Below are 57671 nucleotides of genomic sequence, written 5' to 3'. Positions count from 1 at the left end.
TGAGCGCGACACCGAGGACCGCGAGGCTCGCCCCGCAGATCAGCAGGACGATGCCCGGGGCGACCGCCTCCCCCGGCGCCAGGACGACGGCGAACGCGAACACCAGGACCGCGCCCACCGCGAACGCGCCCGTGATGACGTCCACGTACCGGAAGGCCGCCGGGGAGAACACCGTGCCCCGCCGCACCATCGTCACGAGGCGCCATACGGAGACCAGAACGGTCTGCGCCGTCAGCAGGCCCAGAACCATGATCACGAGAAGCGGTGTCCGCAGGTACGCGTACTCCGGCTTCAGGCCTTCCAGGTCGATCGCCAGCAGCGGAACCATCACCGCCTCGACGAATACAGAACCGGCGAACAGCACCGCGAGTACCGCTCGCAGCGCCCGCACCATCCACGTGCCCATCACTTCCCCTTCGATCGAGCAACGATAAGAATCTATCGATATTCGATAGGCCAGGCAAGCGGAGGGCCCTCGCGTGTCACGGGCGGTTCCGTCCGGCGCCGACTGAGCCGTACGTCGGACGGGAGGTGCCCCCGGCCCTTCGGGGGGACGGCGGTGCACGTGGGCCGCGGCTCGTCGGCCGGCCACAGCAGCGGCCCCGCCACCGAGCTCTCCTCCGGCTTCGCCGTGCCCGGTCGGGGGTACAGCCTGGTCGCCGTCCTCCGATGCGCGGCCAGGGCCGGGAACGCCGCTTCGACGTCGAGGGGGCGCGGTGGCGTGGTGCGGGACATGTACGGATCCTCCGGTGGGGTCGGATGCGATGCCAGGGCGCCGCTACGACACCCCGGTTGCCGACCCCGCGCGACGCCTTCGCCCCTGCCGTCGGCCACCACCGGTTCGGCCGACCGCCGCCGGACACGGGTGTGTCAGGTGGTCACCCGGTCCTGGAGGGCCGACTGCCAGGCGGGGGCCGGTGTGGTGGGCTGGGTCTCGGGGCGGCGGCCTCCCTGGGCGAAGAAGTCGACCAGCGGCAGCAGCGCCGCGCCGACCGTGACCGCCTCCGGACCGAGGGTGCCCAGGCCCATCTCGGTGCGGCTGGCCGGGTACTTCAGGGCGTACTCCTTCGCGTAACCCGACACGGTCTCCAGGAAGCGGGTGCCGAGCTGGAGGCCGGCCCAGCCGCCGACGAGGATGCGTTCGGGCTGGAAGAGGTTGATCAGGTCGGCGAAGCCGGCGCCGAGGTACTCGGCCGTCTCCTCCAGGACCGTCAGCGCGGTCAGGTCGGAGTCCTCCGGGTCGGCCGGGTAGGCGGCCGCCAGCATCGCGGTCAGGGCCGTCTCCTCGTCCGCGCCCGACGGCAGCCGCCCGCCCGCCTCCCGCCACCGTTCGAGCAGCGCCTCCGCGCCCGCGTACGCCTCCAGGCAGCCCTGGGCACCGCAGCGGCAGCGCCGGCCCCGCACCCGTACCGTCAGATGACCCCACTCGATCGCCCGCCCCGGCCCCAGCGGATCGGTCACCACACAGGCACCCACACCCGAGCCGAACAGGACCACCACCGCACTGCGCGCACCCCGCCCGGCACCGAACCACATCTCCGCCTGGCCCAGCGTCTTGGCACCGTTGTCGATCCAGTACGGCACCGCCTCGGGCAGATCCACCGCCGCCCGCAACAGCCGCTCGAACGGCACCGCGTCCCAGCCGATCGTCTGACCGTGCACCACCGCACCGTCCTCCGCGTCACGCGCCACGATCCCCGGCACACCCACACCGACACCGAGCAGACGCTCGGCCGGCACGTCGGCGGTGTGGAGCACCTCCGCGATGCCCTCCCGGAGGTGGGCGACGACGAGGTCGACGTCGTAGCGGGCCGTGCGGGGTCCTGAGGTGGCCAACGGGCGTTCGGCGCGGGCGAGTTCGGTGAGGGTGAGGTCGAACAGCTCGATCCTGACGCGGGTCTCGCCGATGTCGACGCCGATCATGAAGCCGCTCGCGGGGGTGATCCGTACGAGGGTGCGGGGGCGGCCGCCGGCGGAGTCGACGCTGCCGGCTTCCTCGACCAGGCCCTCCGCGACGAGTTCGGAGACCACGTTGCTGACCGAACCGGAGCTGAGGCCGGTCGCGGGGCCGAGCATGAGGCGGCTCATCGGCCCGTCGAAGTACAGCCTGCGCAGAACGGCGGTGCGGTTCTCGCGCCGCAGGTCACGCACCGTACGACCAGTTCTCGCGTGCACTTGGGTCCCCGTCTCTGAAGTCGTTCGTTGCAACATACCCGCACTACAGGCCTTGACGCGACCTTCTCATGGGGTTTAACTCACATCCTAAATTAAGCCGATGTCACGGCGAGGCTTCCAGAAGCTCACCGGATCGGCCCCCCGCCGTCGTCCCCGAAAGGGCCCACGAGCCATGCGCAGAGTCAGAGCCGCTGTCACCGGTGCCGTCACCCTCTCCCTCGTCCTCACCGCCACCGCCTGTGGCGGCGGTGAGGGGAGCGAGTCGTCACCGAAGACCCTCACCTACTGGGCCACCAACCAGGGCTCGAGCCTCGAGGTCGACAAGAAGGTCCTGCAGCCGGAGCTGGACCGGTTCGAGAAGCAGACCGGGATCAAGGTCAAGCTGGAGGTGATCCCGTGGTCGGACCTGCTCAACCGGATCCTCGCCGCGACCACGTCCGGCCAGGGCCCCGACATCCTCAACATCGGCAACACCTGGAGCGCCTCCCTGCAGTCCACCGGCGCGCTGCTGCCCTGGGACGAGAAGAACTTCGAGGCCATCGGCGGCAAGGGCCGCTTCGTCGAGTCCGCGCTCGGCTCCACCGGAGCTCCGGGCAAGGACCCGGCCGCCGTTCCCCTCTACTCCATGTCGTACGCGCTCTACTACAACAAGAAGATGTTCAAGGACGCCGGCATAGCGAAGCCGCCGACCACCTGGGACGAGCTGATCGCCGCCGGCAAGAAGATCAGCAAGGACGGGAAGTGGGGCATCGGCGTCGAGGGCTCCAACCTCTCGAACAACATCCACCAGGTCTTCGTGCTCGGCAAGCAGCACGGTGCGGACTTCTTCACCGCCGACGGCAAGCCGGACTTCACCTCCGACGGAGCCGTCGCCGCCGTCAAGCAGTACGTCGACCTCATGGCCGCGCAGAAGATCGTCGCGCCCGGCAACGCCGAGTACGCCCAGAACCAGTCCCTCAGCGACTTCTCGAAGAACAAGACCGGCATGGTCCTGTGGCAGACCCCGTCGCAGACGTTCGAGTCCCAGGGCATGACCCCGGAGGAGTGGGGCGTCGCACCCGCCCCGGTCCCGTCGGGCAAGCCCGGCGCGGGCAAGCAGGTCAACTCCATGGTCGCCGGCATCAACATGGCGGTCTTCAAGAACACCAAGAACCTCGACGGCGCGCTGAAGTTCGTGAAGTTCATGACCAGCGACGACGAGCAGATCCTGCTCAACAAGGCCTACGGCTCCGTCACGCCGGTCAAGTCGGCCCAGGACGACCCGGTGTTCGCCGACCCGTGGCTCGCCGTCATCCGGGACACCCTCGCCACCAGCGCCGCGGCCCTGCCGCAGGTCCCCGAGGAGTCGCAGTTCGAGACGGTCGTCGGCACCGCCGTCAAGGAGCTGTTCGCCGACGCCGCCGCCGGCCGTCCGGTGACCACGGAGTCCGTGCGCGGCAAGCTCGAAAAGGCCCAGCAGCAGATGCCCAAGAAGTAGGCCGCCCCACCATGACCGAGACCGTCGTCACTCCCCCGAGTGAGCGGACGGTGCGCAAGGCCACACCCGGAGAGGCGCGCGCACCACGCCGCTCCGGGCGTCGCCGCATCGCACTGCCGTACCTCCTGCTGCTCCCCGCCCTGCTCCTCGAACTCCTCGTCCATCTCGTCCCGATGCTCATGGGCATCGCCATGAGCTTCAAGGAGCTCACCCAGTTCTACATCCGGAGCTGGTCCGACGCGCCCTGGTCGGGGCTCGACAACTACACCGTCGCGATCGACTTCGACGCCCCCGTCGGCCAGGCGCTCCTGAAGTCGTTCCTGACGACCTGCATGTTCACCGTGCTGTCCGTGGGACTCTGCTGGCTCCTCGGCACGGCCGCCGCGATCTTCCTCCAGGAGAACTTCCGGGGCCGCGGCATCCTCAGGACGCTGTTCCTCGTCCCGTACGCGCTGCCCGTCTACGCCGCCGTGATCACGTGGGCGTTCATGTTCCAGCGGGACAACGGCCTCGTCAACCACGTCCTGCACGACCAGCTGGGCATCGGCGACAGCCCCGCCTTCTGGCTCATCGGGGACAACAGCTTCTGGGCCCTGCTCGTCGTCTCCGTGTGGAAGGGCTGGCCGTTCGCCTTCCTGACCGTCATGGCGGGGCTGCAGAACATCCCCCGGGACATGTACGAGGCGGCCGCCCTCGACGGGGCCGGCGTGTGGAAGCAGATCCGGCACATCACGCTGCCGTCGCTGCGGTCCGTCAACCAGGTCCTCGTGCTCGTCCTCTTCCTCTGGACGTTCAACGACTTCAACACGCCGTTCGTGCTGTTCGGCAAGGCGGCCCCCGAAGCCGCCGACCTGATCTCCCTCCACATCTACCAGTCGTCCTTCCAGACGTGGAACTTCGGCACCGGCTCGGCCATGTCCGTGCTGCTCCTGCTCTTCCTCCTCGTCGTCACGGGCGTCTACCTCCTGCTCACCACCCGCGGAAGGAAGACCTCCGATGTCTGAGCACGCAGCGCGACGGGGGGCCCCGCGCTCCCCCATGGCCGCGCCCCGGTCGTTCCTCTGGACCCGGCGGATCTTCCTCACCCTGCTGACCGCCTTCGTGGTGCTGCCGGTGTACGTGATGATCTCCAGCTCGCTCAAACCCCTTGAGGACGTCTCGGGGAAGTTCGAGTGGATCCCCTCCGGGATCACGCTGCGGCCGTACGTCGACATCTGGGAGACCGTGCCGCTCGCCGACTACTTCGTGAACTCGATCCTCGTCGCCGGCGCGGCCACGGTGCTCTCGGTGGTCGTCGCGATCTTCGCCGCGTACGCCGTCAGCCGCTACACCTTCCGCGGCAAGCGGGTCTTCACGGTGACGGTCCTCTCCACGCAGATGTTCCCCGGCATCCTCTTCCTGCTGCCGCTCTTCCTCATCTACGTGAACATCGGCAACGCCACCGGCATCGCCCTCTTCGGCTCCCGCGAAGGGCTGATCCTCACCTATCTGACCTTCTCGCTGCCGTTCTCCATCTGGATGCTGACCGGCTACTTCGACTCGATCCCGCGCGAGCTCGACGAGGCGGCCAAGGTCGACGGCTGCGGTCCGATCAAGGCACTGTTCCGGGTCATCGTCCCGGCCGCGTCCCCCGGCATCATCGCCGTCGCCGTCTACGCCTTCATGACCGCGTGGGGCGAGGTGCTCTTCGCCTCCGTGATGACCAACGACTCCACGCGTACCCTCGCCGTCGGTCTCCAGGGGTACGCCACCCAGAACGACGTCTACTGGAACCAGGTGATGGCCGCCTCCCTCGTGGTGAGCGTCCCCGTCGTCGTCGGCTTCCTCCTCCTCCAGCGCTATCTCGTCGCCGGTCTCACCGCGGGTGCGGTCAAGTGACGCCCTCCCCCGGACCGACGACTCCCCTCTCCACACCGAACACGAAGAGGTTCCCCGTGCCCGAATCCACCGACGCCGACGCCCTCGCCTCGCTCGACCTGGAGGCCTTTCCTCCGGACTTCTCGTGGGGCACGGCGACCTCCGCCTATCAGATCGAGGGCGCCGTCGCCGAGGACGGCAGGGCCCCTTCCATCTGGGACACCTTCTCCCGCGTGCCCGGCGCGATCGACAACGGCGACCACGGTGACGTCGCCTGCGACCACTACCACCGCTGGCCCGAGGACATCGCCCTGATGAAGGGCCTCGGCACGGACGCCTACCGGCTGTCCATCGCCTGGCCGCGTGTCGTCCCCGGCGGCGACGGGCCCGTCAACAAGGCCGGCCTCGACTTCTACGACCGGCTCGTCGACGGCCTCCTCGACGCCGGCATCAGCCCGTCCGTCACCCTCTACCACTGGGACCTGCCGCAGGCCCTCCAGGACCGGGTCCGGGACAGCCACGGCGGCTGGACCGAGCGGGCCACCGCGGAGCACCTCGCCGCGTACGCCTCCGTCGTCGCGGAGCGGCTCGGTGACCGGGTCACCCGGTGGGCCACCCTCAACGAGCCGCTCTGCTCGGGGTGGATCGGGCATCTGGAGGGCCGTATGGCCCCGGGCCTGACCGACGTCACGGCCGCCGTGCGCGCCTCGTACCACCTGCTGCTCGGGCACGGCCTCGCCACCCAGGCGATCCGCGCCGCCGCCCCCGGTGCCCGGGTCGGCCTGGTCACCAACCACTCCACCGTGGAGGCCGCCTCCACCCGGCCCGAGGACGTCGCCGCCGCGGCCCGGATGGACGGCCACACCAACCGCTGGTGGCTCGACCCGGTCTACGGCCGCGGCTTCCCCGCCGACATGCGCGAGCTGTACGGGGTCGAACTCCCCGAGCGTGCGGGCGACCTGGAGACCATCGCCGCGCCGCTCGACTGGCACGGCCTGAACTACTACTTCCCGGTCACGGTCGCCGACGACCCGGCGGGCCCCGTGCCGCACGCCCGGGAGGTGCGCCTCCCCGAGGTCCCGCGCACCGGCATGGACTGGCAGATCGACGCGGGCGGCCTGGAGGCCTTCCTGCTGCGGCTCACCGAGGACTACGGCGTACGGAAGCTGTACGTCACCGAGAACGGCTCGGCCTTCCCCGACACGGTCGGCCCCGACGGCGAGGTCCACGACCCGGAGCGCACCCGCTACCTGGAGCAGCACCTCGCGGCCTGTGCCCGTGCCGTGCGCAAGGGCGCCCCGCTCGCCGGGTACTACGCCTGGTCCCTGCTCGACAACTTCGAGTGGGCCTACGGCTACGACAAGCGCTTCGGCCTCGTCCACGTCGACTACGCGACGCAGCGCCGGACGGTGAAGTCCAGCGGCCGCCGGTACGCGGACATCGTCCGTGCCCATCGGGAGGCGACCGCCGGCTGACCTCCGCCCCGTCGTGACCACCTGACCCGCCGTGAGCGCCGCCGCCCGGCGGGTCAGGTGGTGTCGCGTACGACGAGGAGCGGCTCGAAGATCTTCGACGCGGAGTCGGTGCGGCCGCCGTCGAGCTGCTCGATCAGGAGTTCCGCCATGGTCGCCGCCATGCGCTCCACCGGCTGGCGCACGGTGGTCAGCCGGGGCCGGGCGTCGCGCGCGGCCACCGAGTCGTCGAAGCCCACGACGGCCACGGTGCCGGGGACGGCGATGCCCTGTTCGCGCAGGTGCTCGCAGGCGCCCTGGGCCATCAGGTCGTTCGCGGCGAACACCGCGTCGATCACCGGGTGGTCCCTGAGCAGCCTCGCCATGGCGGCCCTGCCGCTGTCGACGGTGAACCGGCCCCGGACGACGGGGACCGACGTCACCCCGTGGGCGGCGAGTGCCTCCCGGAAGGCGTCCAGGCGTTCTCGCGCCGTGGGCGCGGTGACCGGTGCGGCGATGGTGGCGGGGCGTCGCCGGCCGGTGGCCCACAGGTGCTCGGCCGCGAGGCGGGCGCCCGCGGCGTTGTCGAGGTCGACGAATGCGCAGCGTTCGCCGTCACGGGGGCGGCCGAACAGCACGGTGGGGAGACCCGCTGCCACGAGCATCGCCGGCAGCGGGTCCTCGTCGTCGAGCGGCACCACCAGGGCGCCGTCGGCGCCTCCCTGCCGGAGGTACTCGACGAGCTGGGTCCTGGCCGGCTCCGACTCGGCGACGAGCATCACCGGCTGGATCGCGCGCTCGCGGAGGACGGGCAGGACGCCGTCCACGACCCGGCCGAAGAACGGGTCGGAGAACACCCGGGCGGCGAAGGCGCTGCCGGTCGCGGAGAGCACGAGGGCGACGGTTCCGGTGCGGCGTGTCACGAGGGAACGCGCGGCCTGGTTGGGCGTGTAGCCGGTGCGGGCGATGGCGTCGCGGACGGTGCGCTGGATGTCGGGGTCGACGTTGCGCACGCCGTTGACGACGCGGGACACGGTCGCGCGCGATACCCCCGCCTCGCGTGCGACGTCTTCCAGTGTCGGTCCTCGATTCCCCACCAGCGCACTTTAACGGTGCCGTGTGTCCGGTGTGAGGACAGTCCATGGATGGCCCGAAGCCGTTGGCGTCGACACTTAATGAAAGCCAAAAGAAAAGTCGTGTCATACGCCTTGACCGTCAACTCGCCCCAGGGGCAAGGTTTCCGGAGAGCGCTCTCCCACGTATCCCCCATGTATCCAGAGGAGACCCATGTCCTCCCTCGGGTCCCCGCCGGCCTTCCGGCGACCCGCCTCAGCCGTCCGACGGGCCACCGTCGGCGCACTCGTCTCGTCCCTGGCCGGCAGCCTGCTCGCCCTGGCCCCGGCGACGACGGCACAGGCCGCCCCCACCCTGCTCTCCCAGGGGAAGACGGCCACCGCCTCCTCCACCGAGGGACCCGCCTTCGCGGCGAGCGCCGCGGTCGACGGCAACCTCACCGGCACCCGCTGGGCCAGCTCCTGGCAGGACTCCCAGTGGCTTCAGGTCGACCTCGGCAAGAGCGCCACGCTCAGCCGCGCCGTCCTGACCTGGGAAGGCGCCTACGGCAAGAGCTACCAGATCCAGGCCTCCGAGAACGGCACCGACTGGCGGACCGTCACCGCCGTCGGCGCCGGCGACGGCGGCACGGACGAGGTCACCCTTTCCGGAACCGGCCGCTACATCCGTATGAACGGCCTCACCCGGGGCACCGGATACGGCTTCTCGCTCTGGGAGTTCCAGGTCTACGGCAGCACCGACGGCAGCGGCCCGACCCTCCCCGGCGGCGGCGACCTCGGCCCCAACGTCCACGTCTTCGACCCGTCCACGCCCGGTATACAGACCAAGCTGGACCAGGTCTTCCAGCAGCAGGAGTCGGCCCAGTTCGGCTCCGGGCGGCACGCCTTCCTCTTCAAGCCCGGTACGTACAACAACCTCAACGCGCAGATCGGCTTCTACACCCAGATCGCCGGTCTCGGGCTGCGCCCCGGCGACACCACCATCAACGGGGACGTGACCGTCGACGCGGGCTGGTTCAACGGCAACGCCACCCAGAACTTCTGGCGCGGCGCGGAGGGTCTGACCCTCAACCCGGTCAACGGCACCAACCGGTGGGCGGTCTCGCAGGCCTCCTCGTTCCGCCGCATGCACGTCAAGGGCGGGCTCAACCTCGCGCCGAACGGCTACGGCTGGGCCAGCGGCGGCTACATCGCCGACTCGAAGATCGACGGCCTGGTCGGCAACTACTCGCAGCAACAGTGGTACACCCGGGACAGCTCCATCGGCGGCTGGTCCAACAGCGTCTGGAACCAGACCTTCTCGGGCGTCCAGGGCGCACCGGCCAACGCGTTCCCCGAGCCCCGCTACACCACGCTCGACACGACGCCCATCTCCCGCGAGAAGCCGTACCTCTACCTCGACGGCAACGAGTACAAGGTGTTCGCGCCCGCCAAGCGGGTCAACGCCCGTGGCACCAGCTGGGCGAACGGCACCCCCCAGGGTGAGTCCATCCCGCTGAACCAGTTCTACGTGGTCAAGCCCGGCACCACCGCCGCCACCATCAACCAGGCACTCGACCAGGGCCTGCACCTGCTGTTCACGCCCGGCGTCTACCACGTCGACCAGACCATCAACGTGAACCGCGCCAACACCATCGTGCTCGGCCTCGGCCTCGCGACGATCATCCCGGACAACGGCGTCACCGCGATGAGGGTCGCCGACGTCGACGGCGTCCGGCTCGCCGGCTTCCTCATCGACGCCGGGCCGGTCAACTCCCCGACGCTGCTGGAGATCGGGCCCCAGGGCGCCGGCGCCGACCACGCCGCCAACCCCACCACCGTGCAGGACGTGTACATCCGCATCGGCGGCGCCGGCGCGGGCAAGGCCACCACCAGCATGGTCGTCAACAGCGACGACGCCATCGTCGACCACACCTGGGTGTGGCGCGCCGACCACGGCGAGGGCTGGGGCTGGGAGACCAACCGCGCCGACTACGGCGTCCGCGTCAACGGCGACGACGTCCTCGCAACCGGCCTGTTCGTCGAGCACTTCAACAAGTACGACGTCGAGTGGTACGGCGAGCGCGGCCGCACGATCTTCTACCAGAACGAGAAGGCGTACGACGCCCCCAACCAGGCCGCCATCCAGAACGGCACGACGAAGGGGTACGCCGCCTACCGCGTCGACGACTCGGTGAACACCCACGAGGCGTGGGGACTCGGCAGCTACTGCAACTACAACGTGGACCCGACCATCGTCCAGGACCACGGCTTCAAGGCACCCGTCAAGCCGGGCGTGAAGTTCCACAGCCTCCTGGTGGTGTCCCTCGGCGGGATGGGCCACTACAACCACGTCATCAACGACACCGGGGCGTCCACCATCCCCGCCGGCACCTCGACCGTGCCGTCCACCGTCGTCTCCTTCCCCTGACACGCGTCCGGGACGCGCCGCTGACCACGGCGCGTCCCGGCCCCCCACTCCTTCCGGGCGGCACTCGTGTCCCCGCTGCGCCGCCCGGAAGGCCATCCCCTCCCCGTTGTCCGTCCAGGAGCCGCAATGACCGCGATCACCGACCCGACGACACGAAGGCGCGTCCGCAAGCGCGCCCGCACCACGGGTTCCCTCATCTCTCTCGGTGCCCTGCTGGCCACCTCCGCCACCCTGCTGACCTCCGCCCCCGCCACCGCGGCGGAGACCCTCCTCTCCCAGGGGAAGCCCGCCACCGCCTCGTCGAGCGAGGGCGCCGCCTGGTCCCCGGCCGCCGCCGTCGACGGCGACCTCACCGGAACCCGCTGGGCGAGCCAGTGGACCGACGCCCAGTGGATCCAGGTCGACCTGGGCAGCAGCACGAACATCAGCCGCGTCGTCCTGAACTGGGAGGGCGCGTACGGCAAGGCGTACGACATCCAGCTCTCCGACAACGGCACCGACTGGCGCACCGTCAAGTCGGTGACGGCCGGCGACGGAGGGACCGACGAGCTCGCGGTCACCGGCACCGGCCGCTACGTGCGCCTCCAGGGCATCACCCGGGGCACCGGCTACGGCTACTCGCTTTGGGAGTTCCGGGTCTACGGCGGCGGCACCACGCAGCCCGGCCCCGGCGGCGCGGTCAAGGTGACCGGCTCGCAGGGCAACTGGCAGCTGACCGTCGGCGGGCAGCCGTACACCGTGAAGGGCCTCACCTGGGGCCCGGCGATGGCCGACGCCCCCCGCTACATGCCGGACCTGAAGTCCATGGGCGTCAACACCGTCCGGACCTGGGGGACGGACGCCTCCAGCAAGCCGCTGCTCGACGCCGCGGCCGCCAACGGCCTCAAGGTGATGAACGGCTTCTGGCTCCAGCCCGGCGGCGGCCCCGGCTCCGGCGGCTGCGTCAACTACGTCACCGACACGACGTACAAGAACACCATGCTCACCGAGTTCGCGAAGTGGGTCGACACCTACAAGTCCCACCCGGCGACGCTGATGTGGAACGTCGGCAACGAGTCCGTCCTCGGTCTGCAGAACTGCTACGGCGGGACCGAACTGGAGGCCCAGCGCAACGCGTACACGACCTTCGTCAACGACGTCGCCAAGAAGATCCACTCGATCGACCCCGACCACCCCGTGACCTCCACGGACGCGTGGACCGGTGCCTGGCCGTACTACAAGCGCAACGCCCCCGACCTCGACCTGTACTCGATGAACTCCTACGGCAACCTCTGCAAGGTGCGCCAGGACTGGATCGACGGCGGCTACGACAAGCCGTACGTCGTCACCGAGGGCGGCCCCGCCGGCGAGTGGGAGGTCCCCGACGACGTCAACGGCATCCCGGACGAGCCGACCGACGTCCAGAAGGCCGACGGCTACACCACGGGCTGGGGCTGCGTCACCGGCCACCGGGGCGTCGCCCTCGGCGCCACCCTCTTCCACTACGGCCTCGAGCACGACTTCGGCGGCGTCTGGTTCAACCTCGTGCCCGACGGGCTGAAGCGACTGTCGTACTACGCCGTCAAGAAGGCGTACACCGGCTCCACCGCCGGCGACAACACCCCTCCGGTCATCACGAACATGACCGTCAGCCCGGCCTCCGCGGCCCCGGCGGGACGTGAGTTCACGGTCCGCGCCGACATCCGTGACCCCGACGGCGACCCGATCACGCCCAAGATCTACCTCAGCGGAAACTACGCCAACGGCGACAAGCGCCTCGTCGACGCGCAGTACCGCTCCCTGGGCAACGGCACCTTCGCCGTCACCGCACCCGAGAAGCTCGGCGTGTGGAAGGTCTACATCCAGGCCGAGGACGGCCGCGGCAACGCCGGCATCGAGACGAAGTCCGTCAAGGTCGTCGCCCCGCCCGTCACCGGCACGAACATCGCGCTGAACAGGCCCACCACCGCCTCCTCCGCCCAGGCCTCCTACGGCGACTGCCCCTGCCCCGCCTCCAACGCCACCGACGGCAACACCTCCACCCGCTGGGCCAGCGACTGGAGCGACCCGCAGTGGATCCAGGTCGACCTCGGCGCGTCCAAGCCCATCCGCACCGTGCAGCTCGTCTGGGACCCGGCCTACGCCCGCGCCTACGAGGTCCAGGTCTCGGACAACGGCACGACCTGGCGGACCGTCCACACCACCACCACGGGCAACGGCGACATCGACACCATCGAGCCCGCCACCACCGCCCGGTACGTCAAGCTCCAGCTCACCGCGCGCGGCACCGGCTGGGGCTACTCGCTCCACGAGTTCGGCGTCTACAGCTGACGAGCCGGACCCCCAGGACGGGTGGCGGGGCCCGCCGCTCGGCCCCGCCACCCCGGCACCACCGCACGGGAACCCCTCACCTCAGTCGCGTGGCGCGTTCGCGTCCACGCGAAACCATCCCCATGGGCAGGAGATCCCCATGAGATCGAGTCCGAAACGGCTCCCCGCACTCCTCGTCGGCACAGCCCTCCTCGCGAGCGTCCTCGGCGTCGGCACGATGGCCTCCGCCGCGGACACGGACAACAGCGCCCCGCCCGCCGCCGTCGCCGCCGGCGCGCACAGCGGGCACGTCATGGCCGCGTCCACGCAGGCGTCGGGCGACGACCCCGACGGGGACGGCTACATCCCGGCCGTACCCCAGGTCACGGGGGTGACACCGTCCACGGCCACCCCGCCCCCGGCCTACCACCACGAGTTCCAGGCCGGCTGCTCCGTCACCCACACCGCGCCGGACGACCCGATCGTCTACCCGGGCCAGTTCGGCAAGTCCCACGACCACACGTTCATGGGCAACACCTCCACCAACGCCGCCAGCACCACCGGCTCGCTCTACGGAGGGAACACCACCTGCAAGGCGCCCGCCGACGCCTCCGCGTACTGGATGCCCTCGCTGTACAAGGGCGACCAGAAGATCCTGCCCGTGGGCCCGCAGGTCATCTACTACAAGGCGGGCGTGACCGACTACCGGAGCGTGCGGCCCTTCCCCAAGGGGCTGCGGTTCGTCGTCGGCAACCCGATGCAGAGCGCCCAGGAGTTCCGGGCCCACAAGGGGTTCGTCGAGGGCTGGGAATGCGGTGACAGCTTCTTCAACACCGACATCCCGGCGAGCTGTCCCAGCCGGCCCGACGTGCAGCTCAACCTGCGGATGCAGGCCCCCAGCTGCTGGAACGGCCTGTACCTCGACACCCCCGACCACAAGAGCCACATGGCCTACCCGGTCGTCAAGCCCGGCACCAACGACAACATGTGCCCGGCCTCCCACCCCGTCGCCCTGCCGATGATCGAGTTCAAGATGGCGTGGCCGGTGAACGGCGACATGAGCCAGGTCCGCCTGGCCAGCGGCCGCGGCTACTCCTTCCACTACGACTTCTTCAACGCGTGGGAGGAGCGCACCCTCAAGGCCCTGGTCGACCACTGCATCGTCGGCGGCCTGCAGTGCGACACACGGGGCTTCGACCTGTACCGCCCCGAACGCGGGACCGTGCTGAACGCGGACCACCGTCTCCCCTGACCCTTCGTCCCCGCACGGCCCGGACGCCCGCGACGGCGTCCGGGCCGTCCTCACGCCCGCGCCTCCCCCGACCTGTCTCCCTCCAGCCTCAGGAGCACCCGTGACCTCCAGCGCCCCGCCCGTCACCGCCCCGCACGACGAGCTGATCGACCTCCTGCCGGCGCACTTCCGTTTCGGCGCCGCCACCTCCGCCTTCCAGATCGAGGGAGCCGCCGCCGAGGACGGCCGCACGCCGTCCATCTGGGACACCTTCTGCCGTGTCCCGGGGGCCGTCGACAACGGCGACACCGGTGACGTGGCCTGCGACCACTACCACCGCATGCCCGAGGACGTCGCCCTGCTCGCCGCCCTCGGCCTGGACACGTACCGGTTCTCCGTCTCCTGGTCCCGCGTCCAGCCCCACGGGCGCGGCCCGGCCAACCCGGCCGGCATCGGCTTCTACGACCGACTGGTCGACGAGCTCCTCGCGCGCGGGATCACCCCCTGGCTCACCCTCTACCACTGGGACCTGCCACAGGAACTCCAGGACGCCGGCGGCTGGCCCGCCCGCGACACCGCCTTCCGCTTCGCCGACTACGCGGACCTCGTCCACGAGCGGCTCGGCGACCGCGTCGCCCACTGGACCACCCTGAACGAGCCCTTCTGCTCGGCCGTCCTCGGCCACGTCGAAGGTGTCCACGCCCCCGGAGGCCGCTCCCTCGCCGACGGCGTGAGGGCCGTGCACCATCTGCACCTGGCCCACGGGCTCGCGGTCCAGCGGCTGCGCTCCGCCGCCCGCCGTCCGCTCGACCTGGCCGTGACGCACCTCCTGGGCACCAGCCGGCCGGCCACCGACAGCGCGGCCGACCGCGAGGCGGCGCGCCGGGCCGACGCCCTGGGATTCCGCTTCTACCTCGACCCGGTCCTGCGCGGCCGGTACCCCGAGGACCTCGTGACCGACCTCGCCGTCCACGGCATCGGGATCCCGGTCGAGGACGGCGACCTGGAGATCATCAGCAGCCCCATCGACACCCTGGGCGTGAACTACTACCGCTCGATGCGCACCTCCGGGGTCGACGAGCACGGCGCCGGGACCGATGCCCGGGGCGTCCCCGTCACCCGCAACCTGCCGCACGGCGGTCTCCCGGTCACCGGCCTCGGCTGGGAGGTGATGCCGCACGACCTCACCGAGCTGCTGCTGCGCGTCTCCCGCGACTACCCCGGCATCCCGATGGTGGTGACCGAGAACGGCGCCGCGTACGAGGACCGGCCCGACGCCCACGGCTTCGTCGAGGACACCGACAGGACCGCCTACCTCGCGGCGCATCTGGCCGCCGTGGCCCGCGCCCGGACCGGCGGAGCCGACGTCCGCGGTTACTTCGCCTGGTCGCTCCTGGACAACTTCGAGTGGGCGTACGGCTACGACAAGCGCTTCGGGCTCGTCCGCGTCGACTACGCCACCCAGACCCGCACGCCCAAGCGCAGCGCCCTGTGGCTGCGGGACACCGCCCACCGCGTCCGCGGCACGACCGTGAGCGATTGACGTGCGGGGTGGCGGTGGCGGCCGTTTCCGTGGAGTGACGGTGTCGGCCCGTGGAGTGACGGTGTCGGCCGTTTAATCGCTGGTGCGCTTCCGGCGGTCCGCGTAGCTTTGGCGTCGCGACCGCGCCTCCGATGCGCCCTGCTGCGGCTACTTCCTTCTGACACCCAAGTGACGCCGCGGCTCCTTCTGTTCTCCGGAGGCGCGGTCGCGTCCGCCCCGTCGGATGCATGCCCGGGGCCGTCCGTTCCTATGGATCCGGGGGGATTCACTGCCTCGTCACTCCCAGCGCGTCTCCAAGATCTGGTCCGAGATGCTCGTGGCTCCGCATGTCGCGGCGGCCGCCGCCACCCCTACCGCGTCGAAGCCCACGAGCCACCACCGGCCGCCCGGCCGGGGCCTGCGCACCCACCCGGGCGGCCCGGCCTTCGTCCGGGAGCCCCGCGAGGAGCTCTTCCTGCTGGCCGTCGGCAACTTCGTCTCGCAGCAGACCTTCTACGAGAGCGGGCGGGACCGCGACGACCGGTACACCCGGCTCGTCCGCGCACTCGCCGTCGAGGACCCCGTGTGGACGGCCGGCCTGTTGCGCTGGCTCCGCGGCGAGGGCAACATGCGGACGGCGTCGCTGGTGGGCGCCGCCGCGTACGTGCGGGCCCGGCTGGAGGCCGGGGCGTCCGACGGGCCGTCCAACCGGTCCGTGATCAACTCGGTGCTGCAGCGCGCCGACGAGCCCGGCGAGATGCTCGCGTACTGGACCTCGACGTACGGACGGAAGGTGCCACAGCCCGTGAAGCGCGGCATCGCCGATGCCGTACGCCGGCTGTACTCCTCCCGGTCCCTGCTGAAGTACGACACCGTGTCCAAGGGCTTCCGTTTCGGTGACGTGCTCAACCTGGTGCACGCCCGCCCCGATCCGGACAAGCCGTGGCAGGACGCGCTCTTCCGGTACGCCCTGGACCGCCGCCACCACCCGGAGCTCGCGGTCCCGCCGGCCTCCGACCGTCTGCTGACCGCGCACCGGGCGCTGAGGGAGCTGCCGGTGGCCGAGCGGCGGGCCCTGGTGACCGGGCCGGACGGCGCCGCGCGGCTGACGGCCGCGGGGATGACCTGGGAGGCCGTCGCGGGCTGGCTCCAGGGCCCGATGGACGCCGCCGTATGGGAGGCGGTCATCCCGTCGATGGGGCCGATGGCTCTCCTGCGGAACCTGCGGAACTTCGACGAGGCGGGAATCTCGGACGAGGCGGCGGCCCGGGTCGCCGCGCGGGTCGCGGACGCCGACGAGGTCGCGCGGTCCCGTCAGTTCCCCTTCCGCTACCTGGCCGCGTACCGGCACGCGCCGTCGGAGCACTGGGCGGCCCCTCTGGAGCAGGCGCTCGGGCACTCCCTCTCCCACGTACCGGCCCTGCCCGGCCGGACGTTGATCCTGGTGGACCGGTCCGACTCCATGTTCTGGGACACCGTGTCCGAGCGGTCGAAGCTGACGCGGGCGGACGCGGCGGCCGTGTTCGGCGTCGCGCTGGCGATGCGGGCCGAGCAGGCGGACCTGGTGGAGTTCGGCTGGTCCAGCACCGTGGTGCCGTTCCGGACGGGGGAACCCGTGCTCGACGTGCTGAAACGGTTCCACAGCCTCGGCGGCACCTACACCGCGAAGGCGCTGCGCGCCCACTACCGGCAGCACGACCGGGTGCTGATCGTCACCGACGAGCAGGTCGCCGCCTACGATCCGGGCGGGCCGGCCGAAGCGGTTCCGGCCGAAGTCCCGGTCTACACCTGGAACCTGGCGGGCTACGAGCACGCCCACGGACCCACCGGTCCTCACCGGTACACGTTCGGCGGCCTCACGGACACGGCGTTCCGGATGGTCGGCCTCGTCGAAGCCGGCAGCGGGGCGACCTGGCCGTGGACCGTCGTGCACCGGTGCACCCCCTGAGCCGGCGCGGCGGCGTGCGAGGTCGCCCGGCAGTCGGGGTAGGAGAGGAACATGGACAGCTCACTCTGGCTCGTGGTCGCCGCGGTCGTCGCGCTCGTGATGGCGGGATACGCGGCCGTTCTGCTCGTACGCGTCTTCCGGGCGCGCAGGTTGCTGCTGGACGCGGGGGTGCCGTTGCGGTCCAAGGCCCTGTTCTGGGCGGCCGTGGTGTACACGGTGTCGCCGATCGACCTGATCCCGGACCCGGTCTACCTGGACGACATCGGGGTCCTGCTGGTGGCCCTGCGGGCCCTGCACACGGCGGCGGCCAGGAGCGGCGTGGGTCGCGAGGAGCTGCCCGGCTGACGTGCGGGACCCGGGAGTTCGACGGCGTGAGGCGGCCCCCGCACCTGGGTGCGGGGGCCGCCTCGGCGTAGGGGGCAGGGGTCAGAGGTGTGTACGGGTGAGAGGCGTATGAGCCGGGGTCAGACGACGGCCGGGCCGCCGCCGAAGGGGCCGCCCGTCCGGTAGTGCACGGCGATCTCCTCCCGGTACTGCTGGTCCGCGAGGTGCTTGTCGGAGTGGAACTCCGGCGCGTCCTTGATCTGCTCCTTGGTCAGGCCGATGTGCACCACATGACCCTCCAGGTCGATGCGGGTCACCGTGCTGGCGGGAAGGAGCACTTCCTTGCCGAAGATCCACACTCCCGTGTCGACGACCAGATAGGCGTCGCCGACCTCGTCGGAGTGCTTGTCGACCTTCCCGATGTGTCCGTCGGTGGCCTCCACCCTCCAGCCGGTCAGGTCCGTGCCCACCAGGTGGCCGAACGCCTGCCCGTAACTCCACACGTTCTCCGCCATGTCGATCACTCCTCCGTTCTCGGACGTTCTCCCGAGCCGCGTCACGCGGGCTCAGGAGGACCGCCTGCCCCGGGGAACGGAAGCCACACCCTCTAACGTGTCGTCGCGGTGGAGACCGCCGTGTCGACGGAGGCGAAGGTCACACCGTGGTCGGCGAGGGCCTCGGCGACGACGCCGCCGGTCGTGGTGAGGGCAAGGAGGATGTGCTCGTCGCCGATCTCCCGGTCCTTGCGGGCCAGCGCCACGCGGAGCGACTTCTCCAGGACGGCCTTGGCCTCCTGGGAGAAGGAGCGGCGGCCCGACCACCACCCGGCGTCCTTGCGATCGGCCGCCAGGGCGCCGGCGCCGTGCGTCTCCTCCACGCGTGCCACGATCGCGCCGACGTCGATGCCGAGTTCCGCCAGAGCGGTCGCGTCGGCCCGGGAGAGTCCCGCCCGGCGCCGGGCTTCGGCGAGCGCGGTCACCAGGGACGGGCGGCGGTCCGGCGGGCACAGCTGCCGCAGCGCGGCCGCCGCCCGGGTGTCCTCGCGGTCGAGCAGGGCCAGGAGCAGGTGTTCCTCGGTGACGACGGTCGCGCCGCCCCGCTCCGCGTGCTCGACCGCCCCCTTCACCACGGCACGTGCGGCCTTCGTGAACCGTTCGAACATCACTGCCTCCCGTATTTCTTGTGGACGGCCTGTCGGCTGACTCCCAGTTCGGTCGCGATCTCCTGCCACGACCAGCCCTGGTTGCGCGCACTGCGCACCTGGACGGCTTCCAGCTGTTCCAGCAGTCGCCGCAGCGCGGAGACGGCCCGCAGTCCGACCCGGGGGTCGCGGTCGCCCGCTCGCGCGGCGAGATCGGTCGCATCGGTCATGCAGTCAACCTACGTTGACAACCTCGTCCCGTCAACCTTGGTTGACGTGTTTGCCGGGTGGCACGGCGGTGAGGCGAACAGGAACCACCATCCACACATCGACTGGGGAGCCATGGAAAGCGTTGTTCGACTGGCGATCGTCCTCGGCGGCTCGGCACTGCTGGCCCTCGCCGCCGGCCGCGCGGCGGACCTCTTCGCGAGGTACGCGGACGCGCGTCGCCCTGACACCCCGCTCTGGGGGCTGCTGCGGCGCTGCCGCACCCCCCTCCATCTCGTCCTCCTGACCGCCGTGTTCCGGTGGTCCTACCGCGCAACGGAATGGCGGCCGCTCCTGGAGCACACGGCGGCGGTGGACCAGATCCTGCTGCTGTGCCTGATCGGCGGCGGCGCCTGGCTGACCGTGCGGTTCGCCTCGGCCGTCGTCGAGTCCTCGTACGCGCGGTACGCCACGCGCGCGCGGGACGCCGCACGGCTGCGCCGCGTCCGTACCCAGGTGACGCTGATCACACGCGTGGTGTCGGTCGCGATAGGTGTCGTCGCCGCGGCCTTCGCCCTCGTCACGTTCCCGACGTTCCGAGGGCTCGGCACCTCCCTGCTCGCCTCGGCCGGGATCATCGGCATCGTGGCCGGCGTGGCGGCGCAGTCGACGCTCGGCAATCTGTTCGCCGGCTTCCAGATCGCCTTCGGCGACATGGTCCGCATAGGCGACACGGTCGTCGTCGACGGGGAATGGGGCACCGTGGAGGAGGTCACCCTCACCTTCCTCACCGTACGGACCTGGGACGAGCGCCGGGTCACCCTGCCCGTCTCGTACTTCACCTCCCGCCCCTTCGAGAACTGGACCCGCGGCGGCAACGAGCTGACGGGCTCCGTCTTCGTGCACTGCGACCACTCCGCGCCCGTCGGCCTGATGCGCGCCCACCTGAAGGACTTCCTCGACACCTGTCCCACCTGGGACGGCCGCGCCTGGGACCTCGCGGTCACCGACACGTCCCCGACCGCCATCACCGTCCGCGCCATCGTCACGGCCAAGGACGCCGACGACCTCTGGACCACCCGCTGCGCCGTTCGGGAGGACCTCGTCGACTGGCTCACCCGGGAGCACCCGGGCGCGCTCCCCCGCATCATCACCGCCCCGGCGGCCGACGCCCCGGGCCACTGACAGGCCCCTGCGGAACCGCCCGTATATCCGGTCGCCCCGGCCCGGCGGGCCTGGCAGGGTGTCCGTCATGAGCTCCCGGCCCCGGTGGCACGCTCGCCCGACACCCCTCCTCGCCGACACGTGACAGGCACCACACGGGAATCGGTTGGTCCGGCGGGGGCGGGCGGGGTTCGAGCGGCGGCAGCGGAACGTTAGCGCCGCGCCAGTGGGACGTGAGTCGTGCGCGGGAAGCTGGACGGGACCAACTGCGGCCGGCGCGTCGGCCGCTGACCAGCAGACCTCGGGGGCTCACCATGTGCGCCGATCATCCGGCGGGAGACACCGGAGCGGCCTTCTCAGCGGTCGTTCCCGGAGGGGCCTCCCACTCGCCCGGACCGTCGAGGCGAGTGAGAAAGAGCAGGTAGGGGAAGTGCTCACCAAGCCGGTGACGGTGACCGTCCACGCGTCCGATCCTCTCAGTCGGGCCGGGCTCATCAGCCACCTGCGGCATCAGCCGACCATCGACGTCGTCCCTGACCAGGACGACGGGAACCGGAACGCCCCGGCGGTCGCCGTGCTGCTCGCGGAGCGGATCGACGAACCCACCACGGCCGAGCTGCGGCGCCTGCTGCGCGGGCGGGACCAGCGTGTCGTCCTCGTCGCGCGCGAGCTGCGCGAGCCCGACCTGCTGGCCGTCGTCGAGTACGGGGTACGGGCCATCATCTGGCGTCATCAGGCCACCGAACAGCGTCTGCTGAGCGCCGTGCACAGCGCGGCGCGCGGCGACGGCGAACTGCCGCCTGACCTGGTCAGCCGTCTGCTGAACCAGGTCGGGCGCTTGCAGCGGGCCACCTCGACGGGCGCGGCCACCGGCGGGGCGGTGCCGCTCTTCGGGATGGCTCCCCGCGAGGTGGACGTCCTGCGGCTCCTCGCCGAGGGCCTCGACACCCGCCAGATCAGCGAGAAGCTCGCGTACTCCGAACGCACCGTCAAGAACATCCTGCACGCGCTGATGACGCGTCTCCAGCTCACCAACCGGGCGCATGCCGTCGCGTACGCGCTCCGCGAAGGCTACATCTGATGATCCATGAGATAGACGAGGCCCTGCGCCGGCTGCTGGCACCCGCGGTGACCGGCGACGTCGCCTTCGACGCGCCGACCCGCGACTGGGCGGCCCGCCGCAATGCCCCGACCCTGAACGCCTATCTGTACGACATCAGGGAGGACGTGGCCCGGCGCGAGCGCGGCGCCTACGCCGAGCGGGACGCCGGTGGCGCCGTGACGCGCCGACGTCAGCCACCGCGCTGGTTCAGGCTCTCCTACCTGGTGACGGCCTGGACCTCCCGGCCCGAGGACGAGCACCGGCTGCTCGCCGCCGCGATGGCGCTGCTCCTCCCCCACGAGGTGCTGGCCGGCGACGCCGTACCGGAGTCGGTGCGGCCGATCGCCGCGTCCCTTCCGATCAGCGTCGCCGTGCCGCCCGCCGAGTCACGGTCGCTCGCGGACATCTGGTCGGCGCTCGGCGGCGAGCTCAAGCCGTCGCTGGACGTCGTGGTCACCACCCCCTTCCCGGTCACCCCGGTGTACGAGGTAGCGCCGCCGGTCACGGAGGCGGAGATCGTCGTGCGGGGGCTCGACGCCGCGGCGACGGAAGTCAGGCCCCGGATGATCCGGCGCGCGGGGAGCAGAGGCGGCGCCACCGGTGCCGGCTCCGACGCCGCGACGGGGGCGACGGGCGCATGAGCGGTCCTCATGAGGTGCTGGAGCTGATCGTCGCACTGCGGTCGCGGGTCGCCGCGCTCGTGGACGCCCGCAGCGCGGGCGATCCCACGGCGGGCGATCCGCTGCGCGGGCTGTACGTCAGCGAGGAGGCGGCCCGCCGGTCCGCCTCGGAGCCGCCCGTCCACGGGACGGACGACGCCGGACCGCCGCTGCCGGACATCGGCCGGACGGACCGGCTCGGCGGCCTGGCGCGGTCCTTCGCGCTGTCCCCGCTGGACGCGCACATCCTCCTCGCGGCACTCGCGCCCGAGGTGGACCGGAGCTTCGAGACGTCGTACGCGTACCTCAACGACGATGTCGGACGGCGTCGCGCCACCGTCGCCCTCGCCCTCGGCCTGGCGGGCACCGGCCCTTCCGACCCGGCCGCCCGCGACCGCTTCCACCCGGCGGCGCCGCTGCGCTCCGGCGGGCTGCTCGACGTCGAGGACGAGGACCGGCCGCTGCCCGGGCGGGCCCTGCGTGTCCCGGAGCGGGTGGTGGCGCATCTGCTGGGCGACGACACCCGGCTGGACGGCGCTCTGGAGGGCGCGGGAGTCGAGCTGCTGACCCGCGTCGACACGGAGCGGGCCGCCGCGGACACGGGCACGGCGCCCACCGCGCTCGGCGCTCGGGTCGCGGCGGCCGGGCCCGTCACCGTGCATCTGCGGGAGCGGGTTCCCGGGGCCGCCACCGACGCCGTGGTGGCCGCGCTGCTCGGCGCCGGTCGGCCCGTCCTGCGGTACCGGCCGGAGTCCGTCGACGTGGCGGCGGGGCGGGCGCTGCTGCGGGAGGCCCGGCTCCGCGGGGCCGCCGTGGTCGTCGAGCCGCTGCCGACCCGGCCCGGCCCGCTGGTGCGCGTCCTCGCCACGGCGGACACGACCGTGGTCCTCGCCGGCACCGACGCCCCCGACCCCGGGTGGGCCCCGGGCGCGGAGCTGCTGGCTCTCGACGCACCCGAGGACGCGGTGGGCGCAGGGGATCTGTGGCACCGCGAACTCGGGACGATGGAAAGCGACTTCGACCTGGACGAGGCCACCGCCCCGTACCGTCTCAGCGGGGACCAGGTCCGCCGGGCGGCCCGTGCCGCGCGGGCGCTCGCCGCGTTCGAGGGCACCGCGTTGACGGCGGCGCAGGTGCAGCGCAGTGCCCGGCTGGTCTCCGCACCGCTGCTGGACAGCCACGCCCGACGGATCCGGCCCGCGGTGGGCTTCGCCGACATCGTCCTGCCCGAGGAACCCCTGGGGTTGCTGCACGAACTCACCGCCAGAGCCCGTCATCGGGACCGGGTGCTCGGCGAGTGGCGGCTGCGCACCGGCGGCGGGCGGGGGCGGGGTGTCGTCGCGCTGTTCGCCGGGGAGTCCGGCACCGGCAAGACGCTCGGCGCGGAGGTGGTCGCCGGCGAACTGGGCCTCGACCTGTACGTGGTGGACCTCTCCTCGGTGGTCGACAAGTACGTCGGCGAGACCGAGAAGAACCTGGAGCGGATCTTCGTCGAGGTGGACCGTACGGACTGCGTCCTGCTCTTCGACGAGGCCGACGCGGTCTTCGGCAAGCGGTCGGAGGTGAAGAGCTCGCACGACCGGTACGCCAATCTGGAGAGCGCGTACCTGCTCCAGCGTCTTGAGGCGTTCGCGGGGATCGCGGTGCTCACGACCAACCTCAGGGCCAACATCGACGAGGCGTTCACGCGCCGGCTCGATCTTGTCGTGGACTTCCCGTTCCCGGACCCCCGGCAGCGGGTCGCGCTCTGGCACTCCTGTCTGGCGGGCACGCCGAAGGGCGAGGGCGTGGACGAGGAGATCGCGCGCTGCGCCGGGGAGTTCGAGCTGGCGGGAGGCGCCATCCGGTCGGCCGCGGTGACGGCCGGATACCTGGCCGCGGCGCGCGGTTCGGCGGTGACCGGCGAGGACGTGCGGGCGGGGGCGCGGCGCGAGTACCAGAAGGCGGGGCGGCTGGTCCTGGACGCGGGGGCGCCCTGGGCACCGTGAGGCGGTGTGCCGCACGGTGACGCCCGTGGCCCGCGTCCTCGCGAGCGCCGTACGGCGACGAGGGGGCCACCCGTGCGGGTGGCCCCCTCCTGTCGTCCGCGCCGTGGGGCGCTCACCTCACATGACGCTGCCGCCGAGCATCTTGCGGATCGTCGGCCAGTCGACGGTGCCGGTCGCGGAGAGACCCACGGCCGACTGGTAGGCGCGGATCTTCGCCTCGACCTGGGTGCTGTAGCGGCTGGTCGTGTCCTTGCCCGCGCGGAAGTGGTCGATGCCCCACTGGGCGTTGGTGCGCGCCCGCTGGAAGTCGGTGTCGCTGTACTCGCGGTTGTACGCAGCCCAGAACGCGGCCATCAGCTGGGTCGTCTCCCAACTGGTGGCGCCCGACCGTACCTTGTCCGGAGTGATGCCCTGCGCCCACAGGGACGTCAGCGTGGCCGGGCCGAGCGTGCCCTCACGGTCCGTGTCGAAGATGGCGGCGGAGTTCTTGCCGTTCTCGACCCCGTCCTTGACGACGGCGCGCTGGTAGCAGGCGAGGGACGCGCGGGTCGGCGCGTCGATGATTCCCGGCGTCCAGCCGGGCTGCAGCCGGCAGGCGTTGCCGGACGACATGTGCGCGAGGCGTTCCTGGGCGAACTCGACCACGAGGTCCTTCGGGGAGCCCGGGACCCAGGGCGGAACGGGCTGGGGGGCGACGGGCGGGGCCGCGGGCTGCTCGTCGCCGCCGGTGTCGGGCGCGGGTGCGGTCGGTGCGCCGCCGTCCTGGCCCCCGCCGTCCTGGCCTCCTCCGTCCTGTCCGCCGCCGTCCTGTCCGCCGTCGGTCGGGCCACCTCCCGGGTCGCCACCCTGCCCGCCGTCGCCTGCCGGCGGCGGCACCCCGTCCGTGAGGGGCGGAGGGCCGCCGGGCGCCTCCGACCCCGGCGTGGGGCCGCCGGCCCCGCCCGGGGGTGGCGGGGCCTCGGGAAGCTCGCTGCCGGTTCCCTGCGGGACGGGCCGGGGCACGCCGGTCGCGCGGATCTCCTTCGCCGCGCTGACGATCTTCGGCGAGAAGTTGAACCACAGCACCACGAAGGCGATCACGGCGGTCAGCAGGAGTCCGCCGACCACCATCAGCCAGTTGCCGAAGACGGGTCGCTGGTCGAAGGTGGCGTCGAGGTCGAGCGCGGTGTCGTCGCCCGCCCTCCGCACGGCCACGGTGAACCGGTGCGACTCCTCGGGGCCGGTCCACCGCACGGCCTGCGGCCGCACCACGAGATCGCCGAAGGCGGCGCGTCCCGGGGCGATCTGCACGGCGTTCGGCCGTACGTCGAAGGTCAGCCGGTTCGCCTCGTCCCGCGCCACGAGGGAGGCGGTCAGCGGGGTGTTGCCGAGGTTGTCCACGGCGATCCGGGCCCGCCCCCGGAGGCGGCCGGTCAGCGCGGGCGGCAGGAGTTCGGCCCGCGTCTCGGTGAAGGGCGTGACGGTCAGCCGTCCCTCCACCACGTCGCGGGCGGCGGCGTTCTCACGGGGGTCGACACGGATGCCGTATGCGAGGGGCCCGGCCTCCACGTCGGAGGAGCGGGGCGGGGCGAAGGAGATCTCGGCGGTCCCCTCGCTGCCCGGGTAGAGGCGGAGCACGTCCGGCTCGATCCGGGACCAGCCCGAGGGTTTCCCGACGAGGGAGAGGCGGTACTCCTCGACGGTGTCGCCGGTGTTCCGCACCCGCAGTCGGGCGCCGGCGCGTGCTCCGGGCTCGACGGTCACCTCGGCCGGGTCCAGAGAGGTCCACATGGTCATGGGCGAACGTTAGGGGCGCGGGGGTGGTGTCCGCCTGCCCGAACGTCCCTGTTCGGGGGCAGTGCGCCGTGCCCCCGCGGCCTCCCGGCCGGGCCACGCGGACGGTGTCCGTGAGGGCAACCCCCGCTGCCCTCACGAGCGCCCCTTCCTCCCTCGCCGGGGCGCCGGCGTCCGGGCGAGAGTCGGAAGCGTACGACCGCTGTCCACGGCCGAGGGCGGGGACGAGCGGGATGAAGTCGACGCCCCACAGCACCGCGGGGCGGGGCGGTCGGGGCCCGCGGGCCCCGAAGGCCTCCGGCCCGCCCCGGCACCGCACGACCACCGCGTTCCGCAGCACCACGCCCTCCGAGGAGAACACGCACCATGCCCACGTACCTGTCCCCCGGCGTCTACGTCGAGGAAGTCGCCAGCGGCTCCCGTCCCATCGAGGGCCTCGGGACCTCCGTCGCCGCCTTCGTCGGCCTCTCGCCCACGGGGCCGCTGAACGAGCCGGTGCTCGTCACCAACTGGTCGCAGTACGTCGCGGAGTTCGGTGACTTCACGGACGGGTACTACCTCGCCCACTCCGTGTACGGCTTCTTCAACAACGGCGGCACCGCCGCGTACGTCGTGCGCGTCGGCGGTGGGGACGCGCAGGGCGCCACCCGGGCCGTCGGTTCGGCCACCGCCGTCGCCATGCCGCAGGCCGTCGCCGGCGAGGCCGTCGCGCTCGGCACCTTCCGGGTCGCCGCGATCACCGCCGGTACCGAGGCCGGTGGGGCGCTCACCGTCGAGGTGCAGGACGTCGAGGGCGAGAGCGAGCGCTTCAAGCTGGTCGTCAAGGACGGCGAGAAGGTCGTCGAGAGCTTCGACGCCTCCGCCAAGAAGAGCGCCCGCAACTACGTGGTCGCGCAGGTGAAGCAGCGTTCCAAGACCATCGTCCTGGAGGAGGCGGTGGCCGGCGGGCAGCTCGCGAGGCCCGACGCACAGGCCGTGACGCTCGCGCCGCCCGCGCAGGCGCCGACGCAGGTCTCGGCGGGGGCCGACGTCGCCGCCGCACTGGAGTCCGGGCAGTTCATCGGTGACTCCGCCGACCGCACCGGCTTCGGAGGCCTGGAGGCCTTCGACGAGATCAACATGGTCGCCGTGCCCGACCTGATGGCCGCCTACCAGCAGGGGCTCATCGACCTGGAGCAGGTCAAGGCCGTCCAGCTGGGTCTCATCGCGCACTGCGAGCTGATGGGCGACCGGATGGCGATCCTCGACCCGCCGCCCTCGCTCAACGCCCGGGACGTCCGCAAGTGGCGTCAGGAGAACGCCGGTTACGACTCGCGGTACGCGGCCCTGTACTACCCGTGGATCAAGGCCTTCGACCCGGCGAGCGGCCAGACCCGCACGGTGCCGCCGTCCGGCCACATGGCCGGCGTCTGGGCCCGCAACGACTCCGAGCGCGGAGTCCACAAGGCCCCCGCCAACGAGATCGTGCGCGGCGCGGTCGACCTGGAGCTCCAGATCACGCGCGGCGAGCAGGACCTGCTCAACCCGATCGGCGTGAACTGCATCCGCGCCTTCCCGGGCCGTGGCATCCGGGTGTGGGGCGCGCGGACGCTGGCGTCCGACCCGGCGTGGCGCTACCTGAACGTCCGCCGCTACTTCAACTACCTCGAGGAGTCGATCCTCGTCGGCACGCAGTGGGTCGTCTTCGAGCCCAACGACCAGTCGCTGTGGGCCCGTATCCGCCGCAACATCTCGGCCTTCCTCGTCAACGAGTGGCGCCAGGGGGCCCTGTTCGGCCAGCGCGCCGAGGACGCCTTCTACGTGAAGTGCGACGCCGAGACCAACCCGCCGGAGTCCGTCGACCTGGGCCGGGTGGTGTGCGAGATCGGCATCGCCCCGGTCAAGCCCGCCGAGTTCGTGGTCTTCCGCCTCGCGCAGTTCCCGGGTGGCGGCGGCGAGCTGGAGGAGTAGTCCTCCGCGCGTCCGCCGCGACCGCCCCCGTATCCCCCGCCCTCTTCTCCCTTCCCTCTTCCCTCTTTCCTCATGAACAGGAGTGGCCCGTATGTCCCTCGACACCGGTGACGCCCTCACCACCCATAATTTCGGCCTGCAGATCGACGGCGTCATGGTCGAGACCCTGCAGGAGATCAGCGGCCTCTCGATGGAGCAGGACGTCATCGAGTTCCAGCAGGTCTCGGCGGACGGCAAGCCGATCATCAAGAAGCTCCCCGGTGTGAAGAAGGCCGGTGAGTGCACGGTGACCCGCGGCGCCACGCAGTCCGCCGCCTTCACCGAGTGGATCACGTCCTCCATCGCCGGCGACATGGGCTCGGCCCGCAAGGACGCGTCGATCATCTTCCTGGACTACCAGCTCACCGAGGTGAAGCGGTACAACCTGCGGAACGCCTGGTGCACCAAGGTGGAGCTCAGCGCCACCAAGGCCGGTGACGCCGCGGCCCTGACCGAGCAGGTCACCATCACCTTCGAAGAGCTGACGCTCGGCTGATGCGGCGCGAAGGAGGAGCGGCCGGCGGGCCGCAGGGCCTTGGACAGGAGCCGCTGCGGACGGAGTTCGAGTTCGAGCTGCCGCGCGGGTTCGTCGACGAGGCGGGCACGGTGCACCGCAACGGGGCGATGCGGCTGGCCACCGCCAGGGACGAGCTGCTCCCGCTGCGGGACATCCGGGTCCGTGAGAACCCGGCCTACCTGTCCGTGGTGCTGCTCGGCCGGGTGATCACCCGCCTCGGCACGCTGCCGTCGGTCCACGACGGGACGGTGGAGAACATGTTCGCCTCCGACCTGGCGTTCCTCCAGGACTTCTACCGGCAGATCAACGCGGAGGGCCACACCAGGGCCGCCGTCGCGTGCCCGCACTGCGAGGAGTCCTTCGAGGTCGAGCTGGCCGGGAGCCGCCTGGGGGAATCGTGACGTACGCGGCCGACCGGATCGAGGAGGAGACCGCGTACCTCGCCTTCCACTTCCACTGGGGCATGGACGACATCCTCGATCTGGAACACGCGGACCGGCGGCGGTACGTGGCACAGGTGGCGGCGCTGGTGGAGCGGTCGCAGGCATGACGGCAGGGCAGGGAGAGGAGGTCGGAGGAGACGGTGGGGATGTTCGAGAAGTGGCGGGCCGCGGCACGCGGTGCGCGGGCCGGGAGCGACACGGACGGTGTTGTCACTCCCGCCGCGCCGGCGGCGGCGCCCAGAGACGCGTGGCGGGGTCTGCCGCCCGTGCGGCGGGTGCTGGACGCCGAGCCGCGCACGATCGCGGAACACGGCTTCGCCGCGTCGCTCGCGACCCACTGGAACCCCTCCTTCCAGAGCGACTTGGGCCACGGGGCGGTACCTGACGCGCCCGGTGGCGTACTCCTCGACGCGGTACGCCCCGTGCAAAGGTCGGCCGCGGAACCCGGAGCGGCCGAACTGCCGGGGCTGCGACTGCCGGTGGCCGGGACCGTGAACGCGGAGCCGGTGGCGGGGCCTGTGTCAGGGCCTGAGTCGGGGACTGCGTCGGGGTCGGCTTCTCGGCCGGCGCCGGCTCGGGGGTCTTCCGACTCGGCACCGGTGTCGCGGCGGTCGCCGCGACCGGCGTCGGGGCCGACACCCGCGGCGCCCGCGAGCCTGCCTCCGGGCCGCGCGAGCGGCTCGGTGGACTCGGAGGACGGGCGTCGTGGCGCCACCACGTCAGCGGTCCAGCGGACGGCCACGGCTCCTACCGGACGGACCGCGGAGGCGGTTGCGGTACGGGGCGAGGTGGCGGCTCCAGCACGGGGCGAGACCGCGCCTTCGGGACCGAGCGGGACCACGGCTCCCGTACGGGATGGGGCCTCCCCTGCTCCGGTACGGGGTAAGGCTTCGGCCGCTCCGGTACGGGGCGGGGCCTCGGCGCCCGAACCGGCCGAGGTCGCGCCTGCCGTGGAGCGCCCGGCTTCCCCGACACCCGTACGGGACAAGGGTGCGGCACCGCGACCGACCGAGACCGCACCTCCCGTGCAGCGTGCGGCCGCGCCTACTCCCGTACGGGACAAGGCCACGGCACTACGACCGACCGAGACCGCACCTCCCGTGGAGCGGGCGGCCTCCCCCGCTCCCGTACGGGACCAGGCCGCGCCCGCCGTGCAGCGTGCGGCCGCGCCTACTCCCGTACGGGACGAGGCCGCCACGCCGCGACCGACCGGGACCGTCCCTCGCGTGCAGCGTGCGGCTTCCGTCGCTGCCGCGCCGGGTGGCGTGGTGCCGCGCGCCCCGAGGGCCCCCGGGGTGATCCGTCGTGCGGCCGGGGCGGAAGCGGCCCCGATCGCAGCAACGCGCGTGCTCGAGGCGGGGGCCGTGACATCGTCGCCCGCCCCGTCCGTGCGACCCCTGCCCGTGCGCCGTTCGCCGCTGGTCTCCGCCCGGCCCGTACAACCGATGCGCCGACTGGCTCCGGCCGGTGCCGCGTTGCCGAGTCGCACCATGGCGACGGCTACGGACGCGCCCGAGCACGGCGTGGCGCCGACGGCTCCGCCCCTCAGCGCCGCCCCGGAGCCCTCGGCTGCCGGGCGGCCCCAGAACGTCCCGGGCCCTGCTTCCCCCGCGGGGCCCGGGACTCCCGTCGGCACTCCTCCCGTCAGCACTCCTTCCGTCGGCACCCCGCCCGCTCCCGTACAGCGCCGTCCCGCCGTGCGCCGCTCGCGGCGCGCCCCCGGCGCCGACTGGAACACGACGGCGGCCCCCGTGGCACCGCAGCCTCAGGCGGACACGCCCTCGGCCCCGGTGCCGCCCAAGCCGCAAGCCCACATCCCGCCGGCCCCAGCGCAGGTGGACACGGCGACCCCCGCACCCGGGACGCGCCCGGCACCGCCGGACCGTCCGGTCTCCCCTGGGCGCCCCTCACCGGCGGCGGCCCCGGCGCCCATGAGCGCTCGGGCCACCGCCCCGACTCCCCCGGCTCGGCCGGGCCTCGGCGCCCCCGTGCAGCGATCGGCCGCCGACGGGCCCGCCCGGCGTGCGAACCCCGCTCCGCGCCGGTCCCCGATCGGGCCGCCCGTCACGCGCACCGCCGCGCCCCTGGAGACCTCCGTGCCGACGCCACCGACTGCCCCCGTCGCCGGCGGCACCGAGCCGGCACGGGTCCAGCAGGCCTCCACGCCCCCGGCGAGCCCCGTGTCGTCGTCGGCCGTGCCGCACCACCCCGCCCCGGCGTCCACCGGGCCCACAGCACCCGTACCGCTTCCCGTCGCGCAGCGGGCCACCACCGCACCGAATGGCGCCCAAGCGCCGGGCACGGCCACCCCGGGTGGCGCCCAAGCGCCGGGTACGGCCACCCCTGGTGGCACCCCAGCGCCCGTCACGCCCACACCTGGTGTCGCTCCGCCGTTGGTCACGGGCAAGCCCGGCCGAGCCGCGAGCGCATCAGCGCCCCCCTCGAACACGCCCGCCCCCGTCGTCGCCCTCACCGACCTGCCCCGCGCCACCGCTCCCTCCGTGCAGCGGCGCAGCACGTATCCGCTTGCCACGACGCGGCCGCTCACGCCGCGCCTGCCGGGCACCGCGAGCGCCCCCGCCCGCCCTCGTACCGCCGACGACACCGCCCCGCCCGCCGCACCCCTCTCCAGGCCGGTGCCCGACCCCGCCCCCGGCCCGCGCCCCGTCGTCCCCCTCGCCCCTACCTCCGCCGCACGGCCCGTCGCCCGGCCGGTCGCCGTCCAGCGTCAGGCCGCTCCCGAGGCGGTCCCGGCGCCCGCGCCCGTGGTCCCCGTCGTGGCCGCCCCGCTCCGGCGGAGCGCCGCCCCGCACGCCCCTCGCGCCGCCACCACGGTGACCCGGACCGCCGTACAACGCACGGCCGAACCGCGTACCACGGCCACCGGCTCCGACTCCGGTTCCGCATCACCCGGTCAGCTGGACGAGTTGGCCCGTCGGCTCGTCACCCCGCTCTCACGGCTGCTGCGCGCCGAGCTGCGCGCCGACCGTGAGCGGGTGGGCCGCCTGCGCGACCACGGCCGCTGACCGGCCGCACGCCGGCTCCGCGACCGACCCGCCCCACCCGACTATCCGAGAGACCCTTCACCATGCCCCAGCAGCCGGACCCCGCTTCGACCGTCTTCTTCAAGCTCAGCATCGACGGCCAGGACCTCGGCCTGTTCAACAGCTGTGACGGTCTCTCCTCCGAGGTGGAGGTGGAGCAGCGTCGGGAAGGCGGGAACAACGGCTTCGTCTGGCAGCTCCCCACCCGTGTCACCTTCTCCACGATCCGTCTCACCCGCCCCCTGACCCCGGACACCGCGAAGGTCGCCGCCTGGGTCTCGTCGCTGGCCACCGGCATCACCCGGCCGACGGCGCAGATCGCGGCGCTGCGCGCGGACGGGTCGGTCGTGGCGCAGTGGGGTCTGGTCGAGGTGCTGCCGGTCCGGTGGACGGGGCCGACTCTGGACCCGGCCAGTCCGGCCGTCGCGACCGAGACCCTGGAGATCGCGCACCACGGCTTCACCGACGCGGGGGGTTCCTGAGATGGCACCGTCGTTCGGCGGCCTGGTCGCCAGCGGGCTGTCCCGTGCGTCGCTCGCCATCCACCAGCCGCCCACGGACCTGTCGAGCAACTACGGCGGCAAGCTCGGCGAGGTGCGGTTCGAGTTCAACCCGGACCAGCTCCAGCTGAGTCGGTCCGCGAGCTGGTTCACCGAGCAGGCCGTGGCGTACGACCGGGGCGCGCCGCCGAAGTTCACCGGCAGCCAGCCGGCCCAGCTGCAGCTCGAGGTCTTCCTCGACCGGTCCGGCGATCCCTCGTCCAACGACGTGAAGCAGCAGGTGGAGCTGCTGCTCTCGTGTTGCGAGGTGACCCAGCAGAGCATCGGCGCGAAGGCGCCGTCGCCGCCGTGGGTGCAGTTCACCTGGGGTTCGTTCTCGACGGTGCAGTTCGTCGCGTACGTCACCTCGGTCTCGGCGACGTACACCCTGTTCAGTCCCAGTGGCATGCCGATCCGGGCCACCTGCTCGCTGGCGCTCACCGAGATCTCCAGCGCGACCAAGAAGCAGAACCCGACCTCCGGTGCGCTCTCCGCCCGCCGGGTGCACCGGACGGTCGCCGGGGACTCGCTCGCCTCCCTCGCCTGGCGGGAGTACGGCGACGCGACGCGCTGGCGCGTCATCGCCGAGGCCAACCGCATCGACGACCCGATGCGGCTGCGGCCGGGCACGGAACTGCTGCTCCCGTCCACCACCGAAACGCCGGAGACCGAGGGCGCCTCATGAGCGAGAAGACCTTCACCACCGTCCTCCACGTGCAGCTCGACGGCACGCCGCTACCGGACCCGCTCGCGGTCCGCCTGACCGAGGGCTGGGTGGACGCCAGCGTCAACGTGCCGTCCGCCTTCCAGCTGACCTTCAGCGACAAGGACGGCACCCTCACCGCTCTGTTCCCGTTCCTGAGGGTCGGCGCCATGGCGGTGCTGTCCCCGTTCACCGACGGCAAGCTCGGGGAGCCCATGCTCACCGGTGAGGTGACCGCCGTCGAGGTGGACGCGGCGCCGGGCCACGGCCGGTATCTGATCGTGCGCGGTTACGACCCGGGACATCGGCTGCTGCGCAGCCGGCGCGTCGAGGGTTATCCGAACATGACGGCCTCCGACATCGTGCGGAAGCTCGCCGCGCTCAACCGCATCCCGCTCGGCCGGGTCGACGCGACGCCCACCGTGTACGAGCTGGCCACCCAGCCCAACATCACGGACTGGGACTTCCTGTCCCGGCTCGCGAGGGAGAACGACGTCCGGCTCTCGCTCGACCCGGCGGGCAGGCTGGTGTTCGCGGCGCTGCCCGCGGCCTCCTCGGCGCCCGCCGACACCACGCCGGCGGCGGTCAGCCCGTACGTCCTGGACTTCGGCAGCAACACCCTGCAGAGCCGGGTGTCGGTGACGGCCGCCGGGCAGGTCGGCAAGGTCGACGTGCGGGGCTGGGATCCCCGTACCAAGCAGGCGCTGTCCTCTCCGACGCCCGCCGTCGCGAGCAAGGAGATCGTCTCCGACATCACGCCGGCGCAGTTGTCCGCTCCGTTCGGTCCGGCCGAGCTGGCGGCGACGGACACGCCGTTCACGACCCAGTCGGAGGTGACGCAGGCGGCCGCGGCGCTCGCTGACGACGTCACCGGGTCGTTCGCGGAGCTGGAGGTCGCCGTCACCGGCAATCCGGCACTGAAGCCGGGGCAGCCGGTGGCCGTGAAGGGTGCGGGTTTTCCGTTCGAGGGCCGGTACACCGCCACCGGGGTGCGTCATGTCTTCGCCTCGGGGCGGCAGTTCGCGACCTGGCTGACGGTGTCCGGCCGGCAGTTCCGTTCGCTGTACGGGACGGCTTCGGGCGGCGGCGAGGCGGCGCCGCCGATGCCCGGCGTCGCGGTCGCGCTCGTCACCAACACCAAGGACCCGCTCGCGATGGGCCGGGTCAGGCTGCGCTTCCCGTGGCTTTCGGCGACGTACGAGAGCGGTTGGTGCCGCGTCGCCCAGCTCGGTGGGCGCGGTGGTGGCGGGCTCGTCCTGCCGGAGGTGGACGACGAGGTGCTGTGCGCCTTCGACCGGGGTTCCCTGGAGCATCCGTACGTCCTCGCCGGTCTGTACAACGGCGTCGACCGGCACACGCCGGCGACCGACCGGGTCGCGCCCGTCGATCCCACCAGCGGGCGGGTCCAGTGGCGTGCGCTGACCTCGCGCACCGGTCACACCGTGGAGCTGCGGGAGGAAGGCGGCCGGACGCGTGCCTCGCACGGCATCCGGCTGCGTACCGCGAAGGGCGGGCTGAGCGTGGAGCTGAACGAGGCCCGTACGACGCTGACCATCGACAGCGACGGAACGGTCACGATCACGGGGGCCCGGGGGGTCACGGTGGAGTCGGGGACCGATCTGACGCTCTCCGCGAAGGGGCGGATCAAGCTGGACGCGGGGCTCGGCGTGGACATCAAGGCCGGGGCGAAGTTCAAGGTCTCGGCGCTGACCCAGGCCGTGGTCAACGCCCCGGTGTTCGTCACGTCGACCGTCCCGATGCCCAACCCCGTCGCGGCGAACCTGCCGTTCTGAGGACGCAGAGGACAAGGAGGAACCTCCGTTGAGTGAGCATTTCGTCGGCGCGGGCTGGGCCTTCCCGCTGCGGACCGGCCCGAGCGGTGCCATCGCGCTCGTCCGGCGCGACCGCGAGATCGAGGAGTCGATGCGGCTGGTGCTGGCCACGGCGCCGGGCGAGCGCCCGATGCGTCCCGAGTTCGGCTGCGCGGTGCACGAGTTGGTGTTCGCCCCGGTCAACGACGCGACGATGGGCCGGGTCCGGTACGAGGTGATGTCGTCGCTCGACCGCTGGGAGCCGCGCGTCGACGTGGAGGAGGTCACGGTCTCCCCCGCGCCGGGTGAGCCGACCACGCTGTACATCGACGTCCGTTACCGGGTGCGCGGCGCCAACAACCCCCGCAACCTCGTCTTCCCCTTCTACGTCATCCCCTCCGAGGACTGAAAGAGCCGCCATGGCCCTGCCCGCACCCCATCTCGACGACCGGCGCTTCCAGCAGTTCGTCGACGACGCCAAGCGCTACATCCAGCAGGCGTGCCCCGAGTGGACCGACCACAACGTCTCCGATCCGGGCGTCACCCTGGTCGAAGCGGTCGCGCACATGGCGGACCAGCTCGTCTACCGCCTCAACCGGGTCCCGGAGAAGAACCATCTGGCCTTCCTCGACCTGCTCGGCGTGACCCTGTTCCCGCCCGCCGCCGCCCGGGCCGAGATCACCTTCCGGCTGTCCGCGCCGCAGCCGGAGCCGGTGGTGCTGCCCACCGGGACGGAGGTGTCCACCGGGCGTACGGAGACGGAGGAGGCGGTGGTGTTCGCGACCACCGCCGATCTGACCGTCGTGCCCTGCACGTTGACGCACCTCGTCCGCCAGGAGGCCGGGGGCACGCCGGAGGACCGTTCCCAGGATCTGCTCGGCGGCGAGGACGTACCGGCCTTCTCGCCGTCGCCGCGCGTCGGTGATCTGCTGCTGTTCGGTCTCTCCGCCGCCGTGCCGGACTGCCTGCTCGTCCTCGACCTCGACAGCCGGGTGGACGGCGTCGGCGTGGACCCGCGCAGGCCGCCGCTGGTGTGGGAGGCGTGGACGGCGGCCGAGGGCTGGGTGGCGTGCGAGGTCGACGAGGACAGCACGGGCGGGCTGAACCGGCCGGGTGAGGTGGTGCTGCACCTGCCGTCCGGGCACGCGGTGTCGCGGCTCGGCGGGCATGAGGCGGGCTGGGTGCGGTGCCGGGTCGTGGAGCCCGCCGAGGGCCTGCCGTCGTACAGCGAGTCGCCGACGGTACGGGCCGCGGGTGCGTTCACCATCGGCGGCACGGTCCGCGCGGCGCACGCCGAGACGGTGCGCGACGAATCGCTCGGCGAGTCCGAGGGCGTGGCCGGGCAGCGGGTGCGGCTCGCGCACGCGCCGGTCGTGGACCGTCCGCCGCTGCTGCTCCAGGTCGCCGAGCGTGCGGACGGCGGCGCGGACGAGGACGACGAGGCCGGCTGGCAGGAGTGGAGCGTCGTCCGTGACTTCGCCTCGTCACGCCCCGGGGACCGGCATGTCACCCTGGACGCGACCACCGGGGAGATCGCCTTCGGTCCGTGCGTGCGCCAACCGGACGGCACCCTGCGGCAGTTCGGGGCGGTGCCGCCGAAGGGCGCGGCGATCCGCGCGGTGCGGTACGGCACGGGAGGCGGCCGGGCGGGCAATGTGGCCCGCTCCACGATCACCGTGCTGCGCAGTTCCATCCCGTACATCGCGCGGGTGGAGAACCGTGAGGCGGCGCGGGGCGGGGTCGACGGGGAGACCGTCGAGGAGGCGAAGTCCCGGGCGCCCGTCAGCCTGCGGGCCCAGGAGCGGGCGGTCACCGCCAGGGACTACGAGGAGCTGGCGCACCGGGCGGCGCCCGAGGCGGCGAGGATCTCCTGTCTCGCGGCGGACGCGGCCGAGGCGGGCGAGAACGCGGTCCGGGTCCTGGTGGTGCCGCAGGCGGTGCCGGACCGGGGCGGACGGCTGCGGTTCGAGCAACTCGTCCCGGGCGAGGAGCTGCTGTCCCGGGTGACCGGCTTCCTGGACGAGCGGCGTCCGCTGGGCACCCGGCTCGCGGTCGGGCCGCCGTTCTACCAGGGGGTGACGGTGGTGGCGACGCTGCACTCCTTCCGGGCCGCGGAGGCCGAGCGGGTGCGCGCCGAGGCGCTGGACGTGCTGTACGCGTACCTGGATCCGCTGAGGGGCGGGACGCACGGTGAGGGATGGCCGTTCGGGCGTCCGCTGCGGGCCGGGGAGGTCTTCGCCGCGCTCCAGCGGGTGCCGGGGGTGGAGCTGGTGGACGAGGTGCTGCTGCATCCGGCGGACCCCCTGACCGGGCGCAGGGGTGAGACGACGGACCGGATCGAGCTGTCGCCCTCGGCGCTGCTGTTCCCGTTCGACCACCGTGTCCGTGTGATCGAGGCGCGGTGAGCGGGTCGGCGCGGGGCACGGTCCCCGGGCTGGCGACGCCGTACCCGCTGGGGGCGGCGCTGCCCGCGGTCTACGCGGAGGACGACTTCGGGCAGCGGTTCGTGTCCGGTCTCGATGTCGTCCTCGCCCCTCTGTTCACCGTGCTGGACTCGTTGGAGGCGTACTTCTCGCCTGCGCTCGCCCCTGCCGACTTCGTGGACTACCTCGCGACCTGGGTCGGGGCCGAGCTCGACGGCGACGAGCCGCTTCCGCTGCGGCGGCACGCGGTCGCGTCGGCCGTGGCGCTGCACCGGGTCCGCGGCACCCGGCAGGGCCTCGCGGCGGCGGTCCGGCTGGCCTTCGGGGTCCCCCCGGAGATCACCGAGAGCGGGGGTGCGAGCTGGTCCGCCGGGCCGCTCGGTCCGTTCCCGGGGACGCCCGTGGCCGGGCTGCGTGTCGTTCTCCGGGTCGCCGACCCGTCCGCCGTGGATCCGCACCGACTGCGCGCGGTCGTGGCCGCGGCCCGCCCCGCGCACCTGCCGTTCACGGTGTCGGTGACCACTTCCCGTACATCCGAAGGAGCTTGACCCTGATGAGTGACGCGCCCCAGTTCCGTCCCTGCCCGGACTGCGCGAGCCCGGTGCGTACGTCGGACCAGTCGTTCTGTGACAGTTGCGGAGCGTTCCTGCGCTGGGACACGCCGGCCGGCGCTCCGGCCGGGGGGAACCCGCCCGAGGCGGACACGGCGGCCCCGGAGGCGCCGGCCGCCGCGCCCCGACCCGAGCCGTCGTCCGCCCCGGCGGAGGCGACCCCGGCGGCGGCCGGACCGGCGTCGGAAACAGCTCCACCGGCGGCATCGGACGACTCCGTAACCGATCCCGAGGAGGTGACCGCGCCGTTGCCCGCGGTGGACCCGTCCTCGGAGGCGCCCACCGCGGTGGACGGGCCCTCGGACACGCTCGTACGCTCGCTGCTCGTCCCGGTCCCGGGGAGCAGGGCCGGGGAGCCGGCCGTCGCCGCGCCCGTGCTGCCCGCGCGGCCCGAGTCGGCGCGTCCCGCGGTCCGGGCGGCCGAGGCGCCCGCACCGGTCGCGGGCGGCACCCCGTGCCCGGCGTGTGCGCTCGCCAACACCCCGGGCCGTCACTTCTGCCGCTTCTGCGCGACCCCCATGGTCCCGGAGCGGCTCTCCACGGTCGAGGGGCCGTACGCGGGCCGGCGTCCGGGCCTGGCCCGTGACCGGAGCCGCTGGGTCGTCCGCGCCCTGGTCGCCACGGCGGTCGTGGCGGTGGTGGTCGGCGGCGCCGTCGGCGGTCCGCCCGCCGTCCGCGCGGTCCAGGACCACTTCGCCACCCGTGTCCCGGTGCACCCGGTGGCCTGGGCTGCCTCTCACTCGGCGCCGAGGCAGGGTCCGAACATGGTGGGCGACGGGTACTCCAACACCTGGTGGGGCACGGGGTACGCGGGAGACTCGGCCGGACAGTACCTGGAGGCCCGCTTCGCCGAGCCGACCGATCTGCTGAGCGTCCTGATCACTCCCGGCAGTTCGAAGAACACCACCCAGGCGGACGGGCAGGCGACCCCGCGCACCTTCGACCTCGTGGTGAGGGACTCCTCGGGCGAGACGCGGGTCTCGCGGCACCGCATCAACGACGGCGGTACCCAGCGGGTCGACGTGCGGGTGCGTGACGCGCTGTCGGTGCAGCTGGTGCTGCGGACGGCGTGGCGGGCCGACCCGCGGAAGCAGGTGGCCGTCGCGGAACTGGAGTTCTTCGGCAGGTCCGTGTCCTGAGGTACCTGACGGGGAGCGGTGACGGCCGGGCCGGCACACCTGCGGAAGGTCACCGGGAGCCCGCCGCAGCGCGCTCGATGACGAGGAGATCCGGACTTCTTGAGCGTCCCCGTCAATCCTTTGCGCCGCCCGGGGCGCGCTGGTGCGGCGAGCGGGCGGCGCGGTGGAGCGTCGGAAGCGGTCAGGCGGTCTGCGGCGGCGCCGTCGACCCGCGCACCACGAGTTCGGGCTCGAAGAGGAGTTCGCCGGGGTCCGTCCGCGTGCCCTGGATCTGGGCGCAGAGCAGTTCGACGGCGGCCCGCCCCATCGCCTCGATGGGCTGGCGCACGGTGGAGAGCGGCGGCTCGGTGCAGTTCATGAAGGCGGAGTCGTCGAAGCCGACGACGGACACCTGCGCGGGGACCGCGAGTCCGCGGCGACGCGCGGCCCTGATGGCGCCGAGGGCGAGGGGGTCGCTGGCGCAGACGATCCCGGTGACGCCCCGCTCCAGGAGGCGGGTGGCCGCGGCCTGACCTCCTTCGAGCGAGAAGATCGACCGTACGACGTGCTCGTCCGGCAGCGTCCGGCCCGCGGCCTCGGCCACGGCGCGGGCCGCTTCGAGCTTGCGGCGCGAGGGGACGTGGTCCTCGGGGCCGAGGACGAGGCCGATCCGCTCGTGCCCGAGGGAGGCGAGGTGGCGCCAGGCCTGCTCGACGGCGACGGCGTCGTCGCAGGAGACGCAGGGGAAGTCGAGCCCCTTGATGGAGGCGTTGATCAGGACGACCGGGATGTTGCGCTCGGCCAGCTGGTGATAGTGGTCGTGCGGCGCGTCGGCCTGCGCGAACAGGCCGCCGGCGAAGACGACACCGGACACCTGCTGCTGGAGGAGGAGGTCCACGTAGTCCGCCTCGGAGACGCCGCCCTTGGTCTGGGTGCACAGCACCGGGGTGAGGCCCTGCTGCGCGAGGGCGCCGCCGATCACCTCGGCGAACGCGGGGAAGATGGGGTTCTGCAGCTCCGGCAGCACCAGACCGACCAGGCGCGCGCGCTCGCCGCGCAGTTGTGTGGGCCGCTCGTAGCCGAGCACGTCGAGGGCGGTGAGCACGGACTGCCGTGTCGCCTCGGAGACACCGGGTTTGCCGTTGAGCACACGGCTGACCGTCGCCTCGCTGACTCCCACCTTCTTGGCCACTTGAGCGAGTCGTCGCGTCATGAACGCAAGAGTATCGCAAGCCGTGCAAGCGATTTGCGTGGATTCTCCCTCCTTGTGAGTGGTGCGCGCACCTGTTGAGCGGTGGGCCCTTGCCTTCTCTTCCCGAAGGGTTGACGGCCTCAGGGGCACCTCATAACTTCAGGACTTGATAAAAGGCTTGCTGGTGTGGTCCGTGATCCGTGGCACCACGAAACGGCGAAAGGCTTGTCAGGTGCATTACACACTTAGGCGTGGGCTGACGTACCTCCGCGGCGGAGGGCGAAAGCCGCGAGGAGAAACCACCCCGCACACCCGGCCCCGCCGCCTGCGGCCCCTCACCGCACTCACGGCGGGCGCCCTCGTCGCCGGCAGCCTGGTCCTGACCGGGCCCGGCACCGCGCAGGCGGCCGGTGAGCGGGTCGACGTCTGGCTCACCACCACGTCCGACTCCGGCGGCCGTACCGTCACCCGTGGTCTGGCCCCGCAGGCGCCCCTCGCGTTCGGCCCGGCCGGCGGCGCCGCCACCCACACGATCACCGTCGACGAGGGCACCACCTACCAGCAGTTCGAGGGCGGCGGCGCGTCGATCACCGACACGACCGCCCATCTGCTGCGCGGGGGCGCCGTCAGCGCCGCGACCCGCGACGAGGTGATGCGCAAGCTCTTCTCGCCGACCGAGGGCATCGGCCTGTCCTTCGTCCGCAACCCCATCGGCGCCTCGGACCTCTCCCGCCCGGGGAACGTCTCCCTCGACGACACCTGTTGCGACCTGAACGACTTCGGAACCAACGGCTACGACACGAACGTCCGGCTGCTGACCGCACAGGCGAAGCAACTCAACCCGGCGCTGCGGGTGAAGGGCGTGCCCTGGAGCGCCCCCGGCTGGATGAAGGACAACGGCCGCATGGACCAGATGGGCTGGCTGAAGGCGGAGTACTACCCGCTGTACGCCCAGTACCTGGTCAAGTACGTGCAGAGCTACCAGGCGGCCGGGGTGAAGGTCGACTACGTCTCCGTGCAGAACGAGCCGAACTGCTGCCAGGCCGGCAACCCCACCGCCATGAACTACCCGGGCATGAGCTGGAACCCGGCCGGGCTCGTCGAGTTCACCAAGAACCACGTCTACCCGGCCTTCCGGGCCGCCGGCCTCACCACCAAGGTCCTCGTGCACGACTGGAACTACGGCGACTACGCGAACTTCGGCGCCGGGATCCTCGGCGACGCGGGCGTGCGCAACGACCCCCTGTTCGGCGGCATCGCCTGGCACGGCTACTTCGGCGACCCGGCCGTCGGCACCCAGGTCCACCAGCAGTACCCGGCGGTCAAGCAGTTCAGCACCGAGCACTCGGGCGGCACCTGGATCGCGAACCAGCACAACGAGGACCTCAAGGACATCGTCGACTACGCCCGCAACTGGAGCGGCAGCCTGGTCAAGTGGAGCCTCGGGCTCAACCAGAACATGGGCCCGCACAACGGCGGCTGCGGCACCTGCACCGGTCTCATCACCGTGCAGGAGGGCGGCGCCCGCGCCGGACAGGTCGACTACACGATCGAGTACTACACGACGGGCCACCTCACCAAGTTCGTCAGGCCCGGGGCGTACCGCATCGCCTCCACCGCCAACGGCACGGTCCAGAACGTGGCCTGGCGCAACCCCGACGGCTCCAAGGCGCTGATCGCCCACAACGGCGGCACGTCCGCCCAGTCCGTCCGGGTCGACTGGGGCGGCCAGTCCTTCACGTACACGCTGCCCGCCCGGACCACCGCGACCTTCACCTGGGCGGGGACGCCCGGCGGCGGGACCGGAGCCGGCCCGCTGACCGGTCTGGCCGGGAAGTGCCTCGACGTGGCCGGCGGCGCCACCGCCGACGGCACGCCCGTCCAGCTGTACGGCTGCAACGGCACCGCCGCGCAGCGCTGGACGCTCGCCGCCGACGGCAGCGTCCGGGCGCTCGGCAAGTGCCTGGACGTCACGGGTGGTGCGACGGCCGACGGCGCCCAGGTCCAGCTGTACAGCTGCAACGGCACCGCGGCGCAGCGCTGGACCTATGACGCCGCCACGCACGACGTCGTCAACACGGGCGCGAACAAGTGCCTGGACATCACCGGCAACTCCTCCGCCGACGGGACCCGCGCGCAGATCTGGACCTGCACCGGCGGGGCCAACCAGAAGTGGACCCACACCCCGGCCTGATCCGCGGCCCTCTCCGCACCCGTCCGTCCCCGACCCCACAGGCCCCGCCTGTCCTAGGAGCCCGTATGCCCCCCGCACGTCCCCGCAGGACGGTGAGCGCGGCGGTGATCGCCGCGACCGCCGTACTCACCGGTCTGCTCACCGGCGGTCTGCCGAGTGCCGCCGCCCAGGAACCCGCGCCCCGAGCCGTCGACCGGTTCGAGGGTGAGGTCCCGTTCGCCTCACCCCCCGCGGAAGGCCTCTTCACCTGGGGCAACGCCGCCGAGTCCCACCCGGAGCTGGCACTGAGGGAGCGTGCCGACGCGCCCGAGGGCGCCAAGGTCCTCGAAGGCCGCTACGACATCAGCGGCTGGGGCGGCTTCACCCATGACTTCGCCTTCGACCGGCCGGCCCACGACTGGACCGCGTACAAGGGCATCCGGCTGTGGTGGTACGGCCAGAACACCGCGCCGCTCCCTCCCGGCTCGGGCAAGCGGATCGCCCTGGAGATCAAGGACGGCGGGGCGAACGGCGAGGCGTCGGAGCTGTGGACGACGTCCTTCACCGACGACTGGGAGGGCTGGCACCTCGTCGAGATCCCGTTCTCCGAGTTCACCTACCGGACCGACTACCAGCCCGTCGGCGGCATCGACCAGGTCCTCGGGCTCGACCGGATGTGGGGGTACGCCGTCACCCTGCCGACCGGCGGGCCGGGAACCTTCGCCCTCGACGGCGTGGAGCTGTACGGCACGGCCGAACCGGCTCTCACCACCAAGGTGGTCACACGATCCGTCGTGCACCCCGTCGACGAGGGCGGCAGCGCCCGGGTCGACGTCTCGGTGGCCACCACCGGCTCCGGTCCGGTCGGTGAACCCGTCACCGTCACGTACGAGACGGACGCGGGCGGCAGCGCCGAGGCGGGGAAGGACTACCGTCCCGTCAGCGGCAGCGTCGTGTTCCCCGCCGGGACGCCCTCCGGCACGACCCGCTCGATCACCGTGCCGACGCTGAAGGACGGCGCCGCCGAGTCCGCCGAGACCGTCCCGCTCCGGCTGACCGTCGACGGCGCGAAGGCGCCCGCGGAGAACCCCCTGGTCGTGGTGAACGCGCACGGTCTGCCGTACCTCGACACAAGGCTGCCGGTACGCAAGCGGGTCGCCGACCTGCTCTCCCGGATGTCCCTCGCGGAGAAGGCCGGCCAGATGACGCAGGCCGAACGCAACGCGCTGCGTGCCCCCGGCGACATCGCCGGGTACGCGCTGGGGTCCCTGCTCTCCGGCGGCGGCTCGGTCCCGACCCCCAACACGCCCCAGTCCTGGGCCGCGATGGTCGACGCGTACCAGCTGCGCGCGCAGGCGACCCGATTCCAGATCCCCCTGATCTACGGCGTGGACGCGGTCCACGGGCACAACAACGTCATCGGGGCGACGATCATGCCGCACAACATCGGCATCGGCGCCGGCCGTGATCCGGAGTCGGCCGCGAGGACCGGCGCCGTGACGGCGAAGGAGGTACGGGCCACCGGGGTGCCCTGGGACTTCGCCCCCTGTGTCTGCGTGACCCGCGACGAGCGCTGGGGCCGCTCCTACGAGGCCTTCGGCGAGGACCCGGCGCTCGTCACCGCCATGGAGACCGTCATCAACGGCATGCAGGGCGCGCGCAACGGAAAGGACCTCGACCGGAACGACAAGGTGCTCACCAGCGCCAAGCACTTCGTGGGCGACGGCGGCACCACCTTCGGCTCCTCCACCACCGGTTCGTACACGATCGACCAGGGCGTCACCGAGGTCACCCGCGCCGAGCTGGAGGCGGTGCACCTCGCCCCGTTCGCCGAGGCGGTGAAGCGCGGCACCGGCACGGTCATGCCCTCGTACTCCTCGCTGGACGTCCTCGGTGACGACCAGGGGCCGGTGAAGATGCACGCGAACGCCGAGATGATCAACGGGGTGCTCAAGGACCGCATGGGCTTCGAGGGCTTCGTCATCAGCGACTGGCAGGCGATCGACCAGATCCCCGGCGACTACCCCAGCGACGTCCGTACCTCGGTCAACGCCGGACTCGACATGATCATGGTGCCGACGAACTACCAGGAGTTCACCCGGACCCTCACCGCCGAGGTCGAGGCGGCCCGGATCTCCACCGCGCGGATCGACGACGCCGTCGCCCGCATCCTCACCCAGAAGTTCCGCCTCGGCCTGTTCGAGAAGCCGTACGCGGACACGACGAACCTCCCCTCGATCGGATCGCCCGAGCACCGCGCCGTGGCGCGCGAGGCCGTGGCGAAGTCGCAGGTGCTCCTCAAGAACGAGGGCGGGGTCCTGCCGCTGAAGCCGTCCCAGAAGGTGTACGTGGCCGGGTCGAACGCCGACGACCTCGGCAACCAGGCCGGCGGCTGGACCATCAGCTGGCAGGGCTCCTCCGGCCGGACGACCACCGGCACCACCATCCTCGAAGGGATGCGCGCGGCCGCGCCGGACGCCGACATCGCCTGGTCGAAGGACGCCTCGGCGCCGACCGAAGGCTACGACGCCGGTGTGGTGGTGGTCGGCGAGACCCCGTACGCGGAGGGGTTCGGCGACGTCGGCAACGGCAACGACCTCGACCTCACCCCCGCCGACAAGGCGGCGGTCGACAAGGTCTGCGCGGCGATGCCGTGCGCGGTCCTGGTCGTCTCCGGGCGACCGCAGCTGATCGGCGACCGGCTGCCGGCCATCGACGCGCTCGTCGCGTCCTGGCTGCCCGGCACGGAGGGCGCCGGTGTCGCCGACGTGCTCTACGGCAGGCGGCCGTTCACCGGCCGGCTTCCGGTGACCTGGCCGAAGTCGGAGGCGCAGCTGCCGATCAACGTGGGTGACCGCCGCTACGACCCGCAGTACCCGTACGGCTGGGGCCTGACGACGCTCACCCCGGCTCCGTCCGGAGGCGAGCCCGCCCTGCGGGCGGCCGGTGTCGCCGCCAAGGTGCTCCAGGCGGCGGGACGCGGCGGCTCCCCCGAGGGACGGAAGCTCGTCGGGGTGGCGCGGCTGATCGTGCAGAAGAAGATCGGCCAGAACCTCTCGGAGGCGGTGGCGAAGCCGTTCGCCGAGGCGGACCATCTCCTGCTCACGGGCGACCTGGTGGGCGCGGTCGGGAAGCTGACGGAGGCCTACCGGGCGGCCGGCTGACGGAAGGCTGTCCGGAGGGACATCCGCACCCGGGGCGCTCGGCGCCCCGGGTGCGGATCCCGTACGAGGGGCTCCCTCCGGTCAGGTGTGGATCCCGTACGAGGGGCTCCCTCCGGTCCGTCAGCCCGTGGTGCCGGGGATCTGGAGCGCCCGGGAGTTGCGGTCCCAGCCGGACCACAGGGCGCCGTCGACGCAGGCTCCGCAGCCGGGGCCGAAGAACATCCCCCGTGCGTTCTCGTCGCCGAGGAGCCAGAAGCGCAGCCAGGCCGTGGTCGGGGCGCGGAAGTCCCCGCCGTCCCCGATGGAGTCCAGGTGCCCGGCGCCGCGGACCTCGCCGTACACGGCGGGGACGTGGTCCGAGTCCCGGTACAGGGCCTTCACCAGGGCCGGCCAGACGGTGAGGTCACGCTGGCCCGCCAGGTAGAAGACGGGTTCGTCCATCAGGTCCGGGTCGGTCAGCGGCCCCGGCTGGATGGGCAGAGCGGTGTCGACCCGCGGGTCGACGGCGGCGTTGACGGCGGCGGCACCGCCCTGCGAATGACCGGCGGAGGCGATGTGGTCCAGGTCCACCTTGCCGTGGAACGGGCTGGCGCCGTCCGCGTTCCGGTGCTCCAGGACGTCGATCCCGGCGCGCATGCTGAGCGCGAAGTTCGACGTGGGCGTGTTGGCGGCGGCGACGATGAAGCCGTGGCTCGCCCAGTGCCGCAGCAGCGAGCTGTAGAAACCGGGCACCGCGCCCGTACCGTTGCCCCAGATGATCACCGGGTGCCGCTCGCCCGACCGGCCCATGTCGCGCGGGTGGTAGAAGGTGTGGACCGCCTCGATGTCGACGCTCACCTCGTACGGTCCGGGCCGTCCCCAGTCGGTTCCGACGGACGGGACCGTCCCGGTCGTCCTCGGGTCGTCGACGGCGGCTCCGGCGGTCCCCGGCGCTGTTCCCACCGCCATCAGCGCGGCGAGCAGGAGGCCGCTGACGACGCGGCCCGTTCTCCCTGGCATACGAACTCCTTCACGGATCCGGCACGTTGCGCGTCCTCGCAAGCGTGACCAGAGCCATGATCGAGCGCACCGGGCCGGCTGTCTGTCCGCAGGAGCCCAGTCCTCGCGGGCGCCGCTTGGGCACCTGCCCACGGCACGCCGCCGCCCCCGCCGAATCCGTGGTTCGGCGGGGGCGGCGGGAGTGCGCGTCGGCTCAGCCGGCCAGCAGCTGGAGCGTGTCGATCACACGGTTGGAGAAGCCCCACTCGTTGTCGTACCAGGCGACGACCTTGATGTGGCGGCCCTCGACGCGGGTGAGCTCCGAGTCGAAGATCGACGAGGCCGGGTTGCCCGTGATGTCGGAGGAGACCAGCGCGTCCTCGGAGTACTCCAGGACACCGGCGAGCGGGCCCTCGGCGGCGGCGCGGTACGCGGCGAGGACGTCCTCGCGGGTCACGTCGCGGGCGACGGTGGTGTTGAGCTCGACGATCGAACCGACCGGGACGGGCACGCGGATCGAGTCGCCCGACAGCTTGCCGTCGAGGTTCGGCAGCACGTGGCCGATCGCCTTGGCGGCGCCCGTCGAGGTGGGCACGATGTTGACGCCGGCGGCGCGGGCGCGGCGCGGGTCGCGGTGCGGGCCGTCCTGCAGGTTCTGCTCCTGCGTGTAGGCGTGGACCGTCGTCATGAAGCCGTGCTCGATGCCGGCCAGGTCGTCGAGGACCTTGGCGAGGGGCGCGAGCGCGTTGGTCGTGCAGGAGGCGTTCGAGACGATCGTGTGCAGGTCCGCGTCGTAGGCGTCGGTGTTGACGCCGTAGGCGAGGGTGACATCGGCACCGTCGGCGGGGGCGCTGACCAGCACGCGCTTGGCACCGGCGTCGATGTGGCCGCGGGCGGCCTTGGCCGAGGTGAAGCGGCCGGTCGCCTCCAGGACGATCTCGACGCCGAGCTCGGCCCAGGGCAGCTGCGCCGGCTCGCGCTCGGCGAGCACCTTGATGCGGCGGCCGTCGACGACGAGGGTGTCCCCGTCGACGCTCACCGGGCGGCCGAGGCGGCCCGAGGTCGAGTCGAAGGCGAGCAGGCGGGCGAGGGCCTTCGGCTCCGTCAGGTCGTTGACGGCCACGACCTCGAGGTCCGTGTCGCGCTCCAGCAGTGCGCGCAGCACGTTGCGTCCGATGCGGCCGAATCCATTGATGGCGATGCGAGTCATGAGGTGTGTCCCTTTCTGCGTCGCCACCAGACTCGCTCGGCGGGACCCGTCTCGACAGAGGCGGGATCGCCACGGTCCGCAAGGATCGCGCCACGGGTCGGGATCGGCTATTCGCCCTTGGCGAAGGTCCGCCGGTACTCGCTCGGCGTGGTGCCGAGGATGCGCTGGAAGTGCAGACGCAGATTCGCTCCGGTGCCGAGCCCGACGTCGGCCGCGATCTGCTCGACGCTCCGCTCCGACCGCTCCAGGAGCTCACGGGCGAGGTCGACGCGGGCGCGCATCACCCACTGCATGGGGGTGTAGCCGGTGTCCTCCACGAAGCGCCGCGAGAACGTGCGGGGTGAGACGGCCGCGTGGTGGGCCAGGGCGTCGAGGGTGAGCGGCTCGCCGAGCCGGTGCAGTGCCCACTCGCGGGTCGCGGCGAACCGTTCACCGAGCGGCTCGGGCAGGCTGCGCGGCACGTACTGGGCCTGGCCGCCGCTGCGGTACGGGGCGGCGACCAGGCGGCGGGCCGCGTGGTTCGCGGCGGCCACGCCGAGGTCGCCGCGCAGGATGTGCAGGCACAGGTCGATGCCGGACGCGGCTCCGGCCGAGGTGAGCACACTGCCCTCGTCGACGAAGAGGACGTTCTCGTCGACCTGGACGAGGGGGCGTTTCGCGGCGAGCGCCTGGGTGTAGTGCCAGTGGGTGGTGGCGCGTCTGCCGTCGAGCAGGCCGGTCGCGGCGAGCGCGAAGGCGCCGGTGGAGATGGCCGCGAGCCGCGCGCCCCGGTCGTGGGCCGCGATCAGGGCCTCCACGACGGCCGGCGGCGGGTCCTCGCGGTCGGGGAAGCGGTAGCCGGGGACGAAGACGATGTCGGCCCACGCGAGCGCGTCGAGGCCGTGGGCGACGGCGTACGAGAGTCCGTCGCCCCCGGTCACCGGTCCGGGTTCCGCGCCGCACACCCGTACCTCGTACGGCATGCTCGCGCGGGTCGTGAAGACCTGGGCGGGGATGCCGACGTCGAGCGGCTTCGCCCCTTCGAGTACGAGGACGGCGACGCGGTGGAGGCGGGGGGCAGGTGGCACGGGTTCGAGCGTACGTGGCGGGCCGCCCGGTCCGGTCACCCGCTCACCTGTGCACGAGGTGGGCGGGACCGGGCCACCCGCCCCGGTGACCGCTCACCTCGTGCACGAGGTGGGCGGAAGGATCCGCCTCCGCCTCGTCACCTGATCATCGCGTCACCGTCCATTTCTGGTTCGCGGCGCCGGTGCAGGTCCAGATCTGGAGCCGGGTGCCGTTGGCGGAGCTGTTGCCGGTGGCGTCCAGGCACTTCCCGGACTGCGGGTTGACGATGTCCCTGGCCGCGTTGGCGGTCCAGCGCTGGGCGGCGGTGCCGTTGCAGTCCCACAGCTGGACGGGGGTGCCGTCGGCGGTCCCGGCGGAGGTGACGTCGAGGCACTTGCCGAGTGCCCGTACGGTTCCGTCGGTTCCCACGGTCCACTGCTGGGCGCCGGTGCCGTTGCAGCCGTAGAGCTGGACCGGGGTGCCGTTGGCGGTGTTCGCTCCGGCCACGTCGACGCAGGCGCCCCCGATGCCGGTGATCGGGCCCGCCGCGCCCGGACCGTCGCTGGTGGTGACGCGGACGTGGTCGACGACGAGTTGCTGCGGGAAGGCGGTCGAGCCGTCCGGGTCGCCGGGCCAGTAGCCGCCGACGGCGAGGTTGAGAATGAGGAAGAACGGCTTGTCGAAGACCCAGGCCCGGCCACCGAGATCGGCGGGCGTACGGGTCTGGTAGACGGTCCCGTCCACGGACCAGGTGATCCGGCCGGGCGACCAGTCCACGGCGAAGGTGTGGAAGGCGTCGGCGAACGCCTGGCCGCCGGGCAGGGTGTAGCCGGCGCCGATGCCTCCGGCGCCGGAGTAGCCGGGGCCGTGCAGGGTGCCGTGCACGGTGGACGGTTCGAAGCCGACGTTCTCCATGATGTCGATCTCGCCGGAGGCGGGCCAGCCGACCTGCCCGAGGTCCTCGCCGAGCATCCAGAACGCGGGCCACATACCCTGGCCGCGCGGCACCTTCATCCGGGCCTCGACATGGCCGTACCGGGTGGTGAACTTGCCGGCGGTGTTCAGCCGCGCCGAGGTGTACTCGCACCGGCCGTACCAGCACTGGTAGTTGCCGGGGTTCTCCTTGCGGGCGGTGATCACCAGGTGCCCCTGGCCGTCGAGGGCGGCGTTGTTGCTGCCGGCCGTGTAGTACTGCCGTTCGTGGTTGTTGACGTTGTCGCCGGTCTCGATCTGCCACCGCGAGCTGTCCACGGGGCGTCCGGCGGCCCCGTCGAAGTCGTCGGAGAAGGTGACGGCGGCGGCCCCGGCGGCGGGTTCGACGGCGGCGGCGGGACCGGTGGGGCCGAGGCCGAGCGCCGCGGCGGCGACGGCGAGGGCGAGGGCCGTCACGGCGGTGAACAGCGGCCGCCTCGGGGAGCGGGAGGAGTGCATGACTCTCTCTTCCGTGGATGTGGGGGGAGGGAGGAATGAGTGTCATGGGCATGACACTCATTCCTCCCGGGAGGGGCCGCGCGGGAGTGCGAACGGCCCTACTTCGTCACTCCATGATTTAAGGAGTGAGGTAAGGGGGCGTCAAGGGGTGGGAGCACCCTCGCGTCACCCTCAGCCGGGATTGCCCGCATGGGTGAGCGTCTCCCAGGCCGTGAAGAGGTTGTCGGTGCCCGCGGGCCGCTTGGACTCGGTGAGGTTCTGCGTGTTGGTCATCGCGTATCCCATGCGGTGGTGGAGCGCGTTGAAGCCCACTTCGGTCACCGGCCCGAGATGGTCCTTGAGCACCCCGCCGCAGAGCTGGCCCGGGACCGGCTGCCCCAGCTCGTACTTGCTGTGGAGCCCGAGGGCGTGGCGCAGCCGGTCTGCGACCTCCGGGTAGAGGTCCTGCCCCTGGATGCGGCTCGTCTCGGCGATGTGCGCGATGGCGGCGAGCCCGTAGCCGGTGTGGGTGAGGTCCCGGCACGTCTCCTGGGTGAGTCCGTCGACGAAGGTGGTCTGACCCTGCCAGTACCGGACGATCTCGTCGCGCGTGTCGAGGCCGCTGCCCGGCGCGGTCTTCGGCAGGGCGCCGTCGCTCGTCAGGTAGATGTACGCGGGGACCCGGCCGCGGAACGTGGCCACGGCCTTGTCATAGGCGGCGCGGTCCTCGAGGAAGACGGCGATGCCGATGGCGGCCTCCGTCATGCTCAGCTCCCAGTTGCCGTTGGAGTGGGAGCCGTTCGCGACCTCGGGGAGGTAGACCGTGCGCAGCATGGTCTTGAAGCGGTCGACCCGGGCCTGGGGCCAGCTCGTGGAGGTGTAGCGGATGATCTCGGCGGCACGCGGCCAGGAGGAGCCGGCCCAGCCTGTCTGGAGGGGCGCGTTGGAGTTGGTGTGATCCGTGATCACGCCGGACCAGGCGTCCATGATCTCGATCGCCTTCTGGGCGTAGCGGCTGTCCCGCGTGACGTACCAGGCGAGGGAGAGCGTGTACGCGGCGAGAGCGTCCTCGCGTTCGTCGGTGCAGCCGTTGTTCGGGTTCGAGTACGAGCCGCACTCCACGACCGAGCGGGGCTTCGGAACGCGGGACAGGGAGGCGTATCGGCTCGCCATCATGCGGTCGAAGGCGGCCTTCCAGGGCTGAGCCCCGGCGTTCACCTGCTGGCGGGTGAAGTCGAGTTGTCCCCGGGAGACCAGCACGCCGGGGTGGACGAACGTCGTGGGGGCCGCTTCGGCGCGGCCGCCTCCGGGGCCGGCGGTCAGGGCGGCCAGGAGTACGGCGACGAGCAGGGGGACGGCGAGCAGCACACTCCTTCCGGTGCGGTTCGTGGGGGAACCATCGCGCCATCTGGACATGGGGTTGCCCTCTCTTCAGATATGTGAACAGCTGACAGCTGTCGAGGCCGGAACCTAAAGGTCTGAACCAGAGGCGTCAAGGGGCCTGAACGGATGTCGGACGAACCGTTCGACCGGCTCGCGTCCGGTGCGCGGCTCAGCACGCCGTACGATTCCCCACGTTGTCATCTACACCGCCCGAAGGAGATTTCCCATGGCCCAGGTCACGCTGAAGGGCAACCCGGTACAGGTCAACGGCACCCTGCCCACCCCGGGCAGCCAGGCTCCTGACTTCGCGCTCGTCGCCGAGGGCCTCGCGGACAAGTCGCTGAAGGACTACGCCGGTCTGCGCAAGGTCCTCAACATCTTCCCGAGCATCGACACGCCGACGTGCGCCTCTTCCGTCCGCGCGTTCAACAAGAAGGCGAGCGAGGTCGAGAACACGGTGGTGCTCTGCATCTCCGCCGACCTGCCCTTCGCCCAGGCGCGCTTCTGCGGCGCCGAGGGTCTGGAGAACGTGAAGAACCTCTCGACGCTCCGCGGCCGTGAGTTCCACACCAACTACGGCGTGGAGATCGCGGACGGCCCGCTGGCCGGCCTCACCGCCCGCGCCGTCGTCGTCCTCGACGAGAACGACAAGGTGCTGCACGTCGAGCTCGTGAACGAGATCTCCGACGAGCCCACCTACGACGCCGCGCTCGCCGTCCTGAAGTAGGCGCCGGGCCCCAACCGGACCACGCCGCACCGAGAAGCCCCTCCGCCCACATGGCGGAGGGGCTTCTCGCGCGCGGCGTCCACGACAGGAGGCGGACGGCGCTCCCGGAAACCGGAGGCGGTCGGTCCGCACGGGAGCCGGAGGCCGTCGGCCCGTGGGTGCGACGGAAGCGCGGGCTCCGTAACCCGTTCCCCGTGTCAGGAACCGATTCCGGACGTTGGCACTCATGATCCATGGGTACCGGGGGCCAGGCCCGGCCGGCCCTCCCCCGCCCCGCGGTGCACCACAGCCGTGCACCGTGCCGAACGATCCCGAAGAAGTCGAGGAATCACCGTGCCCCTGCCGTCGCACCGACGTCTGGCCGTGAGCGCCACCCTGATCGCCGCGCTCGCCGCGAGCATCGCCCCCGCCACCAGCGCGTTCGCCGCCACCGCCCCCGTCTCCCCCACCGTCGCCGAGACGACCCCCGCCGTCCCCGCGCCCGACATGGACGGCGTCGTCGCCGCCCTGAACTCGGCGATGGACAACGGCGCACCGGGGGCGATGGCCCGGTTCACCGGCCCCGACGGGGTCCGCAGCCGGACCGTCGGCGTCCAGGACCGTGCCTCGGGCGCGTCGATGGACATCAAGGCGCGTTTCCGGATCGGCAGCGTCAGCAAGACGTTCTCCACGGTCGTGCTCCTGCAGCTGGTGCAGGAGGGCAAGCTGGAGCTGGACACGCCGGTCAACACCTACCTGCCCGGTCTGCTGCCCGACGACCGCATCACGGTCCGTCATCTGCTGACGCACCGCAGCGGGTTGGCCGACTACACGAACGCCATGTTCGCGAACACCGTGCCGGGCTTCGAAGCCGTACGGAACCGGGTCTTCAGCTACCAGGAGCTCGTCGACCTCTCCCTGAGCGAGCCGCGCACCACCGAGCCCGGCGTGTCCTACAAGTACTCGAACGCCAACTTCGTGGTGGTCGGCATGCTCATCGAGAAGGCCACGGGCCGACCCGTGTCCGACGCGTACGAGCGCCGTATCTTCAAGCCGCTCAAGCTGCGCAAGACCTCGTACGTCCACCCCGACACCCGGATCAAGGGCACGCACGTACGCGGCTACCTGCACCCCGACGAGGCCGGCGGCGCCCTCGTGGACTCCACGGAGCAGACCGTCTCCTGGGCCCAGTCGGCCGGGGCCGTGATCTCCAACCCCGCCGATCTGAACACGTTCACCAGCGCCCTGATGCGCGGCCGGCTGCTGTCCCCGGCGATGATGCAGGCGATGACCACCGTCACGCCGACCGACGCCACCAACACCCGTTTCTACGGGCTCGGTCTGCGGCGCTACGACCTGTCGTGCGGCACGCAGGTGTACGGGCACACGGGCACCGTGCAGGGCTTCTACACGTACGCCTTCTCGACCCGTGACGGCCGCCGCAGCCTCTCCGCGGTGGCGAACACCTCCAACCACGGCGCCGCCAACACGGCTCTCGGCGGAACGCTCGAGGCCGCGTTCTGCGGAAAGAAGCCCGCCGCCACGGCGTCCTCGCGCGCCGCCGCGTCCGCCGCCCGTGACCTCACGTCACTGCCGGCCGAGCGGGACCTGCCCGAGCGGCACTGACCCCTCTCCGACGGGCGCGCCGGAGGGGCTCAGGCCTCGTACTCGGTGAGGTCGATCGAGTAGACGCGCAGGGGGACGTCGAAGGCCGGGTGGTTCGTCTCGCGCTCCGCGGTCATGCCGAGCTTGCCGATGACGTTCTCGGAGGCCTGGTTGCTGATGTGCGTGATGGCGACGACCCGGTCGAGCCCGCGGTCCTGGAGAGCGAACTCCAGGACCGCGTGGGCGGCCTCGGAGGCGTACCCCTGGCCCCAGAACGGCCGGCCGAGACGCCAGCCGATCTCCACGTCCGGCATCACCTCCGGCAGGAACTCCGGGACGGACAGGCCGGCGAAGCCGATGAGCTCGCCCGAGGCGATCAGCTCGACGGCGAAGAGCCCGAAGCCCTCCTCGTCCCACTCCTCCTCGTACCGCTCGATGTCCTCGGCGGTCTGTTCCAGGTCGCGGACCGAGCCGTCGCCGATCCAGCGCATGACCTCGGGATCGGCGTTGATCTCGGCCAGCGGGACGAGGTCGTCGTCGCTCCAGCGTCGCAGGATGAGGCGGGGGGTACGAATTTCGGTCATGGCCCCATCCTGACGCACGGAGCGACCCCTCACTCCACCGGCTCCCCCGGGGCCCGCCGCCCCGCCCCCGACGCCCGGGCGGTGCCTACGCGGTGGTGCGCGCGAGGTCGGCGGGGTCGGTGTTGGCGCCGCAGAGGACGACGCAGATCTTCTCGCCCGGTGCGGGACGGTAGCCGTGGTCCCCGGAGCCGGACCGGTCCGGGGCGGTGAGGGCGGCCAGGGCGGTGGCGGCGGCGTGCTCCACGGCGAGGCGGCGGTCGTCCCACAGCTCCCCGCGGACGCGGACGATCTCCGCGTCCGGGACGAGGACGGCGCGGACGCCGTCCTGCCGGGCGGATTCCAGGGCGGTGGCGGAGACGCGGCGCGCGCCGAGCGAGTCGGCGGCGACGGAGTCGACCCCCACGTCGACGGGCCGCCCGGCCCGGAGGGCGGCGTCGAGGGCTCGGCAGTTCTCCGGTTCGACGGCGACGGTCCGGATGCCGTGGTGCCGGGCGGCGGTGGCGACGCCCGCGAAGAGGCCGCCCCCGCCGACCGAGACGACGACGGTGTCGAGATCCGGGATCCGCTCGTGGATCTCGTCGAGCAGGGTGCCGGCCCCGGCGGCGATCAGGGGGTGGTCGTAGGCGTGGGAGGCGAGCGCCCCGGTCTCGGCCGCGAACGCCTCGCAAGCGGTCAGCGCCTCCGCGTACTCCCTGCCGACGAGACGTACGTCGGCGCCGAGGCCGAGGAGCTTGTCGGCCTTCACCCTGGGGGCGGTGGTCGGCAGGAAGACCGTGGCGGGGACGCCCTGGCGGAGGGCGGCCCAGGCGCAGGCGAGGCCCGCGTTGCCGCCGGAGGCGATCGTGACCCCGGCGGCGGGGAGCGTGCCCGCCTCCCGATGGGCGAGGAGGAAGTTCTGCGCGCCCCGGGCCTTGAAGGAGCCGGTGTGCTGCATGAGTTCCAGCGCGAGGTGGAGCCTGTACGGCTCCGCGCCGGAGGCGGGGCCGTCGCCTCGTCCGGGCTCGGCCCGGGTGATCGTGACGGGGCGGACGTGGCCGGCGATCCGGTCGGTGGCGGTGGTGATGTCGGCGTACGTGAGGCTGGGCACCGGAAGCTCCTGGAAGGGGTGGGCGGGACGCGGGAAAGAGCGGCCGCCAACCCCGTGGTCCCACGGGTACGGACGGCCTCCGGCCCCGTCAGTCGCCGTCGTGGCCGGGGGACGGCGACGGGGTGGCCGACAGTGCGCGGGCGAGCGCCGTGGCGAATCCCTCCGCGTTGTCCAGCATCAGGTTGTGACCGGCGCCGGGGACCTCGATCACCGGGACACCCATCCCCTCCGCCTTCTCCGCGTCGGGGTCGGGCCGGCTGAACTCGCCCAGCAGGAAGGTCCGGGGCAGCGGCAGAGCAGCGAGGAGGTCACCCGGCGCGGGCACGCTGCCCTCGACGAGGGCGGTCGCGCTGCGGTGGACGGCGCGCGGGTCGGCGAGGCGCAGCCGGGCGGCGTAGTCGGCGCGGCGGGCCAGGGCCAGCATCCGGGCGAACCCCGACGCCACGAACGTGTCCTCGTCCTGGGCGGCCACCGGGGAGCTGAACGCGCCGCCGCCCGCGTACAGGTTCGGCTCCGCCACCACGAGCCGGGCCACGAGGTCCGGGCGCGCCGCCGCGAGATGGATCGTGACGGCGCCGCCCATGGAGTGTCCGACCAGGTCCACGCCCGTGAGACCGAGGTGGTCCAGGACGGCGGCCACCGCCCCCGCCTGGGACTCCATGCGGTAGTCGAAGCCCGCGGGCCGGTCGCTCAGCCCGTGGCCGAGCAGGTCCACGAGCAGCGCCCGGCCGCCACCGAGGGCGGGGTGTGCCGCGATGTGGGCGAAGTCGGATGCCGCCGTGCACCCGAGCCCGTGGACGAACACCCGGACGGGCCCGTCCCCGGGCAGGTCGATCCACCGGATGTACGCCTCGTGGTCGGTGAGGAACAACTCCCGCATCCCGATTGCTCTCCCTGTGTCGCCACTCGTTCGGTCAGGAGCCACCCTAGGAGTCGGCACTGACACCCGGGGCCCCGGCCCCTGGCGACACGTCCGATAGCGTCTCAGGGGAAACGGCAGTCGGCCGGTGTCCCCGCACATCCCCGGAAGGATCCCCATGCCCCTCGAAGGCGAGTACGAGCCCAGCCCCTCGACGTGGGTCCGTGACCAGGTCGAGCTGTACGAATCGTCCGGCGGCACCCAGGGCACGACGATGCGCGGCCTGCCCGTCGTCCTGGTCACCACGGTCGGGGCGAAGAGCGGCAAGCTCCGCAAGACCCCGCTCATGCGGGTCGAGCACGAGGGGGCGTACGCGCTCGTCGCGTCGAACGGCGGAGCGGTGAAGCACCCCGTCTGGTACCACAACCTCGTCGCCTCGCCGCTCGTGGAGCTCCGCGACGGCACGCGCGCGTGGGACATGAAGGCCCGCCTGGCCACCGGCGAGGAGCGCCAGGCCTGGTGGGAGCGGGCCGTGGCCGCGTTCCCCGACTACGCGGACTACCAGCGCAACACCGACCGGGAGATCCCCGTGTTCATCGTCGAGCGGACGGCCTAGGAGCGAGCGGATAGCGGCGGGCCTGAGGTGTCCGCCGCTCGGGGCTTCCGGGCCGGTCCTGTTCTCGCCCTGGTCAGGCCGACCCCCACCAGGACGACCGCCATGCCCGCCATCACGCGTGCCGTCAGCGGCTCGTCGAGGACCAGGGCGCCGAGGGTCACGGAGACCACCGGGAGCAGGTAGCCGACCGTGGCGGCGGCGGTCGGGCCCTCGTCCGCGATCATCCGGTAGTTCAGGTGGAACGTGAGCCCGGTGGCGAAGATCCCGAGGACGACGACCGCGAGGATCCCGGTCCAGGTCACCGTCGCCGGCCCGCCGACCGGCAGGACCGGCGTGCTCAGACCGGTCGCCGTGAGCAGTTGCGCGGCGGAGAGCGCCAGTGGGGCGGTGCCCCGGCCGGTGAGGTGCCGCGCCATGTACGCGAAGGCCACGGCGTAGCTGGCGGAGGCGCCGAGGAGCGCGAGGGCGCCCCAGCTCGTCAGGCCGGAGCCGTGGCTCCAGGGCGCGAAGATCAGCAGGACGCCGGCGAAGCCGAGCACGAGGCCGGCCGTACGGGCGGCGCGCAGGGGGCGTTCGGAGCCGAGGGCGAGCCCGATGAGCAGGGACCAGAGGGGGGTGGTCGCGTTGAGCACGCCCGCGACACCGCTGTCCACGGTCTGCTCGCCGAT

48 protein-coding genes (1 of these 48 running past the window's edge) are annotated in these 57671 nt (G+C 72.3%); 31 read left to right on the top strand and 17 right to left on the bottom strand.

Translation table 11 applies throughout. The annotated features are described in order from the left end of the window. Both AMK29_RS18875 and AMK29_RS18865 read right to left on the bottom strand, forming a co-directional pair. A protein-coding gene (locus AMK29_RS18875; RefSeq protein WP_073814344.1) for a DUF2975 domain-containing protein crosses the window boundary here: on the bottom strand, positions 1-406 show its 5' portion. The gene continues 92 nt to the left of window position 1, outside the view; the window shows 406 of its 498 coding nt (coding positions 1-406); the start codon lies at positions 404-406; its stop codon lies off the left edge, out of view. A 464-nt stretch (positions 407-870) separates the two neighbouring features. Beyond that, complete coding sequence (locus tag AMK29_RS18865; protein ID WP_073814341.1) at positions 871-2211, bottom strand: ROK family protein; 1341 nt, start codon at positions 2209-2211, stop codon at positions 871-873. 136 nt (positions 2212-2347) lie between these two features. Between AMK29_RS18865 and AMK29_RS18860 the strand changes: the two genes are divergently transcribed. From AMK29_RS18860 to AMK29_RS18845, 4 genes are read left to right on the top strand one after another with little or no spacing between them, the layout of a single operon-like run. Beyond that, a complete protein-coding gene (locus AMK29_RS18860) occupies positions 2348-3652 on the top strand; it encodes an ABC transporter substrate-binding protein (RefSeq protein WP_073814339.1) in 1305 nt (434 codons plus the stop codon). Positions 3653-3663: 11 nt separating this feature from the next. Beyond that, positions 3664-4656, top strand: a complete 993-nt coding sequence (locus tag AMK29_RS18855; RefSeq protein ID WP_073814338.1) for a carbohydrate ABC transporter permease — start codon at positions 3664-3666, stop codon at positions 4654-4656. Between the two features lie 34 nt (positions 4657-4690). Continuing rightward, a complete protein-coding gene (locus tag AMK29_RS18850; RefSeq protein WP_073814336.1) occupies positions 4691-5530 on the top strand; it encodes a carbohydrate ABC transporter permease in 840 nt (279 codons plus the stop codon). Positions 5531-5586: 56 nt separating this feature from the next. Next, positions 5587-6984, top strand: a complete 1398-nt coding sequence (locus AMK29_RS18845; protein ID WP_073814334.1) for a GH1 family beta-glucosidase — start codon at positions 5587-5589, stop codon at positions 6982-6984. 53 nt (positions 6985-7037) lie between these two features. Here the strand turns inward: AMK29_RS18845 and AMK29_RS18840 are convergent, their stop codons facing one another. Then, positions 7038-8057 (bottom strand): LacI family DNA-binding transcriptional regulator, encoded by a 1020-nt coding sequence (locus AMK29_RS18840; RefSeq protein WP_073814333.1) that lies wholly within the window; start codon positions 8055-8057, stop codon positions 7038-7040. A 190-nt stretch (positions 8058-8247) separates the two neighbouring features. Here AMK29_RS18840 and AMK29_RS18835 point away from each other — a divergent pair, with 190 nt between their 5' ends. The 6 genes from AMK29_RS18835 (at position 8248) to AMK29_RS18810 (ending at position 17778) form a co-directional block, all read left to right on the top strand. Further along, positions 8248-10443 (top strand): discoidin domain-containing protein, encoded by a 2196-nt coding sequence (locus AMK29_RS18835; protein WP_073814332.1) that lies wholly within the window; start codon positions 8248-8250, stop codon positions 10441-10443. A 126-nt stretch (positions 10444-10569) separates the two neighbouring features. Next, the gene (locus AMK29_RS18830) at positions 10570-12753 is read left to right on the top strand and encodes a discoidin domain-containing protein (protein ID WP_198942278.1); all 2184 of its coding nucleotides are present in this window, start codon (positions 10570-10572) and stop codon (positions 12751-12753) included. Between the two features lie 139 nt (positions 12754-12892). Continuing rightward, positions 12893-13984, top strand: coding sequence for a DUF1996 domain-containing protein (locus tag AMK29_RS18825; RefSeq protein ID WP_073814330.1), 1092 nt, complete (start codon positions 12893-12895; stop codon positions 13982-13984). 100 nt (positions 13985-14084) lie between these two features. Beyond that, positions 14085-15506, top strand: coding sequence for a GH1 family beta-glucosidase (locus AMK29_RS18820; protein ID WP_073814329.1), 1422 nt, complete (start codon positions 14085-14087; stop codon positions 15504-15506). A 310-nt stretch (positions 15507-15816) separates the two neighbouring features. Next, positions 15817-17433 (top strand): TROVE domain-containing protein, encoded by a 1617-nt coding sequence (locus AMK29_RS18815; RefSeq protein ID WP_073814327.1) that lies wholly within the window; start codon positions 15817-15819, stop codon positions 17431-17433. A 51-nt stretch (positions 17434-17484) separates the two neighbouring features. Further along, positions 17485-17778, top strand: a complete 294-nt coding sequence (locus AMK29_RS18810; RefSeq protein WP_073814325.1) for a YkvA family protein — start codon at positions 17485-17487, stop codon at positions 17776-17778. Positions 17779-17897: 119 nt separating this feature from the next. Here AMK29_RS18810 and AMK29_RS18805 read toward each other — a convergent pair whose 3' ends face one another. From AMK29_RS18805 to AMK29_RS18795, 3 genes are all read right to left on the bottom strand, one after another. Further along, positions 17898-18272 carry a hypothetical protein gene (locus tag AMK29_RS18805; RefSeq protein WP_073814324.1) on the bottom strand — a complete coding sequence of 125 codons (375 nt, stop codon included), beginning with the start codon at positions 18270-18272 and terminating at the stop codon, positions 17898-17900. Between the two features lie 92 nt (positions 18273-18364). Beyond that, positions 18365-18919, bottom strand: a complete 555-nt coding sequence (locus AMK29_RS18800) for a Clp protease N-terminal domain-containing protein (RefSeq protein ID WP_073814322.1) — start codon at positions 18917-18919, stop codon at positions 18365-18367. Then, a complete protein-coding gene (locus AMK29_RS18795) occupies positions 18919-19128 on the bottom strand; it encodes a helix-turn-helix domain-containing protein (RefSeq protein WP_030315760.1) in 210 nt (69 codons plus the stop codon). The genes AMK29_RS18800 and AMK29_RS18795 overlap by 1 nt, the downstream gene beginning before the upstream one ends. Before the next feature lie 112 nt (positions 19129-19240). Between AMK29_RS18795 and AMK29_RS18790 the strand changes: the two genes are divergently transcribed. The 4 genes from AMK29_RS18790 to AMK29_RS18775 all read left to right on the top strand — a co-directional run bounded on the left by AMK29_RS18790 (position 19241) and on the right by AMK29_RS18775 (position 24018). Beyond that, complete coding sequence (locus AMK29_RS18790) at positions 19241-20290, top strand: mechanosensitive ion channel family protein (RefSeq protein WP_073814320.1); 1050 nt, start codon at positions 19241-19243, stop codon at positions 20288-20290. A gap of 409 nt (positions 20291-20699) precedes the next feature. Beyond that, positions 20700-21350, top strand: a complete 651-nt coding sequence (locus AMK29_RS18785; protein ID WP_073814318.1) for a response regulator transcription factor — start codon at positions 20700-20702, stop codon at positions 21348-21350. Continuing rightward, positions 21350-22012, top strand: coding sequence for a DUF4255 domain-containing protein (locus AMK29_RS18780; protein WP_073814316.1), 663 nt, complete (start codon positions 21350-21352; stop codon positions 22010-22012). Before AMK29_RS18785 ends, AMK29_RS18780 begins: the two co-directional genes overlap by 1 nt. Further along, entirely contained in the window at positions 22009-24018 is a 2010-nt protein-coding gene (locus AMK29_RS18775) for an AAA family ATPase (RefSeq protein WP_073814314.1), read from the top strand. Before AMK29_RS18780 ends, AMK29_RS18775 begins: the two co-directional genes overlap by 4 nt. A gap of 117 nt (positions 24019-24135) precedes the next feature. Here the strand turns inward: AMK29_RS18775 and AMK29_RS18770 are convergent, their stop codons facing one another. After that, a complete protein-coding gene (locus tag AMK29_RS18770) occupies positions 24136-25794 on the bottom strand; it encodes a peptidoglycan-binding domain-containing protein (RefSeq protein WP_073814312.1) in 1659 nt (552 codons plus the stop codon). A gap of 363 nt (positions 25795-26157) precedes the next feature. On the opposite strand from AMK29_RS18770, the gene AMK29_RS18765 reads away from it, so the two are divergent. The 12 genes from AMK29_RS18765 to AMK29_RS37655 all read left to right on the top strand — a co-directional run bounded on the left by AMK29_RS18765 (position 26158) and on the right by AMK29_RS37655 (position 39010). Continuing rightward, positions 26158-27741, top strand: a complete 1584-nt coding sequence (locus AMK29_RS18765) for a phage tail sheath family protein (protein WP_073814310.1) — start codon at positions 26158-26160, stop codon at positions 27739-27741. Positions 27742-27832: 91 nt separating this feature from the next. Further along, positions 27833-28276, top strand: coding sequence for a phage tail protein (locus tag AMK29_RS18760; protein WP_073814308.1), 444 nt, complete (start codon positions 27833-27835; stop codon positions 28274-28276). After that, positions 28276-28698 carry a hypothetical protein gene (locus AMK29_RS18755; RefSeq protein ID WP_073814306.1) on the top strand — a complete coding sequence of 141 codons (423 nt, stop codon included), beginning with the start codon at positions 28276-28278 and terminating at the stop codon, positions 28696-28698. The genes AMK29_RS18760 and AMK29_RS18755 overlap by 1 nt, the downstream gene beginning before the upstream one ends. Then, the gene (locus AMK29_RS36730; protein ID WP_198942277.1) at positions 28695-28847 is read left to right on the top strand and encodes a DUF6760 family protein; all 153 of its coding nucleotides are present in this window, start codon (positions 28695-28697) and stop codon (positions 28845-28847) included. Before AMK29_RS18755 ends, AMK29_RS36730 begins: the two co-directional genes overlap by 4 nt. A gap of 2286 nt (positions 28848-31133) precedes the next feature. Beyond that, positions 31134-31766, top strand: a complete 633-nt coding sequence (locus tag AMK29_RS18745) for a hypothetical protein (protein WP_073814303.1) — start codon at positions 31134-31136, stop codon at positions 31764-31766. A gap of 62 nt (positions 31767-31828) precedes the next feature. Further along, the gene (locus AMK29_RS18740; protein WP_073814301.1) at positions 31829-32266 is read left to right on the top strand and encodes a phage tail protein; all 438 of its coding nucleotides are present in this window, start codon (positions 31829-31831) and stop codon (positions 32264-32266) included. Between the two features lies 1 nt (position 32267). Continuing rightward, positions 32268-33008 (top strand): CIS tube protein, encoded by a 741-nt coding sequence (locus AMK29_RS18735; RefSeq protein ID WP_073814299.1) that lies wholly within the window; start codon positions 32268-32270, stop codon positions 33006-33008. Then, on the top strand, positions 33005-34819 hold the full coding sequence (locus tag AMK29_RS18730) for a VgrG-related protein (RefSeq protein WP_073814297.1): 1815 nt from the start codon (positions 33005-33007) through the stop codon (positions 34817-34819). The genes AMK29_RS18735 and AMK29_RS18730 overlap by 4 nt, the downstream gene beginning before the upstream one ends. Before the next feature lie 28 nt (positions 34820-34847). Further along, the gene (locus AMK29_RS18725; protein WP_073814295.1) at positions 34848-35246 is read left to right on the top strand and encodes a GPW/gp25 family protein; all 399 of its coding nucleotides are present in this window, start codon (positions 34848-34850) and stop codon (positions 35244-35246) included. 10 nt (positions 35247-35256) lie between these two features. After that, the gene (locus AMK29_RS18720; protein ID WP_073814293.1) at positions 35257-37242 is read left to right on the top strand and encodes a putative baseplate assembly protein; all 1986 of its coding nucleotides are present in this window, start codon (positions 35257-35259) and stop codon (positions 37240-37242) included. Beyond that, a complete protein-coding gene (locus tag AMK29_RS18715; RefSeq protein WP_073814291.1) occupies positions 37239-37808 on the top strand; it encodes a phage tail protein in 570 nt (189 codons plus the stop codon). Before AMK29_RS18720 ends, AMK29_RS18715 begins: the two co-directional genes overlap by 4 nt. 5 nt (positions 37809-37813) lie before the next feature. Continuing rightward, entirely contained in the window at positions 37814-39010 is a 1197-nt protein-coding gene (locus tag AMK29_RS37655) for an NADase-type glycan-binding domain-containing protein (RefSeq protein ID WP_158071327.1), read from the top strand. A 181-nt stretch (positions 39011-39191) separates the two neighbouring features. On the opposite strand, the gene AMK29_RS18700 is transcribed toward AMK29_RS37655, so the two are convergent. Continuing rightward, positions 39192-40202, bottom strand: a complete 1011-nt coding sequence (locus AMK29_RS18700; RefSeq protein WP_073814285.1) for a LacI family DNA-binding transcriptional regulator — start codon at positions 40200-40202, stop codon at positions 39192-39194. A gap of 304 nt (positions 40203-40506) precedes the next feature. Here AMK29_RS18700 and AMK29_RS18695 point away from each other — a divergent pair, with 304 nt between their 5' ends. Next, positions 40507-42375 carry a lectin gene (locus AMK29_RS18695; protein ID WP_073814796.1) on the top strand — a complete coding sequence of 623 codons (1869 nt, stop codon included), beginning with the start codon at positions 40507-40509 and terminating at the stop codon, positions 42373-42375. Positions 42376-42440: 65 nt separating this feature from the next. After that, positions 42441-45518 carry a glycoside hydrolase family 3 protein gene (locus AMK29_RS18690; RefSeq protein ID WP_073814283.1) on the top strand — a complete coding sequence of 1026 codons (3078 nt, stop codon included), beginning with the start codon at positions 42441-42443 and terminating at the stop codon, positions 45516-45518. 120 nt (positions 45519-45638) lie between these two features. On the opposite strand, the gene AMK29_RS18685 is transcribed toward AMK29_RS18690, so the two are convergent. The 5 genes from AMK29_RS18685 to AMK29_RS18665 form a co-directional block, all read right to left on the bottom strand. Beyond that, positions 45639-46517 (bottom strand): poly(ethylene terephthalate) hydrolase family protein, encoded by an 879-nt coding sequence (locus AMK29_RS18685; RefSeq protein WP_073814281.1) that lies wholly within the window; start codon positions 46515-46517, stop codon positions 45639-45641. Between the two features lie 193 nt (positions 46518-46710). Beyond that, positions 46711-47706: a type I glyceraldehyde-3-phosphate dehydrogenase gene (gap, locus tag AMK29_RS18680; RefSeq protein ID WP_073814279.1), complete on the bottom strand. Its 996-nt coding sequence runs from the start codon at positions 47704-47706 to the stop codon at positions 46711-46713. Positions 47707-47813: 107 nt separating this feature from the next. Then, positions 47814-48773 (bottom strand): GlxA family transcriptional regulator, encoded by a 960-nt coding sequence (locus AMK29_RS18675; RefSeq protein ID WP_073814793.1) that lies wholly within the window; start codon positions 48771-48773, stop codon positions 47814-47816. A 145-nt stretch (positions 48774-48918) separates the two neighbouring features. Further along, a complete protein-coding gene (locus tag AMK29_RS18670; RefSeq protein WP_073814277.1) occupies positions 48919-50184 on the bottom strand; it encodes a glycoside hydrolase family 16 protein in 1266 nt (421 codons plus the stop codon). Between the two features lie 171 nt (positions 50185-50355). Further along, entirely contained in the window at positions 50356-51579 is a 1224-nt protein-coding gene (locus tag AMK29_RS18665) for an alginate lyase family protein (protein ID WP_073814275.1), read from the bottom strand. A 193-nt stretch (positions 51580-51772) separates the two neighbouring features. Here AMK29_RS18665 and tpx point away from each other — a divergent pair, with 193 nt between their 5' ends. Together tpx and AMK29_RS18655 are read left to right on the top strand one after the other, a co-directional pair. Beyond that, positions 51773-52273 (top strand): thiol peroxidase, encoded by a 501-nt coding sequence (gene tpx, locus AMK29_RS18660; protein ID WP_073814273.1) that lies wholly within the window; start codon positions 51773-51775, stop codon positions 52271-52273. A 333-nt stretch (positions 52274-52606) separates the two neighbouring features. Continuing rightward, a complete protein-coding gene (locus tag AMK29_RS18655; protein WP_073814271.1) occupies positions 52607-53878 on the top strand; it encodes a serine hydrolase domain-containing protein in 1272 nt (423 codons plus the stop codon). A gap of 29 nt (positions 53879-53907) precedes the next feature. Here the strand turns inward: AMK29_RS18655 and AMK29_RS18650 are convergent, their stop codons facing one another. The 3 genes from AMK29_RS18650 to AMK29_RS18640 all read right to left on the bottom strand — a co-directional run bounded on the left by AMK29_RS18650 (position 53908) and on the right by AMK29_RS18640 (position 56408). After that, the gene (locus tag AMK29_RS18650) at positions 53908-54441 is read right to left on the bottom strand and encodes a GNAT family N-acetyltransferase (protein ID WP_073814269.1); all 534 of its coding nucleotides are present in this window, start codon (positions 54439-54441) and stop codon (positions 53908-53910) included. Between the two features lie 85 nt (positions 54442-54526). Continuing rightward, on the bottom strand, positions 54527-55528 hold the full coding sequence (locus AMK29_RS18645) for a threonine/serine dehydratase (protein WP_073814267.1): 1002 nt from the start codon (positions 55526-55528) through the stop codon (positions 54527-54529). 88 nt (positions 55529-55616) lie between these two features. Further along, positions 55617-56408, bottom strand: coding sequence for an alpha/beta fold hydrolase (locus AMK29_RS18640; protein ID WP_073814265.1), 792 nt, complete (start codon positions 56406-56408; stop codon positions 55617-55619). Between the two features lie 157 nt (positions 56409-56565). On the opposite strand from AMK29_RS18640, the gene AMK29_RS18635 reads away from it, so the two are divergent. Continuing rightward, positions 56566-57003: a nitroreductase family deazaflavin-dependent oxidoreductase gene (locus AMK29_RS18635; protein WP_073814263.1), complete on the top strand. Its 438-nt coding sequence runs from the start codon at positions 56566-56568 to the stop codon at positions 57001-57003. Here AMK29_RS18635 and AMK29_RS18630 read toward each other — a convergent pair. After that, a partial coding sequence (locus tag AMK29_RS18630; protein WP_241845490.1) for a DMT family transporter occupies positions 57000-57671 on the bottom strand: 672 nt, incomplete at its 5' end. The two genes, AMK29_RS18635 and AMK29_RS18630, sit on opposite strands and share 4 nt — an antisense overlap.

The organism is Streptomyces sp. CB02261, assembly GCF_001905665.1.
GTDB lineage: Bacteria > Actinomycetota > Actinomycetes > Streptomycetales > Streptomycetaceae > Streptomyces.
Note: the sequence above shows the minus strand (reverse complement) of the source record. Positions and strands in the feature narration are given on the sequence as shown.

What these genes read in the sequence shown, in the direction of transcription:
- AMK29_RS18865 (WP_073814341.1), bottom strand. Translation starts at nt 2,211, where the DNA reads ATGTTGCAACGAACGACTTCAGAGACGGGGACCCAAGTGCACGCGAGA.
- AMK29_RS18860 (WP_073814339.1), top strand. Translation starts at nt 2,348, where the DNA reads ATGCGCAGAGTCAGAGCCGCTGTCACCGGTGCCGTCACCCTCTCCCTC.
- AMK29_RS18855 (WP_073814338.1), top strand. Translation starts at nt 3,664, where the DNA reads ATGACCGAGACCGTCGTCACTCCCCCGAGTGAGCGGACGGTGCGCAAG.
- AMK29_RS18850 (WP_073814336.1), top strand. Translation starts at nt 4,691, where the DNA reads ATGGCCGCGCCCCGGTCGTTCCTCTGGACCCGGCGGATCTTCCTCACC.
- AMK29_RS18835 (WP_073814332.1), top strand. Translation starts at nt 8,248, where the DNA reads ATGTCCTCCCTCGGGTCCCCGCCGGCCTTCCGGCGACCCGCCTCAGCC.
- AMK29_RS18830 (WP_198942278.1), top strand. Translation starts at nt 10,570, where the DNA reads ATGACCGCGATCACCGACCCGACGACACGAAGGCGCGTCCGCAAGCGC.
- AMK29_RS18825 (WP_073814330.1), top strand. Translation starts at nt 12,893, where the DNA reads ATGAGATCGAGTCCGAAACGGCTCCCCGCACTCCTCGTCGGCACAGCC.
- AMK29_RS18815 (WP_073814327.1), top strand. Translation starts at nt 15,817, where the DNA reads ATGCTCGTGGCTCCGCATGTCGCGGCGGCCGCCGCCACCCCTACCGCG.
- AMK29_RS18810 (WP_073814325.1), top strand. Translation starts at nt 17,485, where the DNA reads ATGGACAGCTCACTCTGGCTCGTGGTCGCCGCGGTCGTCGCGCTCGTG.
- AMK29_RS18805 (WP_073814324.1), bottom strand. Translation starts at nt 18,272, where the DNA reads ATGGCGGAGAACGTGTGGAGTTACGGGCAGGCGTTCGGCCACCTGGTG.
- AMK29_RS18800 (WP_073814322.1), bottom strand. Translation starts at nt 18,919, where the DNA reads ATGTTCGAACGGTTCACGAAGGCCGCACGTGCCGTGGTGAAGGGGGCG.
- AMK29_RS18795 (WP_030315760.1), bottom strand. Translation starts at nt 19,128, where the DNA reads ATGACCGATGCGACCGATCTCGCCGCGCGAGCGGGCGACCGCGACCCC.
- AMK29_RS18790 (WP_073814320.1), top strand. Translation starts at nt 19,241, where the DNA reads ATGGAAAGCGTTGTTCGACTGGCGATCGTCCTCGGCGGCTCGGCACTG.
- AMK29_RS18780 (WP_073814316.1), top strand. Translation starts at nt 21,350, where the DNA reads ATGATCCATGAGATAGACGAGGCCCTGCGCCGGCTGCTGGCACCCGCG.
- AMK29_RS18775 (WP_073814314.1), top strand. Translation starts at nt 22,009, where the DNA reads ATGAGCGGTCCTCATGAGGTGCTGGAGCTGATCGTCGCACTGCGGTCG.
- AMK29_RS18770 (WP_073814312.1), bottom strand. Translation starts at nt 25,794, where the DNA reads ATGACCATGTGGACCTCTCTGGACCCGGCCGAGGTGACCGTCGAGCCC.
- AMK29_RS18765 (WP_073814310.1), top strand. Translation starts at nt 26,158, where the DNA reads ATGCCCACGTACCTGTCCCCCGGCGTCTACGTCGAGGAAGTCGCCAGC.
- AMK29_RS18760 (WP_073814308.1), top strand. Translation starts at nt 27,833, where the DNA reads ATGTCCCTCGACACCGGTGACGCCCTCACCACCCATAATTTCGGCCTG.
- AMK29_RS18755 (WP_073814306.1), top strand. Translation starts at nt 28,276, where the DNA reads ATGCGGCGCGAAGGAGGAGCGGCCGGCGGGCCGCAGGGCCTTGGACAG.
- AMK29_RS18740 (WP_073814301.1), top strand. Translation starts at nt 31,829, where the DNA reads ATGCCCCAGCAGCCGGACCCCGCTTCGACCGTCTTCTTCAAGCTCAGC.
- AMK29_RS18735 (WP_073814299.1), top strand. Translation starts at nt 32,268, where the DNA reads ATGGCACCGTCGTTCGGCGGCCTGGTCGCCAGCGGGCTGTCCCGTGCG.
- AMK29_RS18730 (WP_073814297.1), top strand. Translation starts at nt 33,005, where the DNA reads ATGAGCGAGAAGACCTTCACCACCGTCCTCCACGTGCAGCTCGACGGC.
- AMK29_RS18720 (WP_073814293.1), top strand. Translation starts at nt 35,257, where the DNA reads ATGGCCCTGCCCGCACCCCATCTCGACGACCGGCGCTTCCAGCAGTTC.
- AMK29_RS37655 (WP_158071327.1), top strand. Translation starts at nt 37,814, where the DNA reads ATGAGTGACGCGCCCCAGTTCCGTCCCTGCCCGGACTGCGCGAGCCCG.
- AMK29_RS18700 (WP_073814285.1), bottom strand. Translation starts at nt 40,202, where the DNA reads ATGACGCGACGACTCGCTCAAGTGGCCAAGAAGGTGGGAGTCAGCGAG.
- AMK29_RS18690 (WP_073814283.1), top strand. Translation starts at nt 42,441, where the DNA reads ATGCCCCCCGCACGTCCCCGCAGGACGGTGAGCGCGGCGGTGATCGCC.
- AMK29_RS18685 (WP_073814281.1), bottom strand. Translation starts at nt 46,517, where the DNA reads ATGCCAGGGAGAACGGGCCGCGTCGTCAGCGGCCTCCTGCTCGCCGCG.
- gap (WP_073814279.1), bottom strand. Translation starts at nt 47,706, where the DNA reads ATGACTCGCATCGCCATCAATGGATTCGGCCGCATCGGACGCAACGTG.
- AMK29_RS18670 (WP_073814277.1), bottom strand. Translation starts at nt 50,184, where the DNA reads ATGCACTCCTCCCGCTCCCCGAGGCGGCCGCTGTTCACCGCCGTGACG.
- AMK29_RS18665 (WP_073814275.1), bottom strand. Translation starts at nt 51,579, where the DNA reads ATGTCCAGATGGCGCGATGGTTCCCCCACGAACCGCACCGGAAGGAGT.
- tpx (WP_073814273.1), top strand. Translation starts at nt 51,773, where the DNA reads ATGGCCCAGGTCACGCTGAAGGGCAACCCGGTACAGGTCAACGGCACC.
- AMK29_RS18650 (WP_073814269.1), bottom strand. Translation starts at nt 54,441, where the DNA reads ATGACCGAAATTCGTACCCCCCGCCTCATCCTGCGACGCTGGAGCGAC.
- AMK29_RS18640 (WP_073814265.1), bottom strand. Translation starts at nt 56,408, where the DNA reads ATGCGGGAGTTGTTCCTCACCGACCACGAGGCGTACATCCGGTGGATC.
- AMK29_RS18635 (WP_073814263.1), top strand. Translation starts at nt 56,566, where the DNA reads ATGCCCCTCGAAGGCGAGTACGAGCCCAGCCCCTCGACGTGGGTCCGT.